The following is a 57,671-nucleotide window of genomic DNA, read 5'->3' as shown; positions in this document are numbered from 1 at the left end:
CATTCCGCACAGGTGACATTCAGCACTACTTTCAATAGCGATGGCCTGACGAACCATGACCTCTTTTTCATCTTCGCCACAGCCGCTCAGAAACAAGAAAGGCACGCACAATAACAACTTTAGCCAATGCTTCATTACAAACCCCGCTTATTGAAAATAGCCATGGCCAATCCTGCAGGCAACACTAACCAGATCATTAGGCCACCGAACAAAGACCAGGTTGAAAACTGGGTTTGCTGGGCAATCGCCATCAGTCCGGTGAGGTTCTGATCGGCAAAGTAAGTAATATTGACCAATCGAAAGATATCAGTCGGATTCAGTAATAGCAGGTATGGAAACAGAGTGGCATCTACATTGCCCTGGGTAGTTACTAGCATTCCAAGCAGACCCAAATCGAATACCAGAACAAAGATAAACCAAGTTATCAGAGCGATACCGGCTGCTTTTGATTTCTCTGATACAGACGCACTGATGACATAAGCGATAGCGATAAAGATCCAACCCAACATCATCGCCGAGAAGATAAACACAGCATAAGGCCCGATTAACTCGCCCCAGGTAGTAGTACCCGAGAAGACCCCCATCATAATCGCCGAAGAGCCAAAACCAATCAGCGTGGAGAAGGCCATTACAGCCCCTTGCCCTACCATCTTTCCTAACAGCAGTTGCCAGCGCGATAACGGATAGGTCATCAATAGCAATAACGTACCATTTTCGTCCTCACCCACTACACCATCATAGGCCAGCATCAATGCAATCAGCGGAATAATAAATACCGCCAAACTGGCAAGACTAACAATGGTAGTGGACAAAGAGGTAAAGCCAACTTTACCGGCAGCAGCGGCGCCGAAATAAGCCAAACCAATCGCTAGTACCGCAAAAATAACACAGATAGACAGTACCCAGCGGTTGCGCAGGCCGTCATGAAACTCTTTATTAGCAACCGTTAAAATCGCGTTCATTGGGCTGCCTCCTGCACTGCGCTCACACCAACACCGGTATGTGACTCGATAAAGTGGGTATACAGATCTTCCAGCGATGGCAGATGGATATCCAGGTTTTCAAGCCCCGTCAGACCAATACATTGCTTCATTGCGTCCATCTTTTCATTTAAGGGAATGTCGATACGAGTACCATGTTCATCTTCAGAGGCTTTCGCCGCCAGATGCTCAGGCAACACTAACCCTTTACCCTGCAGGTGAAACGTTGCCGGCAGGTCGGCCTGATGACGAAGATCGTTGATGCTACCTTCGGCAAGCAGATTACCCTGCCCCAAAATCAGTGCTCGATCGATATACTTTTCAACACCTGGAAGAATGTGTGAACACAGAATGACGGTACAGCCCTGCTCTTTAAGTTCTTCGATACGGCGATAAAAATCCTGGGTCGCAATAGGATCAAGACCTACTGTCGGTTCGTCCAGCAATAACAGTTTAGGCTCGCCCAATAATGCCTGAGCTAAACCCAAGCGCTGTCGCATACCCTTGGAATAGGTTTTTACCCGGCGCTTACCCGCCTGACTAAGGCCAACCTGTGACAACAAGCTCAGGCAACTCTTTTTTGAGACGCCTTTAAGACGGGCAAAGTACTGCAACACCTCTAAACCGGTTAACTGATCATAAAAACTCACGTTTTCTTGCAAGAAACCCAGCTTACGGCGCAGATTTCTCGCCTCTGACTGAGTCGGATCTTCACCAAAGACTTTAACCTGACCCGAAGTGGCACCGATCAAACCTAAAATCAGCTTAATAGTAGTGGTTTTACCCGCCCCATTATGACCAAACAAGCCCAGCACTTCACCCTCACGGATCTCAAGGTTAAGCTTATTCAGCGCACTCACACCCTGATACTTCTTCTCAACCTGTTGTAATTCAACAATATTTTTCGCACTACTCATATCAATTCTCTACCAACTGTGCGCTACTCTGTTCCGGCTTTACAGCTGAATCATGAAAAATTTCGGGAACGGCCATCAAAGGATAACTATCAACAACACCTTCGGATTTTAAAACTGGAAACTGACGCTGAACCCAACGCAATGTTTCAACTGCTGGGCTATTCAACAGTAATTTAGCGGAAGGGAACTTCCACAATAACCGGTCAACACTATCGTTAGGTTCGTATTGAACATCACCGATACCATCACTATCCATATCCCAGCCAAGATAATCACTCCAGAAATTACCTACACCGTCTTTGGACCAGTCCTGGGGGCGGGTAGCAACATATTTAACCTGCTCTTTATTACTGATAAAAGCATTGCCGCTGAGGACATTATCTTCCGAGCCGGCGGTCAGGTGAATCCCCAAATCGCTTTCGGCAATCAGATTGTCTCGAATCTCATTGAACAACGAGTTATAGATAAACAGCGCCTTGCCTTCCAGCCCCGCCAGATTAGTCTGCTGCATATGGGGGTTACGATTATTCTGCACCCCTTCGACTCGATTACCAATGAGCGTCGAATTAGTGATGTAGTTCATCAAAATGCCATAGTTGGCATCATTCTTAGAGCGGTTGCCGATAACGGTCAGATATTTGGACTGCATCAGAGCGTAACCAGTACGGGTATTGGTGGTAACGTTATCTTTCACCAGATTATGGTAAGAATACATATAGTGCACGCCATAACGCAGGTCGTGCAGATAGTTACCTATTATTTCGTTCTTATTACTGGTATCGATATAGAGGCCGTCGCGGGTATGCCAGACTTCGTTGCCTTTCGCTAAGGTTCCAGTCACGTTATACAGATGAATGCCGTTACCACGATCAGAGGAGCGCATACTCGGATCGCCCTCAATCTTGTTTTCAACGATCTGCGTGCCCGCAGTAGCATCAACCCAGATACCAAAGCCGCCACCTTGCAGATAGTTGTTTTCAATACGGGTATTCGTCGCCCCACGGGAGACAAATACACCGGAATCCAAGGTGGTCAGATTCACACCCCAGTTCTGAATTCGTATGTTGTGAATATAAGAATCGGTCGAATCGACCTGCAGTGTGTGGCCTTTATTACTGCCATCCAGCACTGCGCCTTCTACACCGGTCAACTCGACCGTTTTAGAAAGAATAAAATTGCCGTAATAGATCCCTTGGGAAAGAATAACCTGATCACCGTCCTGAACCTTGTCCAAAACTGTTTGCAGATCATCAGAGGGGGATACATTGATAGTTTCTGCCTGGACAGAACTTAAGAAAACTGTACTAAGCATACAGCCTAACAAACCGCCCAGTGCCCCATTCTTACGAGCAATAAACCGAGCATGCAACAAACCCATAAAGTCATTCCTATTGGGTGAAAACGTCTGGCCCGAAGCATTACAATATCTTCGGGCCAGAGTAGTAAGGTAGCACACTGTATAAGCTGTACTACCTTACATCAAGGTACAGATGTGACTTTAAGTTACGTCACAGATGTAACCTTATGCAGGCTCAACCAGCATCCGGCCACGCATCTCCATGTGAAGCGCATGACAGAACCAGTTACAGTAGTACCAATGTACACCAACCTGGTCTGCTTTAAAGGTTACAGAGGCAGTCTGCTGTGGGCTGATCTCCATCTGAACGCCGTGGTTTACCATACAGAAACCGTGACTCACGTCTTCGATCTCATCCAGGTTAGTAACAATAACTGTCACCTCATCACCCAGCTTAACGGTAAATTCGTTCAGACCGTAGTTAGGCGCAACCGAGGTCATGTAAACACGAACCTTGTTACCGTCGCGGATAACCTTACTATCTGTTTCAAGCGTAATACCATCTTTCTTCGCCATAGCAACTGTAGTGGCGAATGTAGGATCTTTACGATCGTACAGCTTACGGGTCTTAACCTTAGAACGGTGAACCATCATGCAGTCATGCGGTTCAGCGAACGCAGGACCATCGTGGATCAACTTCATTTCATCGCCGGAGATATCGATCAGCTGATCGTTCTCAGGATGCAGCGGACCACACTTCAGGAAGCGGTCTTTAGAGAACTTCTGCAGGGATACCAGGTACTGGCCATCGGCATCACGGGTTTCACCCATAGTCGTATGGTTGTGGCCCGGCTGGTAATGAACGTCCAGCTTCTGCAGGATATAATCTACTTTCTCGCCGTTGTAGAAACGGATCGCTTTCTCAACATCCCACTTACATACCTGGCTGTCGATAAACAGGGTAGTAAAGGCATTACCACGACCGTCAAAGGCTGTGTGCAGAGGCCCAAGACCCAGCTCAACTTCTGCAACAACAGTGTCACGTGGCTGAATCTTATCAGCAAACAACTCATCAAACTTAGCCAGTTCGAAGACAGTTACTGTCGGAGACAACTTACCGTTAGCAACCGCGTACTTACCACCGGGAGCGGTGTTAATACCGTGCGGGTTCTTAGCTACTGGCACATAACGAGTCAGTTCAGAACCTTTACGACCATCAACTACAGGCACGTCAGAGCCTGGCAGAGTGATAAATTTGCCAGCTTTTACTGCAGCTTCGATACGTTCGATATTAAAGATAACCAGGTGGTCACGCTCATTACGCATAGAGCCCGGAAGGTCAATTGCGCCTTCAGAGTTGTAGCAGGTAGAGAACGCATACTTACCCGTGTAGTCAGCATCTGTATTATCCAGGTTGCCATCTACGATTACCTGCCATGCAACATCCATGGACTCAGCGTCCAGAGCGTTAAACATGGTGTAGTAACCTTCCACATCATCCATATTCAGGCCGTTGTTAGGATGCGGCATACGGAATTCAGCGTTAGCGAAGATGTACTTGGTATAAGGTACTTTCTGTACACGCAGACCGTGGATCGCCTGACAGTTTGGAATAGTAGTAATCTTATCAGTCTTCATAATATCACCGCGGATACGGGCAACACGGGTGTTGGCCTTATCGTTGATGAAAATATACTTACCGTCGTAATGACCATCGGTCATAGACATGTGTGGGTGGTGACAGTCACCGTTCAGAGGTGCATTCTCGCCCAACACTTCCTTACTTTCGTTGGTAATACCCCAACCTGTTGCACTGTCTACGTTGAAAACAGGGATTCGCATCAGCTCGCGCATAGAAGGCAAGCCCAAAACACGAACCTCACCCTGATGGCCACCACTCCAGAAGCCGTAGTACTCATCCAGCTCACCTGGTCCTACTATGTGCTTAGAATCTGTAGATGCATGCGCTACAGATGGCATCAGCGCACCACCCATCGTCGCGCCCATTGCAGCTGCACCACCAACCAGAGCAGCAGAGCCACCCAGAAACAGACGACGACTTAGTTTCACATGCTCGCTGGCTTGTGAGTCTTCAGCATCGATCTCAGGAAGGTTTTTGTCCTTAGGATCTATCATGGTTTGATCTCCACAAAAATACGCCCAGTCTTATGACGAGGCGGTGTTTTATTTAGGCGCCTGACCGTACCGTCAGGTCGTCAATTTCTACTGCTGGAATTTTACTTAAAGCAGCTTCTTGCTTAGCTTTTTTACGCTTTTTCTGTACCAGCGGAGGACACTTGTCATCCCGGTAATAAGTTACCTGGCAATCCAGACACTGATGGCACTCATTAGCATTGATAGTGCCGTCCGGATGGATCGCCTGAATCTCACATTCATTTGCACAGATCTTACATGGCTGACCACATTCTTTACGGCGCTTGAGCCAGTCGAACAGACGCAGACGGGCAGGAATAGCCAAGGCTGCACCCAATGGACAAACATAACGGCAATACACTTTACGGGTAAATATGTTGATCACTAACAGGAACACCGCGTAGAACACATAACCCCAATCACGGTGAAACTTAAGCAAGAATGTTGTTTTAAATGGCTCAATTTCAGCAAAACGCTCAGCCTCAGACAGAGACTCCAACGAGATAGCAAACAATCCCAACAGAATCACATACTTCAACGCCCATAATCGTTCATGTACTGCAAATGGCAGATCATATTGTTTAATCTTCAGCTTACGGGCCAGCTCATTAATCAACTCCTGTGCCGCACCAAACGGACACAACCAGCCGCAGAATATGCCTCGTCCCCAGAGCAACATAGTCATCGCAGTAAAGCCCCAGAGAATGAATAGCATCGGATCAAGTAGAAACAGATCCCACTGAAAATCACCCTGGAATGCATTCATGAAGGTGAAAACATTCACCACCGACAACTGACCCAGGGCATACCAGCCAATAAAGACCACCGTAAACACCAGATAAACACGACGAATACCGTGCATAAGCCGCGGATAACGTACCAGTACATCCTGGATAAAGATCACAATGAACAAGATAACAAGGGCTACTGTCAGCACACCAATCTGAAATGCCCGCTCTTTCCAAATAGCTACCCAGAGCGCTTCAGGCTCTGGCTCAACGATTGGTTCAGGGCGATCCAGATACTTCTCAGGCGTGAGATAATCAGCGTGGAAGCTAGTAAAAACACTTTCCAACGCACCTTTCTGACGACGAACTAACAACTCCAGTTGCCAAGGGCTACCCAGATCAAAATCATACTGATTACGGATGATAAAGATGGCCATCTCACGAAAACGAGGGAAACCATCAATGTAGACATCATCAAGGCGGTAGAAATCGGTATCGTGGAAACTGATCGACTTACCATCTTGCTGTAATTGAGTTCGGTCGAAGATACCGCCGCGTACGTAGCCATTTCCCTTGAACGAGTATTGGCCTTTACCCATAACAGCAAGTGCCTGATCACCTTCATCTAGCTCACCCATCAGCCAGTCATACTGATCATCACCCAGTAAATTGCGACCAATAGTCGGGATATTAAGTGGCGCATAGTACATATCGATAAACATGCGCTGCTGCTCTTCAGCAGTAGGGTTCCCCTTAGTCGCTGTTGCAGTCCCCTCAAAGGCTTTATCAATATCACCTTCAACTAACAGCAGACGACGAACCGAGCCATCTCCGGTCAGCGTAGTCCAGTCTGCTTTAACAAACTGACCTGGTTTTATCGTTGCAGGAGGCGTGATCGGCTGCTCCGACAGCCCCGCAATACCCAGAACCTGAGCAAACTTGCGGGCCGAGCGCATAATGGCTTCGTTTACCACTATCACGGTGACAGTCGCACCGGCTATCACATCGACATTCAATACATCTTCGTTATTACCCGCACCGACACGAACTTTATCGGTCACGTGCAACCCTTCATAGGCCGCCACAAAATCAAACAGTTTCTGTTCAGGAATACCCACTAACAGGATCGGTTCATGATGTTCCAAAACCCGGGTAGCAAGAATGCCTCCTTCGGTATCCATCACCACCAAAGTATTTACCGGTTTACCGGAATAAGCAGGAATTTTAACCACATCATCGGTTTCAAAACCGTAGCCAAGCACTTCTTCGCCTTTATAGGCAGTCCAGGCAAGCGGCTTATCGGCAAGCACTGGTAGTTTTTCACCAATAGACGTGGCTTGGGGGAAAGCTCGGGTAATGGTGTCCAGTTTTTGCTCATCAGTCACTGTCACCATCGCTGATACAACGGGTGAAATAAGGCAGGTTGTTATCATAAAAAACAGTGATAACAGGTACTGCTGGAGTGAACGAGAATACGATTTCATTGCTGCTATCCCTGAGGCATATAACTTATATCTTGAAGAAGGCGACTCATGTGTATCCCATAAACTAAAACGGATCTACAACACGGGGCCTGGTAGCTCTAAACAGTGCTGCTAATCCAACAACTCTGTAATAGTAAATTTCATTAGCTTGTCCTGTTTCAGTTTGAAACGGATCTTTTGCCCCGGTTGAAAGTCGAGAACGGAGAGCCCTTCGGACAGGTTAAATTTCATCTGCATCGCCCCCATATTCCACAGAGGGATAGGCTGATGTCGAACAATGATCTGCTTGGAATCTACAAGAATGCGTTGAACAACGCCTTCGGTAACAACCTCATCAGCTATCATATTCATCGCGGAATGGTTATCTGATGATTTTACTGCTGCGTGCTGTACTACTTGCTTACTGTCATCACTACTTGCGTGAGAATGATGCTGCATATCCTGCGCAAAAACAGGAAAGCTGATCAAAGTGAGGTTCGTGATCAGAGCAATTAAACGAGAACCTTTAAATCTAAAACTCACCACAGACTCCCTAATCTGTTTTTAGGTGCGACAAATTGTCACACCTGAACAGTATCAAGGATAGTACATACTTGACTTGATAATTATCAACCTAAAAAAGAAATCAAAAGAGGTATGCCGGCACCGAGGTGGTATTGGCAGCAAGCCTATTGATGAAGCTGATCACCTGTACTCTCAGCTTCAGACAATGACTCAATTAACAGGAAAGTAAAACAGTGATAGTGCTATTGCACTATACAGATCATCAATAGCTACAGATCTTAAACACAATGGAAAATTCAAAGTAGGTTAGGGTCAGGATTCATTCAACGGATCGGGTATAGCAAGGGTCAGCCATTCAGCCGCAAATTCGTTAGCCGGTACAGGTCGACTAAACAGATAACCCTGACCAAAATCGCAGCCAACTAACTTTAGCAACTGCGCTTGCTCTTCGGTTTCAACCCCTTCCGCAATCACTTTGATACCCAGCGTATGGGCCATTACGATAATCGCCTCACAGAGTACAAAGTCGTGGGAATCGGGTTTTAAGTTACTGACAAAACTCTTATCAATCTTAAGATAATCAATATCGAACTGTTTCAGATAGGCCAGTGAAGAGTACCCTGTCCCAAAATCATCAAGCGATACCTGAATGCCCTGATCCCGGAACTGTAACAGCTTATCAGTTACATCTTTACCCATTTCCATCAACAGAGATTCTGTAATTTCAATACAGATATTTTCTGGTTTCAGTCCTGATGACAACAAACCACCAAACCAGTCGGGCTTGCTAGAGTTATCATCTTTGTACTGCACCGGAGAGGTATTGATAGAGACCTGTAGATCGGTATCGTAATGTGTTTTCCAAGCCGAAGTTTGCCGTATAACCTCAGCAAAAACCCAATTGCCGATACTGACTATCAACCCCGTCTCTTCTGCTAAAGGAATAAAGTCCAGCGGCGGAATCTGCCCTTTAGGATGATTCCATCTTATTAACGCTTCAGCTTTAACCACTGACCCACTTTTAAAATCAATGATTGGCTGATAGTAGAGTTCCAATTGCTCCAGGCTGATAGCATCACGTAACTCATTAAGCATATGTCTGCGGCGTTGAGCTATCGCTTCCATCTCAGAGGTAAAGTAGTGATACCGATTACGCCCCTTATCTTTCGCCGTATACATCGCCTGATCTGCATTTTTTAAAAGAGACTCCAACGTCATCGCATCACTCGGGTAGAGAGTAATACCAATACTGGCTGAGACAAATGATCGGTGATCCTTCAGAATGAAAGGCTCGCTCATCTGCTGCAGTATTTTCTGGGCAACTCGCTCAACTACCGCCAGATTACCGACCTCATCCAGGATTACTAAAAACTCATCACCACCCAGTCTTGCCACAGTATCAGTAGAACGAACAGATGACTTCAATCGCAATGCCGCTTCTTGAAGTAAAAGATCTCCGTGGTCGTGTCCCAGAGTGTCATTGACCTCCTTAAAACGGTCCAAATCCAACATCATAACCGCAACCTGACGCCCTTCACGGTCTGCTCGCTTCATCATCTGTCTTAAACGATCAGCAAAGGTTCTTCGGTTTGGCAGATCGGTTAAAGAATCATAATGGGCAATTCGCGAGAGCTCTGCATGGGCTTGTTTCTGCTCTACCAAGCTTACATCGATGCAATACATCTCTTTTGAGTTACTTTCCGACTGCAACATTACATGGCTACTAAATACAGGGACATGGCTACCATCCTTACGCTGCAATTCTAGTTCTGCCGGTGGAATCAACTCCCCCTCTTTTACCCATAACCCATGCGCCTCAATTACCGCCTGACGCATCTCCTTAGGGATAATAAGATCTTCAAGGCGCTGCCCCTGGGCCTCTTCACTACTAAAACCATAAAGCGCTTCGCTGGCATCGTTCCAATAAATTACCCGTCGAGCCTCATCGTAACCCTGCACAGCGATTGCCGGCAGACTTTCAATCAGTTCACGAAATCGAGATTCACTCTCCTGCACCAATAATTCCGTTAACTTCTGGTCGGTTATATCAATCATTAAGCCTCTCAGCCAACGTGGTTTTCCAGCCTCCGCTACCACACTAACTATATCCCTCAACCAAACAGTAGCACCTGCCTGAGTAATAAAACGGTACTCAAACTCATGGTCTTTCAAACAGTTCGTTTCATCCTGACAATAACTAACTGCCTGCTCGCTATCATCCGGATGGATATGCGCTTCCCAAAAACCTTTCTCAAGCCATTTCTTGGCAGGATAACCGAGAAGGCGTTCTGCATTTTCGCTGATATAGGTAAAGGTAAAGGTTTCAACATCCGCTTCCCAGACGATGCCTTCGGTTGTATCTACCAGGTCTTTGAATCGCTGCTCACTCTTCTTATAGGCCTTTTCAGAACGTCGTAGCCGGTAGATCCAATATAGAAAGAAAATAAACAGTAGCGATATAGCCGCCCCAAATTTAAATATTTTTTCCAGCGATATACCCTGAGGGATTTCCAGACCGATCCAGTTATCAAACACGGCATTATGTTCAGCCTCAGTAATACTGGCGAGGGCTTTCTGAATTATGCTTAAAAGTTCAGGGTTTTTATGCGAGACGCCGATACGAAACTCGCTCTTATAATCAGTATGGCCAGAGAAACTCAGATTAAGAATCCCCTCCTGCTTCATCACAAAGTTGGCGGCAGTTGCATCTCCTACAAATGCCGTAGCTTTTCCCTCAGCGACCATTTGTAGCGCTTGTTGAATCGTTGCGGTATTTACGATGGTGATTTCAGGATAATCTCGACGTAGTAGATCATTAGTAAAATGACCTTTATGGATAGCAACTCGCTTGCCATTGAGCTTATCCAGTGAACCTACATAACCACCAACTTGCTCACTAATGATAACGGCAGCACTGGAAATGTAAGGGTTACTGAAATCAAGATACTCATGCCGTTCTGCGGTTTGAACCAAACAGGACATTAGATCAAACTCGCCCGCCTTCGCAGCCTTCAAAACCTCTCCCCATGAGGACTTATCCGTGACAGGGATAAATTCAACTTCCAGACGCTGCTCAAGTATACGAAAGAAATCAGAAGCGATACCGGTGTATAGGCCACTCTCATCAATCCACTCATAAGGGGAAAACTTACGATCAATACCTAGTTTTAAACGAGGGTGTTTCTCTAGCCAGGCAATCTCTTCAGAAGAAAGATTCGCTGCTCGCCAGGAAGGTTCAGTAATCACTGAATCATTAGCCGCAGATGCCGTCAACGTTAAGAGACAGCACCCAAGATAAAATATAAAGGTCCCAATCCAGATGGGTATTCGTAACATCCTTATCTCCAGCCTTTCATAACGTTCCAGACCCAACTTTATAAAGCAGTTAGCTCAGGTAACTATTACTGTAACACCTTCTCTAATCGATATATTAATAATAGATGTAATACGTCACTTTTGGGCCGCACCGCTAAGATTTTTTTAGCAATAACAGGCCTACGCCCGTTATTGCTCATCTCAAATTTACAGACCTGATATGTAATCTGCTACGGCCTGAACGGAGGCATCATCTAGTTTATCCACCTGCACCTTCATTAACGCTTTTAGAGGCCCACCATAAGTACCGGCTTTATAACCATTCAGCGCATCTACAATTTGTGTGGCCGGCCACCCCTTAATCACTTGAGACTTACCCATAGCGACTTTTTCTGCGTTAGCACCATGACACTCAACACAAGTTTGAAAAGCAGCCGCGCCATCAGCCATAACCATTGGCGAAGAGAACGTAAACGCACAGGCTGCAAACAAAATACCACTAAATTTTTTCATTATATAAACCCCCATTATATGTTTTAACCCTATTTTAAACAGGGGTACTCATGTATTACAAAACGATCAGTAATCAGTTTGGGAGGTATAAAAAAAACCAGCCAATTGGCTGGTTTTCTCTTAAGACTTAAAATCAGTCGATTTTCTTCTTTTTCAACGGTGCCATACCATCATCTGATACGATCTCCCGATTCGCCTTCCGGCGATTTTTACGATCCTGAGGCGCTTTAACAACCCGTTTAGGGCGAACTTTTGCAGAATTATGAGAGACTTTATCAGCCGCTTTCACAGGGGCAGGTTTGAGCCCTTTGAACTTCGCTTTCAAACCTTGAAGTTCACTAAAAATAATCGGCTGTTGCAGGAAGCTCTCAACTCGTTTGAAAGCCTCCCAGTCTTTCGGTCCGACCAATGAAACAGCAACACCTTTAGCACCAGCCCGACCAGTACGGCCGATTCGGTGAACATACTCTTCAGCCTGTTTAGGCATATCAAAGTTAACCACCAGTGATACCTGCAGAAGATCCAATCCACGGGAAGCCACATCAGTAGTAATAAGTACCTGCTGCTGGCCACGACTAAAGCTATCCATGATTTTATTTCTGTCAGCCTGGCTCATCTCTCCGCTCAGGGCCGCCGTTTTCATCCCCTGGCCTGATAACAGTTGCGACAACCTATCGGTATCCGCACGGGTCGCGGTAAAGATAATCACCTGTTGATAAGTTTCGGTCTCGAGGATTTTCTCCAGAAGTGCCTGCTTATGATCCAGATGATCGGCCAGATAGAAACGTTTTTCGATATCTGCATGCTCTGCATTCGCGGCACCGATGGCGATACGCTTAGGCGCTTTCAACAGTTTAACAGCCATGCTATTAACCGCTGCGTGCTCCAGTGTGGCGGAAAACATCAGCGTCTGACGAAGTCGGTGGCTGGCGGTCTGGTTTATACGCGTTAATTCTGCGGCAAAACCCAGATCCAGCATTCGATCTGCTTCATCTAAAATCAGTAGCTCAAGCCCCTCAAGAAAGAGTGAGCGTTCATCTAGGTGATTGACCAAGCGACCTGGCGTTGCAACGACGACATGGGGGTCTTTAGCCAGCTCTTTAGCCTGATCATTAAAGTTCTCACCACCCAGAACCAATGCCGCTTTATACTGAGTTCCACTGACTAAGCTACGAAGCTGGGCGTAAACCTGCTTTGCCAACTCGCGGGTGGGTGCCAGAATCAATACACGGGGGTCCCGTTTAGTCAGGGCCTTCTGGCGCATCAGACGCTGCATCGTCGGCAACAGATACGCCAATGTCTTACCGGAACCCGTTTTAGACGACGCAATCAGGTCATGTTTGGCCATCGCGGTCGGTATCGCCAGCGCCTGAATCTCGGTCGGCTCAGTAATTCCCTGATGATCCAGAATAGTGCTGAGCCGGGGGTCCAGCCCCAGGTCGTTAAAGTTTTCCGCGTTGGACAAAATCTGCTCCGGTTTTGACTAGCTGTTTACTAATTTCATCTAAATAAGACTACCAATGATAGCAGAATCAGGTTGCGATAATGACTCTGACCGCATCAAGCTTCATGGTGGCACTCTCAAGATACTGCTCCAGATCACTACGGGTCTGCGCCAGATAGTCGATCTCTTCCTGACGAATATTCGGATTCACCTGAGCCAGTGCTTTAAGTCGATCCTGTTCTGCACCCAGAACGTTCTGCACATTCTGTCGTGCTGCAGTCAGCATCTCAGGTAATTGAGTCTCGGCTATCGCTTCAACCCGATCCACCATCTTACTGATATCGGCACGGGTATGTTTAACAACCTCAACCGCCTGACGTCGCCCGACTCTCTCTGCCAGATTATTAATATGAGTTTCTGTCAGAATAGCACTGAGATCCGATCCGTTAGTATCCACCACTATCCGACTCAGCGTCTGGGGCAGATAGCGTTGTATCTGTATCTGTTTCGGTGCAGCACAATGCAGCGTATAGATTGACTCCAACAGCAATGTGCCAGGCTTCAGCGGCGGCAGTTTAATCGAGCAGACAGCGGTATTACCAAAGTCTCCGTCGGTAACGATATCCATAGTACCCATCACCAAAGGGTGCTCCCAGGTGAGGAACTGCATATCTTCGCGACCCAGCGCCAGTGTCCGGCTATAAGTCGCCGTCATCCCTTCAGCTGGCAGCCCTGGAAGACTGTCATAATGCATATGGTCCCCCGGACTAAGGATGATACTGTTGCTGCCGTGAACCTGTTGCTCCACACCAAACTGATCGAACATTTTCTCCATGTAACGACTCAGTTCAATACTGTTACCTGTCACTTCCATGCTTTCAGCGATCAGTTCAGCCTTAGCGGGATTACAGGAGTTCAGTTCCAGTAACCGGTCACGTCCCTGCTGCAAATCTTCTAATAATCGATCGGCTTCCTTACGGGTAGCACTAATCAGCTGTTCAAGATGAATTTCATCAAACTCTTCAAACAGTGCCGGGATAAGTTCTTCCAGGAACTGGTCAAACAGTACCTGACCCACTGGGCAGGCTCGTTCAAAGCAGTTAAGGCCACGGTGGAACCAGTCCAGCAGAACCGCCTGGGCGCTGAACTCATAATGAGGCACATGGATCTGTACATCATTGCGCTGACCGATACGATCTAAACGCCCGATCCGCTGCTCCAGAAGATCTGGGTTAAGAGGCAGGTCAAACAGCACCAGATCACTGGCAAACTGGAAGTTACGTCCCTCACTACCGATCTCAGAACAGATCAGAACCTGAGCACTCTCATCTTCATCAGCAAAATAAGCGGCGGCACGGTCGCGATTCACCAGGGTCATCCCCTCGTGGAATACCGCTGAGCGTACACCTTCATAAAGTCGCAGATGTTCTTCTAATGATTTTGCAGTTTTTGCATTGGCGCAGATAACCAGTGCTTTTAAGTCACGATTATCTTTAAGCCAGTCCACCAGCCACTCGACCCTGGGGTCTGCTTCCAGCCAGCGGTCAGCCAGAATTAGTTCCGGGTGCAGACGCTCTTCAAGATCTGCTTGTTCCAGCAGCTGCTGTTCACTTTCCAGAAAGAAATCAGGGCCCGGCAGTGGATAACTGTGCAGAATCCGTTTCGGGAAACCGCTTACACCGTCACGAGTGTTACGGAACAACACCCGACCGGTACCATGATGATCCAGCAAACTATCGACCGAATCGGCGATCGCCTGGTCAAGGGAGTCATTTTCAAGCTCTTGCTGAAGTTCACGGGCTACGTCCTCACCGAGATAACTGCCTAATTGAGCAAACACTTCAGGGGCATCTTTCAACTGTTCCCGCGCATCTTCTGCCAGTAGTTGTTCCACTAGCTTACTCACCGGCTGGTAACCAGTTTCCTCTTCACGGAACTGCGCCAAACTGTAATAACGATCAGGGTCTAACAAACGTAGCCGGGCAAAATGGCTGTTCACGCCCAGCTGCTCCGGCGTAGCGGTCAGCAACAACAGACCTTTTACTTCTCGGGCCAAAGCCTCGATACAGATATATTCAGGGCTGGACTCCTCTTCAGACCAGACCAGATGGTGGGCTTCATCCACCACCAGCATATCCCAGCCAGCATCCAATGCCTGAACCAAACGATCTGGGCTGGATTTAAGAAAAGAGAGATTACAGAGCACCAGCTGAGCAGTCTCGAAAGGGTTGATCCCTTCATCCGACAGCTCAAGTGCTTCACAACGCAGCTCATCAAGAATCGTAAAGCGTAGATTGAAGCGGCGTAACATTTCGATCAGCCACTGATGAATCAAACTGTCTGGCACTACAATTAGCGCCCTTGAAACTTTGCCACTAACTAACTGCTGATGCAGTACAAGACCCGCTTCAATGGTCTTACCCAAACCTACTTCATCCGCTAACAGAACCCTGGGCGCATACCGGCGCGCAACCTGGTGAGCGATATAGAGCTGGTGCGGCAGTAGCTGTACACGGGGGCCCAGCAGGCCATAACTCTCAGCTTGCAGATGGGAAAATTGATGTTTGAGTGTTTCAACTCTTAACTGAAAGCGGCTGATCTTATCAACCTGCCCGGCAAACAAACGGTCATGGGGTTTGCTGAAATGCACCGAGCTGTCCAGATCCTTCTCTTCAAGCACCAGTATTTCGCCGGTTTCATCTTCAGCTTGATAGACAATTATACCATTCAATTCCTGAAACGCGGTGATGGTCAATTTCAGTCCATCTGCGTTACGTACATGTTCGCCTACCGGATAGATAACACGGCTTAGCGGGGCATTATCGTCGGCGTATGTGCGTTCCTCTTCTACAGCAGGAAACAAAATTTCAACACGACGGTTGGAAATGCTAGTGACTAACCCTAGCCCCAGATTTGATTCGGTATTACTGATCCAGCGTTGGCCGGGAATAAATTCAGACACAAAGACAGCTCTCAAACAGGCAGAAATAACAACTTCAGTCACTATAGTCGACATTTCGAACTATTATCAGCTCATCGCAGATAGTGACAGATCTTGGCGGCATGATAGGCGTTGTGAAGGCCTACCTCAAGGCGCAATCGTCATCACTAGCCGATATGGCAAAATATTATTGAAATAGTGCGTCGAAACAGGCTAATCGACCACCTTCCTAAATATCCGACAAGGCAAAAATAAGGTATGCTTGCGCCTTTAAATCTGTGAGTACCCTTCGATGTTCTTTATCGACCTAAATCTGGATCTGGAAATACTGGGCCCATTAGCTGATAACAACTTTCTCAGCCCCCGTCCAATCCAGGAACAGGCAATTCCTATCGCACTGGAAGGCGTTGACCTTCTAGCCTCAGCACCTACCGGAACCGGTAAGACTCTGGCGTTTGTTTTGCCTGCCCTGCAGAAAATATTCGATGCGGATAACGATCGCAGCAGTGCACCCCAGATTCTGATACTCGCGCCAACCCGAGAACTGGCGAAACAGATCTATCAGGTCATTGAACTACAGACCCAAAACAACCGTATCAAGAGCTGCCTTATTGTCGGCGGTGTTCCCTTTGGGATGCAGAAAGGGATGCTGGCTGAACCGATCGATATTATGGTTGCCACACCGGGACGACTGCTGGAGTTGAATGCTCAGGAGTGGCTCGATCTATCAACCGTGAATATGTTGATCATCGATGAAGCGGATCGGATGCTGGATCTTGGTTTTATACACGATATAAAGCAGATCGCTGATGTATTACCTCTGGAACGCCAGACGCTTATGTTTTCCGCTACCCTCGAAGGGGAAAAGATCCAGCAGTTCGCTACTGATCTATTAAATGAAGATTCACAGATTGTGGCTGTAGAGCAACCTCGTCACATTCCATCCAATATTGAGCAGTTCGTATACCGGGCTGACAACGAGAAGCATAAAGAGTTTCTGGTTAAAGCACTGATACACCAGCCGGAACTAAAACAGGGCATCATCTTTGTAAATAGTCGCAAACAGGTCGAGCAATGGGTTGAGATTGTTCGTAGCGGCGGCATGCAATGTTATGGCCTGCACGGTGATATGCGTCAGAGTGAACGTAATCAACGGATCAAAGAGATGCGCCGTGGACGAATTAAGCTGATTGTAGCCACCGACGTTGTTGGTCGAGGCTTGGATCTGCCTGATCTTACCCACGTGATAAACCTCTATCTGCCGATGAAAGCTGATAGCTACGTGCACCGGTCAGGGCGTTCAGGCCGTGATGGCGCGAAAGGTATCGTATGGTCGATCGTAGAACCTCTGGACTGGCCAACGCTGGGTAAGATCGAACGTTTTATCGGCGAGAAGATTCCCCAACTTACTTTTCCTGGTCTGGCTCCGAAAAATCCTGAACCGGGTAAGAAAAGTGGCAAGCCTAAGGCGAAGAAGCCAACAGTAAAGAACAAGAAAGCGATAAAGAAAGCCGCTGCTAAGAAAGCCTCTTCAAAGAAAAAATCGCCTAAAAAGCGGGTTGGCCGAGGCCCTAAATCGCCAAAGTAGTATGATTAATGCTGTTCCTCTAACGAACGCATAAACTCCTGCTAAAAAAAGCCGCTTCATCTAAGCGGCTTTTTTATGCGACCCCTCTCTCGATATTCGCAAAGCCGCTAAACATGAGCCATTCGGGAATATTTCTCATAAGTTGAGAACTCCCCTTTATAACCAGTTTTCCTGACTTTTCGGCGCCTGCAAGGGAGACATCGCCAAGCCAAAGCTCGGTCATGGTTCTCAGATCGCTGAAAAAATACACATCGGGATCAAATCCCGGATCATCCACACAAAGGTCGATTTCGCTGTTTTCAGCCAGCATCCACCAGTGCTTATAGGTTCTATCCAGATCTTTAAATTCAAAATGCAAGACTGTGCGGGCTCTCGGTAGAGCCGAGCAGTTAATCGTGCGTCGCATATCCCACATCAACAACTCTACACTCAGATCGTCATCGGACATCTGACTACGTATCCAGCGGGCACCCCACTCACCCAGCCCCATGACAATCGGTTCCAACTCAAGGCCTGCCTGAGTAAGATGATATTCTCTGCTTTTATTATCCTCAGATCGCTTGGGTTCAACCAAGCCTCTGTCTTGTAGTACGTTAAGTCGCTGAGACAACATGGTTGGCGATATTAACGGCAAGCCCCGTTTAAAATCATTATAACGACGACTACCACACAACAACTCACGTATCAGCAGTAGCGTCCAACGCTCCCCCAACGCCTCACAAGCCTTAGCTATAGGGCAAAACTGTCCATAACCTTTCATATAAGAATCCTGTCATCACTCATACGCTACTACAGAAATCGTAGCTTAAGGTACGATTTCTGTACTAAACAAACTATAGACCCTCTGCTGTACTTAAGGCACACACCTCCTTAAAGCACAGAGGATTCATTATGAATATTGAACAACAATACCGGGGAAGTTGCTTCTGCGGAGCAGTTAACTTCAGCGTCACAACTCAACCGGTTCTTATGGCCTATTGTCATTGTGATTCCTGTCGCCATTGGTCTGCAGGCCCTGTCAGTGCGTTCACTTTATGGAACCCCGAAACCCTGAAAGTAACACAGGGCGAAGATCAGATTGGCAGTTATAAAAAAACACCCGGCAGTATTCGTAAATGGTGCCGCACCTGCGGTGGGCATCTGTTTACTGAGCATCCAGAGATGGGCGTCATCGATGTACCTGCCGCGATTATTCCTGAACTGAACTTCACACCCGCCTTACATGTGCATTATCAGGAATCCGTACAGCCAATGGCGGATGGTTTACCAAAAATGAGAGACCTCCCCACTGAAGCAGGAGGCTCCGGCGATCTAATCCCCGAGTAAAAACCCAGAGCAACCAGAACAATCAAATAACAACCCCGATGGCGCAAACACTATTGCGCCTGAAGTGGAGAAAACCTCATGGATATCAACGTAGCAATTTCACAAAAACCACCCGTTCTCTTAGATCTCAAAGCGTCAATTGCGCAAGCCGTTAATACAATTGAAGAGGTCGCAGCACAAGACACTCAACTGCTCGTATTTCCCGAAGCATTTCTACCCGGTTATCCCACCTGGATATGGCGACTTAAGCCCGGCGGAGATATGCCTCTGGGTAACCAGCTTCATACCTTGTTACGCAATAACGCAGTCGACATCTCTAACGGCGACCTGGACCCCATCTGCGAAGCGGCCGCCAAATATAATCAGGTCGTAGTGATGGGCATGAACGAGATCGATTCCACTTTCAGCGGGTCGACGCTATTTAATACAGTGGTCGTCATAGATACGGATGGCACTATACTGAATCGGCATCGAAAAATAATGCCCACCAATCCTGAACGGATGGTCTGGGGGTTTGGCGACGGCAGCGGCCTGCACGTCGTAGATACGCCAGTGGGTCGAATCGGTTGTTTAATATGCTGGGAAAACTACATGCCGCTGGCACGGTACGGTCTGTTCGCCCAGGATATCGATATCTATGTTGCGCCAACCTGGGATAGCGGCGACACCTGGATAGCCTCAATGAACCATATTGCCCGTGAAGGCGGCTGCTGGGTATTAAGTACCGCTACGGCGATGCAAGGTAGTGATATTCCCGATACTTTTCCCGAGCGAGACCGTTTATTTCAACCCGACGAATGGATTAACCCTGGTGACGCGGTTGTAGTGAAACCTTTTGGTGGCGTCGTCGCCGGACCACTTCACAATGAAAAGGGCGTGTTATTTGCCAGCATTGATATCGAAGCTGCGCGGGAATCACGCAAAGCGCTCGATGTGGCAGGTCATTACAATCGTCCTGATATCTTCCACTTAGAGATAGATCGTCGCGAAATGCCGCCTGTTACTTTCACCGATAACGCAGACTAAACCCCCAACACTCTAGACAACAACAAAAGCCCGGCAACTAAGTACCGGGCTTTTTTATCAGAACCTTTATCAAGCAGCCTGAACGGCTTCGATGCCACAGCGACTAAATGCGGTTAACATCGCCTGTAGGGCGGCAGCTGAAGTATCTTCGGCCACCGCAACAGCGCAATATTCATCGCCATTAATCTGCACCGCGATACAGGCCTGAGCATTAGCATCAGTTCCCCCACTTATCGCATGCTGATCAAACTGAATGACTTCAATCTGACACTGATAACCAGTTGTCAAAGCCGCACAAAGCGCTTCCAATGCACCTGCGCCTTCACCGGTGATATGCTGCTCGCCGATCTTAAAACCGGCACTCACATGCTGACCCTCTGCATGCAGATCGTAATCATGCAGTTGCCACTGGGGCACAACAGACACAAAGCACTCATCAAACAAACGTTTTATATTTACCGGTGAAACTTCAATACCACTCTGCTCAGCAGCTCCCTGAACAACACGACTCAACGGAAAATGCATCCACTTAGGCAGGCTTATATCGTAGTCCCGCTCCAATACCAGTGCCACACCCCCTTTACCGCTCTGGGAGTTAATCCGTACCACTGCTTCATATTCTCGGCCGATATCCCGTGGGTCAATTGGCAGATAAGCCACATCCCAATGGGCTTTCTTATGTTCTGTATGATAGTTCACTGACTTACGAATCGCGTCCTGATGGCTTCCGGAGAAAGCGGTATACACCAACTCGCCAGCCCAGGGATGACGGACCCCAACCGGGATTCCGGTGCAGCTTTCCACCACCTCATTAATTTCAATGATGTCAGAGAAATCCAGCTTCGGATCAATTCCCTGGGAATACAGATTCATGCCCATAGTGATCACATCCATATTACCGGTACGCTCACCATTACCCATCAGTGTGCCCTCAACCCGGTCAGCGCCAGCCAGTATACCCAACTCCGCGGCAGCTACCGCACAGCCACGATCGTTATGGGTGTGCAGACTCACTCGCACATACTGTCGATTCTTCAGATTACGACAGAAATACTCTACCTGATCGGCAAACAGGTGCGGAGAAGACATCTCCACCGTTGCGGGCAGATTAATGATGATGTCGCGACCAGCTTCGGGTTGCCATTGATCGATCACCGCATCACAAACTTCAATAGCGTAATCCATCTCGGTACCGCTAAAGCTTTCCGGTGAATACTGAAAGGACCACTGAGTATCAGGGTGATGTACAGCATATTGCTGTACCCATTTAGCCCCCTGAACCGCTATCGCTTTAATGCCCTCGCAGGACTGACCAAATACCTGTTCCCGTTGCACAGTAGAGGTCGAGTTATAAACATGAATCGTTGCCTTCTTTACGCCAGCCATCGCTTCATAGGTACGCTTAATCAGATCTTCACGGGCCTGGGTCAGCACCTGAATAGTGACGTCATCTGGAATTCTTTTTTCATCTACCAGCTTACGTACAAAATCAAAATCGGGTTTAGAGGCTGAAGGAAAACCCACCTCAATCTCTTTAAAACCCAGCTTAACTAACAGATCAAACAGGCGAGTCTTCTGTTCAACGCTCATCGGATTAACCAGTGCCTGATTACCATCCCGCAGGTCTACACTGCACCAGTCGGGCGCTTGCGTCAGGGCTTTGTCTGGCCAGGTACGGTCGGTCAAACGAATCGGTTCAAATGCACTGTATTTACGATGGTCAAACATAGCGTTGTCCTACTGGATATCTGCCTTCGGCAGTAAATTTATTAACCAATATAAAATTGAAATCCCGTGCGGGTGGCACGGGACCAAATCTGTATATCGCATACTTGTGGTACACATCAGTCAGCCCGGTAGACTGGCGCTTAAACCTGGTTAGACACTTTTAGTGTTTTCACCCACATCCGCTGGTAACGGCATGTTTACGTGGTTCTCGGCAAATATTTATCGCTGCAGCAATCAATAGAGCAAAGTTTAAAGCGATTGATGCGCAATAACCGATCTAAATAAATGAATTTTATCTAAATTGCGCAATATTAATAACTAAAATACAATAAACCTATAGATATAATTGCGCAGAGTTAAAAAACAATGAAATCAAATCATCCTATCGACAGTTTTGACTTAAGAATATTGCGCGAATTACAACAAGATGGCGGGCTCTCAAACCAGGACCTTGCTGAGAAAGTAGGACTCACAGCGGCCCCCTGTTCCCGGCGGGTAAAAGCACTTGAAGAAGCAGGGGTTATCAAAGACAGAGTCGTAAGAATTGATGAGCGGGCGGTAGATCTCAATCTGATAGCCATACTCCACATCAGCATGGATAAACATATCCCCGAACGCTTTGAAGAATTTGAAGCCGCTATCAGCAGTTTTCCAGAGGTAATGGAGTGTTATCTGATCACCGGTCATGACGCGGATTATCAACTAAAAGTCGCCGTACCGGATATGGATCGTTACCACGATATCCTACTGGGCAAGATTACCCGAATTCGCGGCGTAACGGGCGTGAAATCGGCTTTTATAATGCGTAAAATTGTTGATAGTACGGCGGTGCCGCTTAATTATATTAATAGTTAATCAAACGCTGCTAGCAACAAATTAAACAGACGTTTAAAAATCATTGTAACGAGCAAAACTGGCTATATAATTAACGCCATATTTTATCCGTTTTTAACTCAAGGAAGAGTAACTGTATGCGCTATACCCTCCTTTTATTTCTGGCTTTATTGACCGGTTGTAACACTGTTAATTCAACCAATACAGCTGCTAGTCACACACATCAATCCGGCAGCTGCTTCAGCTACTTTGTATGCGATATAAAGGTATTAGCTGAAGAAGATACTACGGGGCTAAAAATATCACTCGAAGGACTTTATCACCCCATTGAGAGTGTAACACTTTGGATTGATGGCAATACTCATCTCCTGACTGCTGAAGAGTTCGGTACCGCATATTCAATATCTGACGAAGGGTTACCCACTTCCACTCGACGATTCAGCCTGGAAGAGGGACTTAACAAAAACATAGATAAAGCCTATAGGGCCCGGTTAAGAATAGATCTGCAGTCTTACACTTTAGAGCACACTCTTAAAAAAACAGGCTAATCAGAGCCCTCATCGTAGTTAGTAATACCAGGTTAAAGTTGAGTATTTACAATGACATCGGCCTGCTTAGCAACTGTGCGAAACAGCACATCATAACGCTCCGCCATTGAACTCCAACTTAAGGCCGAAATATCAGGTGCAGCTTGGCAGGTTCCCGCCTGCTTTGCCTGTGCATAACTCATTACCGCATCGACCAAGCTTTCGGTCTCCCCTTTGCCGCTGGCATAACAGCAGTTAGGCGGAAACAGTTCTGGATAGGCCAGTCTGTTTGGGACCAGCGGTACTGCTCCCGCAGCCACCCCTTCCAACACAGCAATTCCCTGAAAATCATGTAAGGCAGTGGAAAGAACAATATCAGCCTGTTGCAGCAATCTACGGTATTCATCAATAGATTCAACAAACCCCCAATACCCCACCCGAATTCCCAACAGTTCTTTCAATGTCTGAAACTGCTCAGGTACTTTACGGAACTGCTGCCCGACCAGATCCATCCTGAAATCCACACCTGCATCACAGAGTCCCTGTACAGCATTTAGTAGCTCTTCAGGCCCTTTATCAAACTCCCAACGATGGTTCCAGATAAGCCGTATTGGCCCGGGTTGCGGGTCATGAGACAGATACGCAGATTGCGGCAAGGGGACTTGAAGCACGGATGAATTATTTTCTAACTGTTCTGTAAGTCCCGCTGGAACCTGATCAGGTAGTTTTTTTAACAATTCATTACAACCGGCCAGAAAGGAATTTCGGTTATACGCAGTATTAAAACAGATATGATCCGCCGCCAGAGCCGTATAGATGTTGAGAATCTTGGGCTCGACATTGCCATACTCCTTTCCGGATTCAGGATAAGCAAACTGATTCTCGTGAAAATAAACAAGCGTAGGAATACCGGCAAGATGAGGCACAAACCCACGCAGGGCAGATAGATCCGTCATTGAGGTCGCGACCACCAGGTCGTAATCCTGTTCAAGCACCTCTCTTTCATTGAAGGCCCAACTCAGGCTGTTACCCCGTATTCGCCAGGAAAAATACCGAGGAGGCAAACTCAAAACGGTCCACTGATGCTGACTTAGATTTTCGGTTAGCCCCTTGTGCCAATAGGCATGACTGGCAGCATCATAAGCAGAAAGCAGGAGGATCTTCATAAGCGGTTAGCCAGATTACAGTGCATTCTTAAAAAGGTTTAGTGCGTATAGAGTGAGCGATAGCTTCTTATCCAGGCATCTTTCGTTAAAGATTTCGGCAGTATTACCTTTAGCGCATTCTGCGCTGTAGCTCTATCGCTGAAGCCTTGTTTAAGCAAAACTACATAATCATGGCTATCAAGTACTACCGCATGGGCGGTATTTAACAGCCCCTGTTCCTGAAGAAAACTCTCAGCACTGTTATGGCTATTCAATCTTGCTAGCTGAACCACATAATGACGGGCCGGTTGAGCCTTTAACCATTCCAGGTTTTTTTCCTCGAAACGAGGTCTATCCGACTCCACAATTGCCAGCGGCTTAGATATAGATTGCGGATCACTCACTATTGTTTGCTGTAACCGAGCTAGAATTTTTTGATATAGCGCGGCACTGAGACCATTACCTAACTCATTACTGGTCTCGGCGTAGGCTAATGCATGCATCATATCCACCGGAACCCCAGTGCCCTCAAAATAGACTAGCGCCAAATTATGAGCCGCATACGGATTACCCTGGGATACCGCCTGATTGTACCAATGGATAGCCCTATAGGGGTCGAAATCAATGAGCAACACTCCCAGCGCTAGCTGGGCTTTGTCATCACCGGACTCTGCCGCCAATTCGATCCAGTATCTTGCGGCTTGTGGATCTTTCTCGACACCCTCACCCTGTAATAACATCAAACCGGTTTTTAACTGACTATCGGTCAGCCCCTGCTCTGCCGAACGCTGATATAAACTAAAAGCTTGATCAAGATCTTTTTCTATCCCCTCTCCCTTTTCATAAAGAAGCGCCAGGTTGCGCATCGCTTTGGAATTCCCCAGCTCTGCCGATTGTTGATAATATTTAAGTGCTTGTTGCTGATCTGCAGTTACACCTTTACCCAGTTGATAAGCGATGGCCAGATTATAAGCGGCCTCATGATGTTTACCGGCCGCTGAAACTGTCAGCCATTTAACGACTTTTCTCCAATCAGGAGTTCCTTCAAGACCAATTGCCTGCAAACGAGCGATATTAAAAGCTGCCTGTACATCACCCACTTGCGCCAGTGGGAGACAAGCCTGATACGCAGGTCCGATCTCGCCCTTAAGGAAAAGAGTCTGGCAACGCTCCAGATCCGTTGCAATTACAGACGTCGAACTAAGAAGCAAAACGGAGGTAAGAATTACTCTTAACCGGTTAAACATTATTAATCCTTTAATAAGCTTGCAGGGGGGTCAGTCTGCTGGTTGATAAGCATTCTGTATCGCCCCGTATGACCGAAACCAAACCTGATCAGAGATCGAGGCTGGTAACTGATTTTTTGCCAGCTTTCTTGCTTCAGCAGGTGTGCTTGCTGAATCAGCATACAGCACTACATACACCCTGCCGGCGTTGGTCAGCACTCTGAAATAGTTTGCCCGGCCTTCAAGTTTATTATCTTTCAGAAACTTTTTGACTGAACTGACTTTTGCCAACTGAATCAATTGAAGAACGTAACGTCCTGAAGACTGTGACTTCAGCCATTTGAAATCACGTAAACCGTTACCTATAGACCCCATTGAATCGTTACCGATAACCGTGTCGCTTTTAGTTTGCTGCGGTTTCAATGTTACGTCCGGTACTTCAGGCACTTCTGATTCAGCAGTTTCCAGAGCAACGACATTTGAAACCTCAGTCTTTTTCATCACAACCAAAGCCAGATCAGTTTGTACGCCTGCCTTGTTATCAGTTTCAGATAAAGCATCAGATCTCTTTGATCTCGATAACTCTGATTGCTGATTCAGGCTCTCTACCAGGGCATTGGCAGGTACGTGTCCCAGACGCATACTTTCACTGGCGTGCATCAGGGCTTTATCAAGATCCTGTGACTGCTCCAATTTTGGTTCACTATAGATCAAGGCCAATTGATAATGCGCGTAAGGGTTGTGTTGAACGGCAGCTTTATGGAATAGCTCAACAGCTTTCTGTGGTTCTGTGGATGACAGCAGAGCAGCCAGTGTCGTCTGCGCACTCTGATCACCTGCGGCGGCGGCATGCCCGAGCCAGCGTCCAGCCTGATTCAGGCTTTGCTCAGTCCCTACCCCTTTGAGATAAGCGATACCAGTCTTCAGCTGGCTTGGCACATCGCCCTGTTCACTGCCCCGCAGATACCACTTAAAGGCTGTAGAGTCGTCACGCTCAACCACTTCGCCTCTTTCATAAAGTACTGCCAGATTATAACAACCAGGACCATAGCCCTGTTCAGCAGAACGGGTTAACCATGTAAGCGCTTTTCCCAGGTTTGCCGGACGATTAATACCACCCTGAGTGTAGAGGCTGGATATAATAAAACTTGCTTCCCCATCCCCTTGCTCAGCCAGCGGCATACACTGTTTAAAAGCAGCGCTAAACTGCTTAGTCTGATAAAGCGTAAGGCATTGTTGATCCTGGGCCTGAGAAACTGCTGACCAAAGTAAAGACAGGGTCAAAAGCGCATAAAATATTCGAGGCATATCTATTCCAAATAGTGACAACAGCCAGGCCTACTGTCCGGCTACTCCATAAGAATCAGGTGCAAGATACAGCTCCTGAAGGCGGCGATACTTACGGATCCAGTGAGACTTTTGGGCCAATTCCGGAATATCGTCCAGAGCTTCGCGGGCTGCATCGATGGTGCCATAGTCTCCATATACCAGCACATAGAAAAGTCCGGCTTCCCTTTGAGTACGGAAATATCGAACCGAATCCGGCAATTTATGCTGTTTGATATAGTTAAGTACGCCGAGCTCTTCTTTTCCATACAGCAGCTGAATAGTAAAACGAGGTGGTGACTGACGCATCACCCAACCATCCTTAAGACGATACGGATTACCCGATTGAGATACGGGTTCAGACTTACGCTCAATTTGAGGTACTGCTTCGGGCTCTTTTTTCGACAAGGCCTCAGGCTCAGGTTCAGAATAACCTGCTGATGGTTCAGCCAGAACAGTGTCATTAGAAAGCGGAGCTAACGGTAGTGGCCGTTCATCAGCTGTTTTTTCAGGTATAGATGCAATAATCTGCTGTGATAGTTTCTGTTGCTCAGCTTGCAGTTCAATAACTTTTTGCTGCTCCGTCTCAAGACGCATCAGACTCAACAGAGAAACCGCTTCTTTATTACCTGTATCAACAGCTCGTTGAGCGAGTTCGACAGCCCGTGGATGATCAACTTCAACACCCTGACCTACGTAATAGACCAAGGCCAGATTCTGTAGTGCGACCCCATTACCCTGCTCTGCCGAACGTTCATACCAACTAAGGCTTTCTGCCGGATCAATTTCTGTCAGCATAACCCCCAGAGCGGCCTGAGCGTTTGCGTTACCAGCGGTGGCTGCTTTTCGTATCCAATGCTGCGCAGAGGCCCGGTTTGCCTCAACACCTCTACCATCTAGTAACATTGAGCCAACTTTAAGCTGCGCATCAGCTAACCCCTGTTGGGCAGCTCTCATATACCATTGATATGCACGTGAAGGATTTTTCTCTCCCGCAGCGCCCGATTCAAACATGTTTGCCAGCAGTTTTTGCGCCTTTGAATGTTGGGCTAACGCCGCTTGCTGATACCAGTTACGCGCTTTACTGTTACTTTGACTAACCCCCTGACCTAGCTGGTAGGCCAGTCCCAGACGATAAGCTGATTCCGGATGCCCTTTCTCAGCCGCAATGTGATCCCAGAACAGGCCACGCTGATCTTCCTGATTGGTATCCAGCCCCTGATAGTAGATATTTGCCAGAAGAAAAGCCGCTTTCGCATCGCCTAGTTCAGCCAGTTCCTGACATTGCTGTTTGGCTAACGAGTAATTTTCAGCAGAAAAAAGCTGATAACAATCACCGCTATTTTCATCACTGGCGATCGCTATAGAAGAGAATATCAGCGCTGAACCCAGACCGATAAATGTTGGAATACGAAACATATTTTTTTCTTGTTTGTACATAATCCCTGCCGTAAGCCTGAAGAGGTTATTTCTAAACTCTTCTTTGCATTTTGTACTGCCTCATTCCCCTGGAACTCAGCAGAAAACTGGCGACCAAAACAATCCTCTGTCGGGAGCCACATATCAGATCAGCCTGTATTTACTGACTATCACTTCAAAACAAGCTGGCAAAGCGTCACATCCAAAACTGAATGCTGAGTGTATAAAGACAATCTAACAAATTGTCAGCGATTCAATAAGAGATATTAGATAATAATTTTCCTAAAAAGCAAAAAACCGGCCATTAAGGCCGGTTTTTAATAGTCCAACAGTGCTTACCCAGTCGTAACCGCCGACCCCTCAGGTTCCTCGAGGCGAAAACGGCTATAGATAAATAGCGCTAAGAAACCTAGTAAAGCGAGGGTACTGATCCACCATTCGCCATGTGGCCATAACATTGCGACTCCGGTTATTCCCGAGATAACTCGCAACACAAGATTAAGCGGACTTTCCAAATAGCCTTCCATAAAGCCGACCAACGCATAGATACCGAAAACGGAGAAGAAGAATACACTGAGCACCTCCATCGTCGTTCCACCAATAAAGTTGGTATAGGCAAACAGCAACGGCACGATATACAGTCCTTTAGCTATTTTCCAAGCGGTAAAACCTGTTGCCATCGGTGGTGTTTTGGCGATAGCCGCTGCTGCAAATGCGGTTAGGCACACTGGCGGAGTGACATTCGAATCCTGTGACAGCCAGAAAATTATCATATGTGCTGACAACAGAATCATGGCTAACCGGGCCGGATCAATCGCCTGCTCCAGTAACTGACCTTTAAAATCCCCGGGAACCAATGCCAGCAATTGCTGAGCATCAAGCTTACTCATCGGATCAGCCAGCAAAGCAGCCTTATCGACATCCACCAGCAGGAAGATAGTGCGAGCAATTTCAGGCAAAGTACCACTGACCATCATATCGATCAGCTGCATCTCAGCAATCAGGTTATACAACGCCGGCGCTGACAGTGTCGCCAACACAATATAAGAAGCGGTAACCGGTAATCCCATACCTAAAATCAAGGATGCCAGCGCTACCAGCATAATGGTGATCAGCAGACTGCCTCCCGCCCACTCAGCAACCATCAGTGAGAAAGTATTACCAATGCCGGTCATTGCCACGACGTTGACTACCAGGCCAACGGCGACTAATAGCATCGCGGTGGTGGCCATATTTTTTGAGCCCTGCGCCAATGCATCAAAGACATCCTTAATACCCATTGGATGCTTAGATAACCAGGAAGACACAACCACCGAAATAATTGCGATGCCCGCAGCATAGGTGGGCGTAAAGCCATAGATCAGCAAGCTCACCAAGACCACAAGAGGTAATAGGTAGTGCCAGCCGTCGCGAAATACTTCACCTATAGGACGTGTTTCCAGCTCGACCGCATGCGCCTGACTACGCATCGCTTCCACCCGGACGAAAAAACCAACCGACAGGAAGTAAAGCAACGCCGGTAGTGCTGCAACCGCGATCACATCAACATAAGGAATCTGAGTATAAGACGCCATGATAAAGGCTCCGGCACCCATCACCGGCGGCATAAGCTGTCCACCGGTAGAGGCAGCCGCTTCTACTCCCGCAGCAAAGCGAGCAGGAAAGCCTGCTTTCTGCATCAATGGAATGGTAATCACACCGGTTGATACGGTATTAGCCACAGAAGACCCCGATACAGAGCCCATCAATCCGGACCCCAGTACTGCTACAAACCCAGGCCCACCGACCATACGACCCGCCGCACAACGTGACAGCTCAATAATAAAATCGCCCGCGCCAGACTTCACCAGAAAGGCACCGAACAAGATAAACATAAACACATAGGTCCAGGAGATTCGGGCGATCTGCCCAAACATCCCTTCAGAGGAGAAGTAGCTACGAAACAGCAAGGTTTCGAGGCTCAATCCAGGGAAACCAAAGATGCCATCAACATACTGCCCCCACCAAAAAACGTAGGTCAGGGCCACCAGAATCATGCAGGGGATAAACCAGCCGGTGGTTCTACGCGCCATCTCCAAAGAGATAAAGATCGCACAGATCGAGAACACCCAATCTAGCTGGGCAAACTTTACACCCCTTTCATAAAGCGCATCTTCGAAGCCGATCAGATAGATAGCACAGAAAACCGCCGCACTGCCTAACAGAATATCCAGTAGAAGCGTCAGATGACGCCCAGCATCAGTCTTGCAACGAACCATCGGTACCATCAGGGCACATAGCAGAGCAAAACCACCAAAGTGTATGGCAGAAACCCACAGTTCTGAAACAGTACTCAGGGTATTAAAATAGATATGCACCAGCGCAAAAACAACGCCAGCCCAATAGATAAAACGACCCGTCGGGGAAGAATCAAGACGCTGTACAAGCTCCAGACTCTTGAGTTTTTCAGCCGTTTCCTGGTCGGTTTGGGTATCGATAGTACTCATAACGGTCTTCCATATAAAACAGGAAAAAAGGCAGGCTCAGCAGAGCCTGCCAAGGTCGCAAAGTTACTTAGCGATGAGGTGTGCAGGGATAGTCAGACCGGCTTCTTTGTAGTAACGAGCCGCACCTGGGTGTAGTGGAAGTGGCAGGCCAGCAATCGCTTTTTCAAGTGCCATCGCTTTGGTTGCCTTATGGATGCCGTTCAGGAACGGTAGGTTTTCATAAACAGTTTTAGTCAGCAGGTAAACATCTTCTTCCGACACATCATCTCTCACTGCCAGGAAGTTTGGCTGCGCCATTGTGTTGATGTCTTTGGTCTGACCCGGATATGTATTGGCCGGAATCACATAACGAGTCCACAGCTTATAGCCACCGTTAGCTTCTTTAATCTGCTCGTCAGTAAAGTCCAGCACCGTCATATCGCTACCCAGTGCCGCATAAGCACGGGTGATTGCGGAGGTTGGTACACCTGAAGGGATGTTCATACCATTGATAGTGCCATTTTGTAGCGCATCAGCACTCGGTCCATAGCCCATATAAGCCAGATCTAAGCTATCAGCTTCCATTCCCAGGCCACCAAGAATCTGACGGCCGGAACCTTCTGTGCCTGAGTTTTTCTTACCGATAGAGAATTTCTTGCCTTTCAGTTCAGCCAGATCAGCAATCGTACCGCTTTTGACCAGATCAGACTTCACCGCAAACTGCTCAACGTTTTGCCACAACATTGAGACAGAACGGAGATGTGTTTGAGGACCGGAAGACTTCAGAGAGCCTTCACCACTCCATGCCCAAGCCCCATATAAGCCCTGCAGAATAGCAAACTGGGCTTCATTCTCGCCTAAGAGCTTTATGTTTTCGCCGGAACCTGCCGAATTGATCGCCGACAGTGACACTTTATATTTAGGCTCTAGCTTTACCTTGGTCAGCGTCGCCAAAGCAACACCTACTGGATAGTATGTTCCACCGGTAGAAGCAGTGGCCAGAATATAGGAACGCTTCTCCTCTGCCTGAACCAACGCTGCACTGCCTAAAGTAGCACTCAGTGCAACGGCAACACCCAGACCTTTTATCAGAGTTCGTTTACTGCTTTGCATTTTAGATTCCTTCTCTCGGGTTTTTATTGTTCGTACCCTATATAAAGCAATGTGGATGCCAAGCTGATAATTAAATCATAACCAATTGATAAATATAAATAATTTACTACTTATAAAAATTCAAAGAAAGATTAGTAAGCAAAAAACAGCCTATTAGCCACCAAACCGATGAGCAACTTCTTGCTTACTAAAGACTAAATAGCGACAAAGCCGCTATGCGGATGATGTAAATCGGACCGGAATATCCTGTTGATACCCAGGTTTTGCTCTTAAAACAGGCAATGAGCCATTTTTTGCCTACTCATCAACTTAGCCTGCTTATCTACTCATCAACAAAATCAGTGCGTTCGATCTGGTACTTCACCATTTTCTGGTTCAGGGTCCGGCGTGGCAGATCAAGCATCTCCATCACCGCTTTGATATTACCCCGATGCTGACGTAGCGCTTCACAGATCACTTTGTACTCAAAGTTGGCGACCTGGGCACCCAAAGACAGGGAGCTATCAACCTGAGTGACATCAACAGGCTCTATCATTTCAGGATAAAGCAGATCTACCACCGGCAGCGAACCATCCAGAGCATAACGCACCGCAATATTCTTCAGCTCCCGCACATTTCCTGGCCAGGCGTGCTGTTGTAGATTGATCAGATCCTGCCGGGTGACCCTGCGCAATTCCCGTTCATGCTGAGTTGCCGACTGACGGGCGTAATACTCAAACAACAGAGGAATATCTTCAGTACGTTCCCGCAGTGGTGATAGGTAAAGGCAGGACACATTCAGTCGGTAATAGAGATCCTGGCGAAAGTTTTCCTCCACCGAAAGGTCTGCTTTTGAGGCCGCCACGATACGCAGATCAACAGAAATCTGTTTATTAGAACCCAAGGGTTCTATCACCCCCTCTTGCAGGCTACGCAGGATTTTCACCTGCAAACTGGCTGGCATACTCTCAATCTCATCCAGCAGCAGGGTTCCACCATCGGCGTGCTGAAACTTACCGGTACGCTTTTTAGACGCACCGGTAAACGCCCCGGCTTCATGGCCAAAGAGTTCAGTTTCAATCAGCGTTTCCGGAATCGCACCGCAGTTAATCGGTACAAAGTTACATTCACTGCGGGGGCTAAACTCATGCAGGCACTGGGCGACCAGCTCTTTACCGCTACCGGTTTCACCATAGATGATGACATTGGTATTCAATGCCGCGTATTTGAGTATATCCCGGCGCAGTTTCTGAATTGCCGGAGAGATGCCAATGATCTTGCTATCAATACCACTGTGGGAGGCCAAATCCTGTTGCAACCGCAGATTTTCCAATACCAATCGACGTTTTTCGCAAGCCCTGTTGATAGTTTCAACTAAGCGTTCGGGAATAAAAGGTTTTTCGATGAAGTCATAGGCACCATCGCGCATCGCGCCAATCGCCATGTCCACATCACCGTGACCGGTAATCAGAATCACCGGTAACTCTGGGATGCGACGACGGGCTTCCATCATCAGCTCCAGGCCATCCATTTCCGGCATTCTAACGTCGCTGACTAACACGCCAGGGAACGCCTCGTTCAGATGAGTCAGGGCTTCAGCCGCCCGTTCACAGACGATCACTTCAAAACCCGCCATCTGTAACCATTGGGATGTTGACTGCCGGATGATCGGATCATCATCCACCAGTATTACCTGACCTCTGTTCATTATGATTCTCCGGCCTGTCTTATAAGCGGTAAAGTAACGGTAAAGCAGGTGTAGCCATTTCGGCTATCAGCCCGGCTATCGACCCTGATATCCCCCTGCAGATCTCGAACGATAGAGCGGATAATCGATAACCCCAGGCCCAAGCCTTCACCAATATCCTTAGTGGTAAAAAAGGGCTCAAATATATGACTCAGACTCTGCTCGTCGATTCCGCTGCCATTATCGATCACACGGATTTCCACCCGCTCTTTGTTATGATCTACTTGAACTTCCATCCGCGCGACCTCTGTCTCAGACAAAGCATCACAGGCATTGGTTACCAGGTTAAGAAAAATCTGTTCCAGGCGGGCACTGTCGCCACTGACTTGCAGGTTCAGTTCAGGGCGGAGGTAAACCAGCTCAATCTGTTGCTGTTCCAGCCGCCCCTTCAGTAAACTCAACACCTGATCCAACACCAGCAGTGGGTCTACCGGTGCCATGTGCTGGGGCTTCTGATAGGCAAAAGTTTTTAATTGTCGGGTCAGAATTGCCATTCGACTTATCAGGTCGTTGATCAACTCAAGATTATTTTCTAACTGCGCTGTTTGGTTTTGTTCAATCAGTTTACGACAGATAGCAATATAGGTTCTCAATGCGGTTAGTGGTTGATTCAGTTCATGAACCACCGCAGAAGACATCCGTCCCAACGCGGCCATTTTCTCCGCTTGTACCAATTCATCCTGAGCTTCTTTCAATGCCTGAGTACGTTCATGTACTTTATGCTCAAGCTGGTCGTTTGCTTCCTGAAGAGCCCGCTCCAGGCGTTTACGTGGGGTAATATCAATTACGGTAACCAGATAGTTAGCGGAGGCTTCCCGCTTCATCTGCTTAATTGAAAACAACATCGGGAAGTGGCTGCTATCAGAACGTTTACCTACAGTTTCCATCGCGATTAAGGGTGCAAAACCTTTGCTACCCAGGCGTGACAGCGTTTTCTTCAGTACTCCCTGCAGCATTTCGGGAGCGATCAGTTGATCGATATGAGCGCCCTGAATACGTTGCATCGATTCACTGAACTGCTGCATCGCCATCGGGTTAATAAACAGAACCTGTCCCTGGTTATCCAAGGTGATCATCCCGACTTGCGCGGTATTAATAATATCCCTTTGCCGCGCTTCACTTCGCTCTAGCGCCTGCTGTGTCTCTCTTCGGGAGATATGCTTAAGCTGACGCTCCCTTAAGAGGAAAACCAGCAACGAGATTACGATGCACAACGCGATGGCAAACAGGGTAGCGTTACGCTGGGCCCGCACAACTTCACCGAGATCATTCAAGACTGAAACTTGCCAGCCCAGATCATCCAGAATCACGGCCTGCAGGAGTGCCCGACCACCCTGCGCTAACTCGACCTGCTGAATTTCAGAGCCATCATAAAGCTGTGTGGTTCGCTCCGCCTTAACAATGTCCTGTAACTCAGTCGCCGTCTGAAAACGTTTACTGGCCATCAGTATCTGGCCTTTTTTACTAAACAGATATTGCCCAGTTTGATCCAACCCCGCCTGTAGCAGACCCAGATCAAGCCTTACAGTTGCTACGCCTCGCAAACGACTCAGTACATAAACTGGTGCTGAAAGGTATATAGCACCTTCACGTTGAGGGGTGGGCAGCGTCACTTGTATGCCTTGCTGCCCCTCCAACGCCTGAAGAAAGTAGCCCTGGTTGCGATGACTCACCTTGTAAAAGTTCTGTTGTGCCCGCCAATGACTGAACGCCCGGGTATTTCCCTGCGTATCCAATACAAACAGCGCAGTGGTTCCGGCGACCAGATTAGTTTGTTCGAGATAACGACTTACTCGGGCGATGTTGTCGGGAGAAGGAACACGCAGCAGTTCAGCAACATCATTGCTCTGGGAAACTAAAAACGGCAGATACTGGTATTCAGCAAGTTCTGAACGGGTCTGACTGATAATACTCAACAGCTGATTTTCGCCACGCTCTTTGAGCTCAGTAAGCGCCCAATCGCGGACAAACTGAGTTACCAGCGTTGTGCCAATAATCGACAACACCAGCATCAGTAGTGCTAATGGGATAAAGCGCGGAAACTGCACTCAGTCACTCCTGCTGTGGGACGTATCGTCTACCGGTATCAAGCTTCAGTTTCGACAGTTAGCTCGCTATTAGCAAGTACCCATTGTCGCTGGGGAGCAGATCCTTCACGCACTGCCTGATACCAGGCTGGTGCATCGACCAGCGCCAGCAGGTCATCCAGCGGAGGATACTCCAGGCCCTTTTTATGACAGAAATCGGCCAGGTCTGGAAAGCTCCATTCAAACAGAGTATCTGTATATTCCAAGGGGTCAAGCCTGGACTGCTCATACATGCCCGCCTTCAACCGTTGATTCTGCGCCTCTACCAGAATAATTCCCGCCGCTGTCGAGACATTCAAAGAGCCCACCATCCCCATCATCGGAATCAGAATATGCTCATCTGCTAAATCCGCGCCTTTATCACTGACGCCAAACTTTTCGGCTCCCATTAACAGTGCACAAGGGACCGTATAATCAACATCCCGGTAATCGATAGCCCGATCAGAAAAGTGTGCCGCATAGACCTTCATCCCCCGGGCTTTAACGGTGGCAATCGCTGCCTCGCAAGTGTCATGGTTGCGACTACTCACCCAGCGATCACTACCCCGGCTCGTGCCACTCAATGCATAGCCCTCCCTAGGGGTAACCGTATTCAACTGGGTAATACCGACCGCATCACAGGTGCGTATCATCGCAGCGATATTTCCGGCTTTATGGACCTGATCGGTAATCAGCGTCAAATCTGGCTGCCGCCGGTTAAGGGTCTGGATCAGTCTAGCTGTACGTTCCGGGGTCATCTTTCTACTCTGCATCTGAAATATGCGGCAATATTAGCGAAAAAAAAGGCCTTCAACACTCCATAATTAAGAAACTATGACATAATCTAGGCTAAATTTTTTACAACCGGAACCATCATGTCTGCTGCACCGAACATCATCGCTTTTCAAGGCGTCGAAGGCGCTTATTCACATCTTTCCTGTCGTCGGGTTTTCCCGGAGATGGAGGCGTTTGCCTGTGAAACCTTTGTAGAAGCGATGTTTATGGTGGATCAAGGCAAAGCCAAACTGGCGATGATTCCGTTAGAAAACTCCACCGCCGGACGGGTAGAAGAGATCTACCGCCTGATGCCTAAAAGCCAGCTACACATTATCGGCGAGCATTTTGAACCGGTAAGCCACTGTTTGCTGGGTATAAAAGGCAGCTCAATTGAGCAACTGAAGACTGTCTCTTCACACCCTCAAGCGCTGGCCCAGTGTGATGGAAAGATTAAACTATTAGGCATAGAACCGATTGCCGCCTTTGATACAGCAGGGTCGGCCTCTGAATTAGCGCAGAACCCAAGCCTGACCCACGGAGCTATCGCCTCAAGTCTGGCAGCTGAGCTTTATGATCTTGAAGTGCTCCAGGAAAATTTCCAGGACGTCACCGGCAACACCACCCGCTTTCTCATTCTTTCCAGTGAACAGGGTATTCCTGAGTACGAAGCAGATACCCCCTATATCACCTCACTAATGTTTACCGTGCGTAACATTCCGGCTGCGCTCTATAAAGCGATGGGCGGTTTTTCAACGAACGGTATCAATATGGTCAAACTGGAAAGTTATATGGGTAACGGTCTCACTAAAGGAGCTAGTTTTCACCTGGACGTCGAAGGCCACCCCAATGACCGGATGATGCAGTACGCACTAAAAGAACTGGAATTTTTTACCAAAGAGATGCGTAACCTGGGCACCTATAAAGCCCATGAATTCCGCGCTCAGAACAGGCCACTGCCTGAATAATCGATTTGAGTAATAGCTTAAAGGCGTAATGAAAAACAATTTATTACGCCTGCCTCCCATTACTAACCCTCACCCAGGCCCGTCCTTGAAGCTCAGTAAACGATTACAGCAGATTGAACAGATGGTGGCATCAGACTATACCCATATCTGGGATTGCTGTTGTGACCATGGATTTCTGGGTACCGCCCTGCTGTCCCGACAATCCGCCAGTCAGATCCATTTCGTTGATATTGTGCCTGAACTGATCGCTGAGCTAGACAGCAGACTGCAACGACTTTACTCAGACTCAGCATCGAGCTGGAAGACCCACTGTCTCGATGTCGCTAAGTTGCCGTTAGAACAATATGCAGGAAAACAGCTGATCATCATTGCCGGGGTGGGGGGTGATTTAATCATCCAGTTTATTGAAGCCCTTCACCAGAAACACCCCAAGCTGAATATTGATTTCCTGCTCTGCCCGGTGCATCACCAGTTTACCTTGCGCCAGAAACTGATCGACCTTAATTTCAGTTTGAAAGATGAAACCCTTATTGAAGAGAAGCAACATTTCTACGAAGTTATTCTGGTTTCATCAGAAACAAACGAAAGCGCCCTAATCAGCCCTGTTGGACACAGAATATGGCAATCGGCTTCAGTCGAACAAAGCCTTGTCGTTGAGACCTATCTGAATAGGAAACTCAATCACTACAACCGGATTCAGCAAGGCAACAACGCTAACGTGGAACATATTATTGAGGCTTATCGTGCGATAACGCTTTAATTTTTGGGAACGACCTCTCAACCATTCATCATGAAAAATGTATTGCTGTTATGCGTACCGGTTCGTCACCTAGCACTTTGGCTTGGTGACCATTCCCCGTTAAATCATCCAGCATGATAATGTCACCCGCTTTACGAATGGCCTTCTCCCCATCACCTACTTCGAATTCACAGGTGCCTGTCATTAATATCAGCCACTGCCGTACGGGTGTGGGATGCCAGTCACCAAACCATCCAATAGGAAGTTCGAGAAAAACAGAGTTGTCTGCTGATTCCATAACTGACGCGTTGAGAGATGGCGCCGGCGGTGCATAATTTATCGCCGCTAAATCGACTGTTTTGGTTTCGAAGTGAGAGCAGCCTTCCTCATCTGCAAAGATTTTCAGGTATTCAATATTACTCAACGTCCAATCTCCTTAAGATCCCCATAACAGCTTACTAAACGACCCGCTGTCTGGCAGTTCAGTGGAGGCATGAACTTTGCCCTCGGCCACTTAACTTGGGTAACCTGTTATGTTTTTTTAGATTGAGAAATACTCTTCTCTCACTATTTTGTTGTTCTTCCATGTTTGAACATGCTTTCCGGTAAACTCCATTACCTGGGCATCAGCCCCTGTCATTTTGTAATGAAAAACCAGTTCAGATGTATCACCGCTAATTACCTTTGAAACCAACTTCACATCAAATTCTACAATTTTGCTAACAAAACCTTTTTGCTTGTCATACGCCTCGCGCATTGACTCAGCGAACACAGTGCCATTATTGAGCATAACGACATTCTCATCGTAATGCTTTTCACACAGCTCTAAGACGAGACCCGCTTGGTTCATTTCAATAAAATCATCTATCAATTCTTGCACTACGCTCTAACCTCTTAGAAATTTTTGCCTCTCATCAGTGTCGTTTGTTAGTAGCCTTAGCTTAATAAAAAAGTCCGTGCACTCCGGCCACCCCACCGAAAACGGCGACTAAACTAATCGATAGCAAAACGATGTGCATTACCTGCAGGACTAGAAAAGTTCTTTCATTGTTTTTTTCAGCTTGCTGATGAAACCATCGATGTAAAAACAGTGGCTCCAATACAAACAACACCATCGTAAATATAGCCCATATAAAAATCATGATATGAACCCACCATTGCATGGATGACCAGGCATCCATGGCATATAACATATAGAAGCCGGTCAGCCCCGTCAGCAGGGTTGTTAACTTGGCTTGAAAGCTAAACTTGCCTTCCAGTGCCTCAAAGATTTTTATTCTATTCTCAGGCGACTGAGAACTTCTTATAGCTGGGATTAAAACGGTAGTAACAAAGGCAACCCCACCTATCCAGAAGACAACCGCAATCACATGCAGCGCCCTGGCGATTGTCAAAAAGTCATGTTCCATACTTTACTACTTCCATTTTCATAACGGGCCAGCTTACTGGCGCTTGTTGATTGTTTTGTTAGAGATGCAAGCTACTTTGCAATCGCTGTATTTCGATACATCTCTTCCACTTTTTTGCCGATAGATCGTTAATACTATTGATCGTTAACCGAAAGCCCTTCAACTTCTGCCGGGGTTAAGCTGCGCCAATGGCCCACCTCTACATCCAGTTCGAGGTCGCAGATTTGCTGGCGATGCAGTGATTTAACTCTATTGCCGATGGTAGCAAACATACGCTTTACCTGATGAAAGCGACCTTCTGTCAGGGTTAACAAAACATTATAAGGGTCGATAATATCTAATGTCGCAGGCAGCGTGAGCTTTGTTTCACCTTGAAGCAGAACGCCTTCCAGAAAACGCTGCGTCGCGTCTGACGATATTGGTCGAGATAGCAGCACTTTATATACTTTCTGACATCTATTCTTAGGCGACGTCAGATTAAAAGACCAGTGCCCATCATCTGTAACCAGCACAAGACCCGTCGTATCCGCATCCAGGCGCCCTGCTATGTGCAGTTCAGACAGTCTATCGACATCAAGAAGGTTAAGTACCGACGGGTATTTCTCATCAATGTTAGAGCAGATCATGTCCGTCGGTTTGTGCAGCAAAAAATACCGCGAATTTCTGGGTATTAATGTTTCACCATCAAGGGTGACAACACTGTTTTTGTGTACCTGGCAGAACGCCTCAATGGCGACAATACCGTTGACAACAAGGCGCCGATTTTCGATTAACGCTACCGCATCAGTCAGAGAGAGCTCTGTGCTTTTACATATAAATTTATCTAAACGCATAACATCATTCGGTACATGCCTGTTCTGTTGTACTTTCCATTTATCACGACTCAGGCGCTTGATTACCTTTTTAGGGTGATGCCTGATTTTTCACAGACTACAAACTGTATCTCTCAATCATACAAACAACGCCAATAAAATTTGACCCCATATCGCCAGCCAAAAGGCTTAAAGCTGTTTGCTTCAATGTCGGTGGGACCACCCAAGTTCAGGCATTTTTTAACCGCTTTTTTCTCGGCTTTATCACGGGCTGTTTGAAATGACTTATCGCTCAACTCGGTCACGCCATGTTTTTTAGTTGGGTCAGGCGAGTCAAGGGATTCCTGTTTATCGACGTCTTCCTGAATGGCAGATTGAGTATTCACAGGGGAGTTTTTTCGTGGGCACTCGTAGTCAATACTTACGCTCGCATGATTAAAGTAGACATTTGAAGCACTAGACTTAACTCGCGCATGCTGCTCGACAGTAATCTCTATGTTAAGGAGCTGTTTGTAATATTCTATTCTCCTCTTAGTCGAACCACGATACTTAAGCACCTCAGAACCGCATCGCTGCTGAGCTTCCTCAGACATCTCATCTAAAAACACACCTCCCTGAGCGCTCGAATCCGAAGTTATGAAAACCCCCTCTGGGCCGCCAATGATTTTCCTATGTGTATAGGTATAACGCTTTGGCTTAGATGCCTCCTGCTTGGCTTTTTCTTCCGCGCAATACAAATCAGTCCTGCAACAATAGTACACATTGGCGCTTTTTCGCCCCTTAAGCACAGACGCATAAGCTTCATATTGTTCATCGCGTATAACAAACTCACCACCTTTATCGGCACAGAAGCTTTTAATTTCTCGCTTTGCCGAATTGAGAGCATCTTCATAAGACACGGGGCTTATGGCGATTTTTGAACGGTACAGTGAACCTTGCCCATAACCTCCAAATGACTCTGCATAGGAGGCCGATAAGCCTAAAGCCATCAGAAAAGCAGAACTCAAAGCAACACATAAACAGGGGGCTAGTGTTCTTAATCTAAGCATCATCCACCTCAGCGTTAAGCATTGTGCATGACAGCACCTCTGCCGACCTTAAATCCATCCGGCCTTCCATATCAAAGCGCATGTATTGCATTAACAAGGTTCCATCCATGAGATTCAAATCGACCTCTCTAAAGCCATACGAATCATCCATTTTTGAATCATTTTCTGACTTGAAGTGTTTAATTTTGTAGCGAACACGCTCAGCAGATATATCGGAAAAACACGTAGATATAGGGTTCGTACCAGTGCACATATTTGAAATCACACCACCATGTTGCGAATAAGCGAATAGAGGTAGCTGATCAATGCTCTTTTCTACTTCAACTAAATACTGAGCGGAAGCTTTCATCTCATAACGCAGTAATTCGCCATTGGGCTTAAACCATTCAACCAGTCGTGGACCGCCATCGCATTCCATCTTTAGAATGGTTGAACTCTCTGACGAAGCTTGTCCCCCAAACCAATCTGAATAGTGCATATAGCCATAGTAGAGCGCATAACCGAAAGCCGTTAGTGATAACCCATAAGCGATCTTTTTAAACAGGGAGGAAAAGATACCTAATGTGTCTTCTGACGTATCTTTGATTACTTTACCACCATAACCCTCTTCAACTTGAGCGACGGCATGCTGGTATCGTTCTAGTTCTTCTTCTACTTGTTTTTTAGAAAGGCCAGACCCTGCCAATGCCCCTATAAGCTGAGCGGAAAGGCTATTGTATATTTCAATTCTATCGCGGTGATTAACGGCGCCTGATTGCGTGATGGTGTCACTAATAATTTTTATGTGATTGGTCATCGTGGGTAAACCCAATATATGAATATGGCCTTCAACAACGTACTGCAATTAGCTTATCAAAAATCATGACGACTCTGTCTCACAAGCCCACCAAAAGAGATTTCTGCTGACAATACGGTATTATCTGTAGGTGCACTAAACTGTTTTTTAAATGCAATGAGCTTCAACAAAGTACGAGTTTTTATTAAAGTCCCATGAAATCTTATGACTCATATAGTGCTCAATGAAGATGACATTAATCTCTTGAATCGGATAGCAATCAAACATTGGATCTTCACTATTGGGCTCGTTTAGTTCCGCTTGAAACCTGACCAGATCAAATGAAGCCAAATCATACTCAGCGGTTAGCTCTTCGGTCTCTTCACTGTATTCAGCAATATAGCGTCTAACGTTGAAAATAGTATCTATCATAGGGTTACCATATAAATTTATCTCGACACATACACCTCAAACAACAGCCCAAACGCATGTCTCAATCGGCTTTGTTATGAGCTATTTACCACCGGCCAAATCTATAAATGAGCCTGCAACATAGAATGCATTGGATTTTGTCTAATCTTTGAGAGTACAACGTTAAAGCAGCGGACCCAAAAAAACGACCTTTTTTGTGTCCGTTGCCTGCCTTGTTATGTGTTTGAACTGAGTTCAGTTAGAAACTGTTTTGCCAACCCTTGCGCACTTTTACGATACTGTTTTCCAGTATTGCTCCATTCATGGCAGTACCAACAAATACGCTCTGCGATTGAGCCATCAGAGGATTCACCGAGTTTTTCTTTTAGCGATAATATTTGAGCGCCTATATCGACTAACGCTTCCATCGTTTTGTCAGACTGTAATTTCACCTGCTTAAACGAATGATAACCCGTCACACAGAAGGCTAAATCATTGTTTCCAGCCGCAGCCTGCTGCAGATGCGGAACCAAACGTTCCTTTAACTCTATTTCGAGGTCATCTAGCTTTGAATATAATTTTGTTTTAGAAACCATTTGTTGCACTCACTAGATGTATAACTCCATCACAGGAGACGAAAACCAGAGCGAAGCGGAATTTTTGACTATCTGGCTGGCCTTTCTATCTTTTTATACCCCGTCCTATGGTTGCAGTTTCATGCAGCACCGGTAGAACAAAGATAATAATTGGGCAGTGTATAATTAATTTAAATCTACACTGACCCCAATTATTCATTTTTAATAAGGCTTTCGTCATTATTATTCCGCGGAGTAAAAGAGCACTTTGGCTGCCAATAATATACGTAAATCGGAGTTTGGTAGACATCTTTAAGTCTGATCACTTTTGTAGGCTGGCATGAAGGTAAAGCGAATGTATTACTCACAATGAGAGTCTCATTTAATAGTTCGCGGTTCAGTTTTTTATGTAGAGCAACCATACCTTCAGGGAAAAGATAACAGAATAGAATAGAAGCATTGCTGAGTTCAGCATTCTTAAAATCTTTGCGATAGAGCGTAAGGTTATCCAGACCTAAACTATATTTCCTAATTATTGAGACAAACCATGGAAACCAAGACAGTTCGTAGCCGATCACTTGTTGATGTGGGTATTTACGGGCGACAGCAATAACGAGCGTTCCCCAACCAGAGCCGAGGTCAATTAAAGGTCCATTTGCAGGCCTATCTATTGAAGCAAGCATGGCTTGGCACGCTTTGCCTGAGCTCATCATGGGGGAAATACCAGTTTGCAGCGTGCTCCAAACAATGGATAAGGCAATCAGAAGGACGAAAACAAGAAGCATTAGTTCAAGAAGAGCCATGTTAACGAGGATCTAGGAGCTGTTGAATGTTCATTATTTTATTTACACCTAACGTCTCAATAATAGGCCGGAACACGCTGTGCGGAGGTCCAGCCCCGAAGGGGCAATATTGATGGACTTGTTATGTTTTTTTGACACTTTCTCTGACCCTACAGCATGCCTCGTGTGAGGTATGCATGGTATAACGAATTGATTGGAGTTCTGTGCCAAGCTCATTGTGTTCATATACATAGCGCCACTGCTCAAAGGACTTATTTAGTGACTCTAAGCATGAATGAATATCGGCGCCATCATAAAGTTGATAATGGGGGCGAACATCATTGGCTGCGCTAAGAAAATACTCCTTTCCCTTTTTTGGCATACCTTTGTAAATACTTACTAGGTGATGCCCCTTTATTCTGTTGCCATAAGAGTTGTGAATGGCTTTCAGGTAAAGCTCTATGCTGAAGACGGCGTTGACCACAAAAGGTGAAACGCTAATGCCCTTAAAGGGAGGTTTCTTTAAATCTCGTTTGTACAGATCATTCGCAACTGCGGCAAAAGCGTTTGCCTGATTAAACATAGCGTCATTAGCTGTTACCTCTTGGTACAACCCTTTTTCCTTGAGTATGGCCTGAACCGCTTTGGTATCCTCAAGGTTGTCACCGCTGGCATCGTGCTCACCAACAACAATTCCATTTAATAGAATATCCTTCTTAACCATGACAGTTGCTACTTATTCTCTGGAAACATAACATTTTAATTGTGTGCGTGTTTTGACACCTTATAAATAAGGCAGAGGGAGCTATATCCATTTGAACTAAAAGAGTTATTCTGAAGCACATCGTTTTTCATCCCCTGAAAACACGCAAGCACGGTTTGCTATGTTGTGATGGCACGCTTTGTCACCAGCCATATTTCCTATCTGACTGAGTGTGCTCCACTTTGAAGGGTTATTCCAGTCCCTACGCATGCCAATTTCCAGTATTCAAGTATCACGACTAAAGGTTATGCTATGTTGAATTAGCACTCCGCTAGGCACATTGGATTTTCACTCAACAGAACTGTAGCCAATCATGACGCAACGGGTATTCACTACATTCCTTCAGCAACGACTGCCTATTACGGGCATCTGCCTCTTCATGTTGCTGGTCAGCCTGATGCCCAGAACTGGTGTCGCTGAACTGAATGACGTCATACGGGTGGGCGGCGATCGTAACTATCCGCCCTACGAATTCATCAACGAAGATGGTGAACCCGATGGCTACAACACTGAGCTAACCCTGGCCATCGCCGAAGTAATGGGCATGAATATCGAAATTCAGCTAGGCGGCTGGGATGCGATGCGCAAACAGTTTGAAAAAGGCGAACTGGACGCGTTGCAGGGTATCGTTTTCTCCGCAGAACGATCGAAAAAATATGACTACTCACCTCCCCACGCCATTATTCACCAGTCCATTTTCGCCCGTAAAGGGGATGCGAAAATAACTGAGCTCGCGGAGCTTAAAAACAGAGAAGTTATCGTCCAGCGGGGCGGTATTATGCACGACTACCTGTTGCAGAATGACGTCGGCGCCCGGTTAATTTTGGTTGATACCCATGCAGCCGCGCTTAGATTACTCGCATCCGGGCAGCATGATTACGCACTGGTCGCTAATCTGCCGGGGCTTTATCTAGGTCAGGAATTGGCGCTATCGAATATACTCCCGGTGGGCAAACCTTTTGGCGCGCAGCATTATGGCTATGCGGTTGTAAAAAATAACGAGGAGCTACTGTCTCAGTTCAGTGAGGGCCTCGCCATATTGAAAAATACAGGACGACAACAGGCGATATACGACCGCTGGCTCGGCCCGTTAGAAAACGCGGGGCTGCCCTGGAAAAAAATCGGTCAGGCCGCCGCCATCGTCTCAGCGCTGTTACTGCTAATACTGGGGGGTATTGTGATCTGGAATCGCATGCTAACCCGGCAGGTAAGCCGTCGTACCGAAGAGCTTAAACTTCAGCAACAGCAGCTACTTCAGGCAGACAAAATGACCTCTCTGGGCATATTGGTTTCCGGTGTGGCCCATGAAATCAATAACCCGAGTAGCCTACTGCTGTTAAACCTGCCGGTGCTGAAAGAGGCCTACCAGGATATTGAAGAGATTATCGAAGCCCATTACCGAACCCATGGAGACTTCGATATGGGTGGGCTAACCTACAGCCGCATGCGTACTGAGATTGCGCCGATGCTGGACGATATGCTGGCAGGCACCCATCGCATTCGTCGAATTGTTGATGACCTGCGTGATTTCGCCCGTCAAAGCCCCGCAGATCTGACTGAAACCGTGGATATTAACAAGGTACTCGCGACCGCCATCCGCCTGGTAGATAACACTATTCGTAGTTCCAGCGACCACTTCAAAGTATCTTATGGTGATCAGTTGCCGCTGTTCCGAGGCAACGCACAACGCATCGAGCAGGTCATCATCAACCTGATCGTTAACGCCTGCCAATCCCTCGAGTCATCTGAGCAAAGTATCTCGATCAAGACCCGTTACCGACCTAAAGAGAATATGTTGCACCTCAAAATCAGAGATCAGGGCTGTGGCATCGAGCCTGATAATCTAAACCGCCTGAGCGATCCATTTTTCACCACTAAGCGCGAACAAGGCGGTACGGGGCTGGGTCTATCTGTTTCAGCCAGTATCGTGCAGGAACATGGCGGCAGTATGATTTATGAATCAGCGCCCGGTAAAGGCACCTGTGTCACCCTATCCCTACCCGTTACTCCAGGAGCAGTTTGATTATGAATAACCGTCGCTACCCCAGCTTTGGCGTATTACTGGTAGATGATGAGCCCTCCTTCTTACGTAGCCTCAGTATCGCTCTCGAGAGGCGCGGCGGCATCAATCATATCTACCGCTGTGAAGACAGCCGCGAAGTAATGGCAACGATCGCCCGGGAACCCATAGGGCTGGTGCTGCTAGATCTGACCATGCCCCACCTCTCTGGAGAGACGCTGTTACAGCAGATCGTTGAAGAGCATCCCGAGGTTAGTGTCATCATTATCAGTGGTTTGAATCAATTGGAAACCGCGGTGAAATGTATCCGTCTCGGAGCCTTCGATTATTTCGTTAAAACCACCGAAGAGGAACGCCTGATCGAAGGGGTTCGCCGGGCAATTCAATTACAAGAGATGCGTAAGGAAAGTCAGGCCATGCGTCTGCGCTTTCTGACTGACACCCTGGAACGGCCAGAAGTATTCGCAGAGATCATCACCCAGGACAAGGGCATGCGCTCTGTCTTCCAATATCTTGAGTCGATTTCAACCAGCAGCCAGCCCGTACTTATCATGGGTGAAAGCGGTGTCGGTAAAGAACAGATCACCCACGCAATTCATACCCTCAGCAACTGTACCGGGCCTCTTATCAGCGTCAATGTCGCCGGACTCGATGATAACGTCTTCGCTGACACCCTGTTTGGCCATCAGCGTGGCGCCTTCACCGGGGCGGATAAAGCCCGTGCAGGTATGATTGAACAGGCTGCTGGTGGCACTCTGTTTCTGGATGAGATCGGCGATCTGAGTCTGGCATCCCAGGTTAAACTGCTGCGCCTGCTACAAGAGGGAGAGTACTACCCTCTGGGAAGTGACCGCCCGAAAAGAATACGGGCCAGGGTGATCGTTGCCACGCATCAGAACCTGGAAGCAAAACAACAGTCAGGTGAGTTCCGCAAAGACCTTTACTACAGACTTAGAATTCACCAGGTAGAGATTCCACCACTGCGACAGCGCAAAGGGGATATCACCCTGCTATTGGAATACTTTCTTGCGGAAGCCGCCGAAGAACTTAATAAAACCAAGCCCACTATTCCCAAGGAACTACCGGTACTGTTGGCGAACTACGCCTTCCCGGGCAATGTTCGTGAATTAAGAGCGCTGGCCTATGATGCGATGAGTCAGCACCGCTCAAAAATGCTGTCTATGGAGGTATTCCGGCGCGTCATGAACCAGGATATCCCCGCCACAGAGCCAGACCCAGACGCCTCAACAATACTCTTCAACCCCGACCAGCCCCTGCCTACCCTGCAAGAAGCTGGCGAACTGCTGATTGCGGCAGCGATGGAACGTGCTCAGGGCAATCAGTCCCTGGCATCGCGTTTACTCGGTATTTCGCAACCCGCGCTGAGCAAGCGGTTAAATAAAAAACAGCCTTAGCCTCCTTGTATTAGCGATAGACGCCTTCAGCTTCTTTCAAACCCCGCTGATCAGTTAGTGACTGATTAGCGGCTTTGAACCCCTATAACCATTGCGCCCCCTATAACCAAACGAAATAGGTTTAACCTGTTGATTTAAAAGACTCTACGAGAAACAACCGTTCAACGCTATTCCCCTGGTTATACCCCTTCAGTTAGCAATTCGTTCAATAAAAAAATCAATTAATCCCACCGAAACAACGGGTTAAAAGCTTTTTGAAACTCTTGGCATCCTCCCTGCTTACTTAAACTGTATCAAATGTTTATTACCCAGCCTTTCACACGGGGCGGTAAAACATAAGCCATCGTCATTGGCTAACACAATAAGAAACCAACGCAGGTAACAACATGAATGAAGCCATAGTGCTGCAACAACCAGAGAGTGGACGTAAAGAGAAAGATCTATTGGGTGAAGCCTTCGTTCCATCTGAAGCATATTTTGGTATTCAGACCCTGCGCGCACAGAAGAATTTCGATCTCAGCGGCATTCCCCTGCACCACTTCCCTCAACTGGTAGAGGCATTAGCATTCGTTAAACTGGCCTGTGCCAAAGCGAATAACACGCTGGGCTTTTTGAACGACACTAAGACATCAGCCATTGAAGCGGCCGTCAATAAGATCCTTTCTGGTCAACATCATGACCAGTTCGTCGTGGATATGATTCAGGGCGGTGCCGGCACCTCAACCAACATGAATGCCAATGAAGTTATCGCTAATGTGGCCCTCGAGCAGATGGGCCACGCCAAAGGTGAATACAGTTACCTGCACCCCAATAATGACGTCAATATGTCCCAGTCGACTAACGACGCCTACCCTACCGCTGTCCGCCTTTCGATACTGTTAAAACATGGTTCTCTGGTCAAAGCACTGGCATCACTGCGCGATGCTTTTTCAGCTAAGGGTGATGAGTTTGCTGATGTGATCAAGATGGGGCGTACCCAGCTGCAAGATGCTGTGCCGATGACGCTGGGGCAGGAGTTCAAATCCTTTGCCAGCACCCTGACTGAAGATATTGACCGTATTGCAGGCCTGTCTGAACTCCTCAAAGAGATTAACCTGGGCGGTACCGCTATAGGCACCGGTATCAATACTGATCCGGAATACGCCAAGCTTGCAGTCAACAATCTCTCTGAACTGAGCGGCTTTGAATTCAAGCGCGCATCTGATCTGGTAGAAGCCAGCTCAGATATGGGTGCCTTTGTGCTGTTCTCCGGCATGCTCAAACGCTTGGCGGTGAAGCTATCAAAAATATCTAACGACCTGCGCTTACTCAGCATGGGGCCACGCTGCGGCCTTGCCGAAATAAACCTGCCCGCACAGCAACCGGGCAGCTCAATCATGCCGGGGAAAATTAACCCGGTCATCCCGGAAGCGATGAACCAGGTTGCCTACCAGGTGATTGGTAACGATCTAGCCCTCACCATGGGTGCTGAAGCGGGCCAGCTCCAGCTTAATGCCATGGAGCCTTTGATTGCCTACAACGTATTGGAATCGATGCGCATGCTTACCCAGGCGATGAATATGCTGAAAAACCGCTGCATACGGGGCATCACCGCTAACCGGAATCGTTGCCAGGAACTGGTTGACCAAAGCATTGGCATCATCACCGCCGTTGTTCCTTACATAGGTTACGAAAACTCTACTCGCATCGCTAAAGCCGCCCTCGAAAGTGGCCGTGGCGTACTGGAACTGATCAGAGAGGAGGAGTTAATGAGCGAAGCCGATTTAAGCGATCTCCTCAAGCCCAACAATATGATCAGCCCTCAACCACGCCGACGTTAATGACTCACGTTTTACCCCAACCCTGAAGCCCGATACGGGTATAAAAACAACTATAGAAGGATGAGTGTTATGCAACCTACAATGACAAACAAAAGCCGCCCCGGATTCTGGAGCGGACTGGCACTGTGGAAAAAGATATTGGTCGGTATGGTTCTCGGTGTCGCCGCTGGCGCCATCATGGGACCAGAGGCTGAGATGTTAAAACCTATCGGCACGCTGTTCATAAACGCTATCAAAATGCTGATTGTACCGCTGGTTTTCTGTTCACTGGTTGTCGGTGTAACCTCCATGCAAGACACCCGAAAGATGGGACGAATCGGTGTAAAAGCGGTTCTGCTTTATATGGGCACTACCGCCATCGCCATTAGTATTGGACTTGGCCTGGCCACTGTCCTGACTCCGGGAGAAGGGCTAAACATGGTGGTAACCGACGCGGTTGCTGTCGGAAAAGAAGCGCCTACGCTGGTACAAACGCTGCTGAATATGATTCCGAAAAATCCAGTGGGCGCCCTGGCTGCCGGAAACATCCTGCAGATCATCGTATTTGCTTTAGGTCTGGGTATCGCACTTACCCTTAGCGGAGAGAAAGCAGAACCGGCTATTAAGCTGTTCGAAAGCCTTGCTGAAGCGATGTATAAATTGACCGAAATGGTAATGAAGCTCGCCCCTTACGGTGTGTTTGGTCTGATGGCATGGGTTGCTGGCAAATACGGAATGGATATTCTGCTACCACTGATTAAAGTTATTGCCGTGGTCTATCTCGGTTGTCTGATTCACGTATTGGTTTTCTACACGGGTTTAATCAGCACGCTGGGACGGCTCAACCCTGTCCGATACATGAAAGGGCTACTGAACCCTGCCGCTGTTGCCTTTACCACCACCAGCAGTTCTGGCTCGCTACCGGCCACCATAAAAGCATCTCGTGAAGAGATGGGGGTGTCTAAAGGCATATCCAGCTTTGTTCTGCCTCTTGGCGCAACAATCAATATGGACGGTACCGCTCTGTACCAGGGTGTTTGCGCACTATTCATCGCACAGGCCTTTGGTATTGATCTGGCTTTCTCTGATTACTTACTCATCATCATGACGTCCACTCTCGCATCAATCGGCACCGCCGGTGTTCCGGGCGCGGGTCTGATCATGCTGTCTCTGGTACTTACTACTGTCGGCTTGCCACTCGAAGGTCTGGCCATCGTTGCCGGTATCGATCGTATTCTGGATATGGCAAGAACCAGTGTGAATGTCTGTGGCGACCTTATGGTCTCAATTCTTGTCGCCAAGAGCGAAAACGAATTAGACGAATCAGTTTATAATAGGTCATCATCAGAGACACAGTCTCAGCCTGAATCTGCAACTGAGATTCATACTGCTAGAATCTGATTCTACGAACAAATAACTAGCACAAATAATTAGCACAGATAGCTAACGCAGTAAAAAAGCCCCTCAGGGGGCTTTTTTTGGTTCAGGCTGGGAAAAAAAACTGGGGAACAGAAGATTCGCTAACGAATCCGATAAGATGAATGACAGGTAACACAGGCGGTTGTCACCGCCGTTAGCGCACGGTAAGCGGGCAGCGGTTCGCCCTCCTGTGCTGTTAGCGCAAAACGACTCGCAGCCCGATGCATCGCAGTGCCTTTGCTGCGCATATCTTCCGGCATGAATTTAGCCAGATGGCTCGCCCCATGGGACTCAAGCGAGCTCATCCCAAGTCGGTTCTCGGCTATATCAGCAGCCCGGTCCAGATCATCGCTGGCGATGCTCAGCATTATTTCATTAATCGCCACAAGATGATCACGCATATTAGACATCATATGCTGTTGCATCATCTCCGGTAGCTGAACCAGCTCACGACTCTCTTCCGCGGCCTGAGTCAAAGAGGTAACAGCCAGTAGTAAAGTTCCCGCGAGAACTCTCTTTCCTGTTCCTGTCATACCTTACCTCCGAGACAATTATTCTGACTGACAGATAGACTATCAGTTATAAAGCATCCCGCCCATGGGGAGAATCAAAATCTAGTTCAGGCCCCAGCGGTACAATCTGAGTGGGGTTGATCATATGGTGGCTGCCATAGTAATGCTGCTTGATATGCACCATATCAACCGTCTGAGCGACCCCTTCGATTTGATACAGTTCACGGATATAGCCGGATATATTGGGATACTCGCGCAGCTGTTTCAGGTTGCACTTAAAGTGGCCATGATAGACCGCATCGAAACGGATCAGTGTGGTGAACAGTCTCCAATCGGCTTCGGTCAAAACAGCCCCGGCCAGATAGCGCTGCTGTGACAAAATAGCTTCTATCCGCTCAAGGCTGGTAAACAGGTCTTTGACATTATGTTCATAGGCCTCCTGGGTTGTTGCAAAGCCTGCCCGATAAACACCGTTATTAACGCCGTCATAGATCCAGCTATTCAGCTCTTCGATCTCATCACGAAGAGGCTTGGGCCAATAATCAGATCGATTTCCGGTTAGGTCATCAAAGGCGGAATTAAACATGCGGATAATTTCTGAGGACTCATTACTGACAATCGTCTGTTGCTGTTTGTCCCACAGCACTGGCACGGTGACCCGACCGGTATAATCGTCTTTTGCCCGACTATAGATCTGGTGCATAAAGTCAGCCGCGTAAAGCGCATCGCCCGTAGAGCCCGTTTCAGTATCAAAACTCCAGCCCTGCTCTAACATATCCGGACTCACCACTGAAACAGTAATCAGCTCTTCTAGCCCCTTAAGCTTTCTGAAAATAAGGGTTCTGTGCGCCCAGGGGCAAGCCAGAGAAACATACAGATGATAGCGACCGGGCTCAGCTTTAAAACCACCTTCACCGGAAGGACCTGGGCTGCCGTCAACGGTCACCCAGTGACGAAACCCCGACTGATCACGAACAAACTCACCTTGAGAGCTTTTAGTTTCGTACCATTGGTCATGCCACTTGCCTTCGATTAACAGTCCCATCATTGAATCCTCTGTGCTTACTAACAGCGCTTACTAGTAGCACTTATCTAATTAGTGTTTGCTACTTTATGGCTCCATATTAATTTCTATTTTTTAGATTAAAAATCACTTAATTACGGATATAGTATTCGAATATTTAGAACGATCTTCATCACAACATCCGTGTAGCAACTCTGTCAGACGCTTTATACCCGGGCCTATACTGTCCTGACGGGCATAATAAAGCTGCAACATCATGCTGCGGCTGCCACCCGCTTGCAGTGGAATCGGCTGCAGTTCACCCTGTTCCAGCGCTCTTCTTATGCGCGTTACCGGCACCCAGGCAAAGCCCATCCCCCGACTGATCATTTCTACTGCGGTACTGATGTTACTGACGGTCCAGCGCTGATCGGCTTTTAACCAGCCGGAATCAATATTCTGTTCAAGCGCTGAATCCCGGGTAACCAGCTGACGAAAATTGGTCAGATCATCGATAACTAATGGCTCAGCCTCACTGCAACTGTTAAACAGTGGGTGCTTCGGCGAAGCAACCGCAATAAAGCCCACCGCAAACAAAGGTTCCGCCAGAAAGTGGGAGACTCCGGCGCCGGCGATTGCCAGGTCTACCCGCCCCTGTATCAGCGCTTCAGATGCACCGGAGAGCACCGTTTCATAGAGTTGAATTCGGGTATTAGGATATTCATGAGCAAACTGCTCGAGTACCTGGCTGATATACTCTGGGGGAAAGGTCTGATCTACAGCGATAGAGATCTCTGGCTCAACCCCCGCATGCAAACTGGCCGCTAACGAGTCAATGTTGGCGGCAGACTCCAACAGCTGCTCGGCGCGTTGTAGCAATAAGCGCCCGGCATCGGTCAGATGAGCCTTGCGCCCTTTTACTTCAAGCAACTTCACATCCAACATCGATTCCATTTTCTGAATCGCATGGTGAATACTCGACTGACTCTTATGCACCGCTTCTGCTGCATGAGCAAATCCACCATGTTCCACCACTGCTTTCAACATCCGCCACTGTTCAAGGGTGACCTTCATCGCAAGTCCTTTCTAAAAAATAGAATGTATAACCCGATTTATACCGATTTTTATTTCGAATTAAAAGAATAATATAGATCCTATAGAGAAACAGAACCTAAGAAACATAGCCCCTGTAGAACAATAGAGGCCATTGAAAATCAGACGCGGCACTTGTTAACTCAACCGCAGGAGAAACAGATATGAGTATTCAGATCATTCCAAGCCGCCCATCTTCTGATGGTGCCGGCGTCAAAATTCAGCGTGTACATGGTTTCCAAAATAACGGACTCGACCCTTTCCTGATGCTGGATGAGATACGCTCGGATAACCCTGATGATTATGGTGCAGGCTTTCCCGCTCACCCACACCGGGGCATCGAAACCCTGACCTATATACGTCATGGTGGGTTCGAACATCAGGACCACCTGGGTAATAAAGGCGGAGTACAGAGCGGTGAAGCTCAATGGATGTCAGCAGGCCGGGGGATTATTCACTCGGAAATGCCATTGCAGAAAGATGGTTTGATGCACGGCTTTCAATTGTGGTTAAACCTACCCGCCAGCCTAAAAATGAAAGACCCGGATTGGCAGGATGTAGGCCGTGATCAGTTGCCATGGCACCCGTTAAGAAACACTGAGCTGAAAGTGATCGGCGGTCAGTTCACCTTTGCCAAAGAAACATTTACAGGGCCATTACAACAACTGCCAGGACAAGGCGCTGTTGCGGACATCTGCCTAAAGCCGGGTGCCGAGACTCACCTGAAACAGGCAGAAGAACGTACACTGCTACTCTATGTTTACGAAGGGAAGCTGATAGTAAACGGGCAAACAGTGGGCGCACAGCAGATGGCAAAGGTCACCGCAGAATCCGCTTTGCAGATCAGTTCTGACAGTGGTGCGGGCGCACTATTGCTTAGTGGTATTCCCCTGCAAGAGCCGGTTGCCCACTACGGCCCGTTTGTGATGAATACCCAGGCCGAGATAGATCAGGCAATCCAGGATTATCAGCAGGGTACGCTAACTGATTAATCCCCCCTCTCATCAGAGAGGGGTTGTTCCGGCATAAGCCACACCTGAAAGGTATGCCATATCCCGGTTCCAGGTTGCCAGATCTCCCATATCAAACTGATTCAAGTGATTATGGCCGCAAGCCCGGGCCATCACTTGCATCAAATGAACCGACCCCGTCATGAAGTTAGCTAGCTGGGCGGCCGACTTATCCACATTCAGCCGCTGACGCAGGTCCGCTTTTTGGGTTGCTATGCCAGCAGGACAGTTATTGGTATTACAGATGCGAGCAGCGACACAACCGATTGACTGCATTGCACTATTTGCCACCGCAATACCATCCGCTCCCAGCGCCATCGCTTTTATAAAATCACTAGGAACCCTCAGCCCGCCGGTAATGATCAGAGTGACTCGTCCACTGGCCCCATTGGTATTCAGACAACGCCTGGCTCGTGCTAACGCAGGTATCGTCGGCACACTAATATGATCGCGAAATAGGAGTGGCGCAGCCCCCGTACCGCCGCCACGACCATCAAGAATGATATAGTCAGCCCCCGCTTTTATGGCGAACTCAACATCTCTCTCGATATGATTTGCACTGAGTTTGAAGCCAATCGGAATACCACCGCTGATCTCCCTTACCCTATCTGCGAAGCGCGCAAAATCTTCGACATTATTCAGGTCATCAAATGTTGGTGGAGAGACGGCATCATGACCTTCCGGAATCCCTCGCACCTGAGAAATTTTACCCACGTTTTTACTGGCAGGAAGGTGGCCACCGGTACCTGTTTTAGCCCCCTGCCCACCTTTAAAATGAAAGGCTTGTACCTGGGTTAATAGCTCTTCCCGATAGCCAAATTTAGCACTGGCCAGTTCGTAGAAATACCGGGAGTTTGCCAGTTGCTCCTCTGGCAACATACCGCCTTCGCCTGAACAGATGCCTGTACCTGCCAGTTCAGCGCCTTTCGCCAGAGCCGTTTTAGCCTCTTCTGAAAGCGCTCCGAAGCTCATATCCGACACAAACAGGGGTATATCCAGCTCTAAGGGTTTCTTTGCTTCCGGGCCAATTATCAGAGAAGTACCTACTGACACAGATTCTTGTAAAGGTTTACGGGCCATCTGAGCAACCATAACCTGAATATCATCCCAGGCTGGCAGCAGATTACGGGGAACCCCCATCGCGCCCATAGGGCCATGAGAACCTATTCCTTTTATTCCGTCTTGTGCCAGTTGATGAATAAATTCGACCGTGGATTCCTCTGCCGTATTTACCGCAGCTGGGGCCTGATTGTCGCTAGCAATGATACCCGGACCTTCCTGGCCAACAGCGGTTGCATCAAATTTTTTATGTGTACCATCACAGAATGGGGCATTCGCCGTATGTTTGCAGGCACAGAGCCAGGCATCACCGGTTTCCTCTGCTGTAAAAGCTTTAGGGGTAAATCCTGTCCCCGCATGTGAACCATCACAGAAAGGTTGCTTCGATGAACGACCACAGGTACAGAAGTAAGACTCTTCGCCCTTATTCAAACTTACTTTGACTGGTTTATTATCAGCGACCACAGGCTTTGCAGACATAACTCACTCCTTCGAAATAACTAGTGAGTTAATCCTAGCAGCCCTTTCTAATAAAGGGCTAAAAAAAAACTAAAAAATGAATTTAAAACAAGAACTAAAGAAGGATTTAAAAACTGCCTTCAGATACCGTCAGCAATCAGTTTGATCCCGACAATCAGAAGCATAATCAGAATAATTCGGTAGAAAAGCTGATCATCCAGCATCTTGTGGATAATCAGGCCTAACTTGATACCTATCCAGGCCACCGGAGCCAGCACTAGCCCAACCAGCAGGTTATCGGTATTGATCTGCCCCAGCGCGCCATAGGCCACCAACTTAACCAGATTAACAATGGCAAGAAACACAACCGCCGTACCGAGAAATTGCTCTCGAGGCAGTTTCATCGGTATCAGATAGAAATTCATGGGAGGGCCACCCGCATGCGCAATAAAGCTGGTGAAGCCCGCAAGGGTACTGGAGATAACTCCCACAACAGGCGAGCCACCCTGCCCTAACTTCGAACCATTGAGCAATCCCCAAAGACCAAAGCAGATCGATAGAATCCCCAGCAACAGTCGGAGAATATCGTCATTAAGATAATCAAACAGTAGATACCCGGTGAAAATGCCCAGTACCGCTCCGGGCAACATTATCTTTAACAGATCAACCCGTTTACTGTGCCACCAGGCACGGACGCTAAAAAAATCCATCAGAATCAGCAACGGTAACATTATAGCGGCAGCCTGAACCGGCCCGATATAGAGAGACATCAGTGGCACACTGATCACCCCGACTCCCCCGGCAAAACCCGACTTAGAAATACCGGTTATTAACACGCCAAGCCCGGCCAATAACCAGAATGACAAACTAAAAGAGTTAATCAGATCCACACAAATCCCCCTTGAAAAACAGCATATTACTCTGATAGCAGCATGGTTAAAACTAACTGCTATGTTTACAGTCCGGTGCTGACAAGGTAAAAAAGAGGGCAACAGTCTCCATTTGCGAACCTTCATGATCAGAATAAAACGCTG

General features: G+C 47.5%; 49 protein-coding genes (1 of these 49 running past the window's edge). 12 read left to right on the top strand and 37 right to left on the bottom strand.

Going from position 1 to position 57,671, the window contains the following annotated elements:
* The 11 genes from QZZ54_RS10430 to rapA form a co-directional block, all read right to left on the bottom strand.
* Positions 1-135 carry the start of a nitrous oxide reductase accessory protein NosL gene (locus QZZ54_RS10430; protein ID WP_290702479.1) on the bottom strand. It extends 402 nt beyond the left edge of the window, so the window shows 135 of its 537 coding nt (coding positions 1-135); it begins with the start codon at positions 133-135; the stop codon falls past the left edge of the window.
* Positions 135-962 (bottom strand): ABC transporter permease subunit, encoded by an 828-nt coding sequence (locus QZZ54_RS10425; RefSeq protein ID WP_290702477.1) that lies wholly within the window; start codon positions 960-962, stop codon positions 135-137. The genes QZZ54_RS10430 and QZZ54_RS10425 overlap by 1 nt, the downstream gene beginning before the upstream one ends.
* Positions 959-1,897: an ABC transporter ATP-binding protein gene (locus tag QZZ54_RS10420; protein WP_290702475.1), complete on the bottom strand. Its 939-nt coding sequence runs from the start codon at positions 1,895-1,897 to the stop codon at positions 959-961. Before QZZ54_RS10420 ends, QZZ54_RS10425 begins: the two co-directional genes overlap by 4 nt.
* Position 1,898: 1 nt before the next feature.
* Entirely contained in the window at positions 1,899-3,275 is a 1,377-nt protein-coding gene (locus tag QZZ54_RS10415) for a nitrous oxide reductase family maturation protein NosD (RefSeq protein WP_290702473.1), read from the bottom strand.
* A 144-nt stretch (positions 3,276-3,419) separates the two neighbouring features.
* Entirely contained in the window at positions 3,420-5,330 is a 1,911-nt protein-coding gene (nosZ, locus tag QZZ54_RS10410; protein ID WP_290702471.1) for a TAT-dependent nitrous-oxide reductase, read from the bottom strand.
* A 52-nt stretch (positions 5,331-5,382) separates the two neighbouring features.
* The gene (nosR, locus tag QZZ54_RS10405) at positions 5,383-7,560 is read right to left on the bottom strand and encodes a transcriptional regulator NosR (protein WP_290702469.1); all 2,178 of its coding nucleotides are present in this window, start codon (positions 7,558-7,560) and stop codon (positions 5,383-5,385) included.
* Positions 7,561-7,671: 111 nt separating this feature from the next.
* A complete protein-coding gene (locus QZZ54_RS10400; protein WP_290702467.1) occupies positions 7,672-8,082 on the bottom strand; it encodes a copper-binding protein in 411 nt (136 codons plus the stop codon).
* 294 nt (positions 8,083-8,376) lie between these two features.
* Positions 8,377-11,400 carry an EAL domain-containing protein gene (locus QZZ54_RS10395; RefSeq protein ID WP_290702465.1) on the bottom strand — a complete coding sequence of 1,008 codons (3,024 nt, stop codon included), beginning with the start codon at positions 11,398-11,400 and terminating at the stop codon, positions 8,377-8,379.
* A gap of 186 nt (positions 11,401-11,586) precedes the next feature.
* Entirely contained in the window at positions 11,587-11,892 is a 306-nt protein-coding gene (locus tag QZZ54_RS10390; RefSeq protein ID WP_290702463.1) for a c-type cytochrome, read from the bottom strand.
* Positions 11,893-12,025: 133 nt separating this feature from the next.
* Complete coding sequence (locus tag QZZ54_RS10385) at positions 12,026-13,357, bottom strand: DEAD/DEAH box helicase (RefSeq protein WP_290702461.1); 1,332 nt, start codon at positions 13,355-13,357, stop codon at positions 12,026-12,028.
* A gap of 67 nt (positions 13,358-13,424) precedes the next feature.
* A complete protein-coding gene (gene rapA, locus QZZ54_RS10380) occupies positions 13,425-16,298 on the bottom strand; it encodes an RNA polymerase-associated protein RapA (RefSeq protein WP_290702459.1) in 2,874 nt (957 codons plus the stop codon).
* Between the two features lie 271 nt (positions 16,299-16,569).
* Between rapA and QZZ54_RS10375 the strand changes: the two genes are divergently transcribed.
* Positions 16,570-17,865, top strand: a complete 1,296-nt coding sequence (locus tag QZZ54_RS10375; RefSeq protein ID WP_290702457.1) for a DEAD/DEAH box helicase — start codon at positions 16,570-16,572, stop codon at positions 17,863-17,865.
* 73 nt (positions 17,866-17,938) lie between these two features.
* On the opposite strand, the gene QZZ54_RS10370 is transcribed toward QZZ54_RS10375, so the two are convergent.
* Positions 17,939-18,625: a winged helix-turn-helix transcriptional regulator gene (locus tag QZZ54_RS10370; RefSeq protein WP_290702454.1), complete on the bottom strand. Its 687-nt coding sequence runs from the start codon at positions 18,623-18,625 to the stop codon at positions 17,939-17,941.
* A 131-nt stretch (positions 18,626-18,756) separates the two neighbouring features.
* Between QZZ54_RS10370 and QZZ54_RS10365 the strand changes: the two genes are divergently transcribed.
* Both QZZ54_RS10365 and QZZ54_RS10360 read left to right on the top strand, forming a co-directional pair.
* Positions 18,757-19,191, top strand: coding sequence for a GFA family protein (locus QZZ54_RS10365; protein WP_290702452.1), 435 nt, complete (start codon positions 18,757-18,759; stop codon positions 19,189-19,191).
* Between the two features lie 78 nt (positions 19,192-19,269).
* Positions 19,270-20,217 carry a carbon-nitrogen hydrolase family protein gene (locus tag QZZ54_RS10360; protein WP_290702450.1) on the top strand — a complete coding sequence of 316 codons (948 nt, stop codon included), beginning with the start codon at positions 19,270-19,272 and terminating at the stop codon, positions 20,215-20,217.
* Between the two features lie 69 nt (positions 20,218-20,286).
* On the opposite strand, the gene leuA is transcribed toward QZZ54_RS10360, so the two are convergent.
* Positions 20,287-21,945 carry a 2-isopropylmalate synthase gene (gene leuA, locus QZZ54_RS10355; RefSeq protein WP_290702448.1) on the bottom strand — a complete coding sequence of 553 codons (1,659 nt, stop codon included), beginning with the start codon at positions 21,943-21,945 and terminating at the stop codon, positions 20,287-20,289.
* Between the two features lie 366 nt (positions 21,946-22,311).
* Here leuA and QZZ54_RS10350 point away from each other — a divergent pair, with 366 nt between their 5' ends.
* Entirely contained in the window at positions 22,312-22,800 is a 489-nt protein-coding gene (locus QZZ54_RS10350; RefSeq protein WP_290702446.1) for an Lrp/AsnC family transcriptional regulator, read from the top strand.
* 116 nt (positions 22,801-22,916) lie between these two features.
* Positions 22,917-23,327, top strand: coding sequence for a hypothetical protein (locus QZZ54_RS10345; protein ID WP_290702444.1), 411 nt, complete (start codon positions 22,917-22,919; stop codon positions 23,325-23,327).
* A gap of 32 nt (positions 23,328-23,359) precedes the next feature.
* On the opposite strand, the gene QZZ54_RS10340 is transcribed toward QZZ54_RS10345, so the two are convergent.
* The 9 genes from QZZ54_RS10340 to trmH form a co-directional block, all read right to left on the bottom strand.
* A complete protein-coding gene (locus QZZ54_RS10340) occupies positions 23,360-24,472 on the bottom strand; it encodes a DUF3524 domain-containing protein (protein ID WP_290702442.1) in 1,113 nt (370 codons plus the stop codon).
* A gap of 38 nt (positions 24,473-24,510) precedes the next feature.
* A complete protein-coding gene (locus tag QZZ54_RS10335; protein WP_290702440.1) occupies positions 24,511-25,698 on the bottom strand; it encodes a hypothetical protein in 1,188 nt (395 codons plus the stop codon).
* A 30-nt stretch (positions 25,699-25,728) separates the two neighbouring features.
* Positions 25,729-26,985 carry a hypothetical protein gene (locus QZZ54_RS10330; RefSeq protein WP_290702438.1) on the bottom strand — a complete coding sequence of 419 codons (1,257 nt, stop codon included), beginning with the start codon at positions 26,983-26,985 and terminating at the stop codon, positions 25,729-25,731.
* Between the two features lie 30 nt (positions 26,986-27,015).
* Positions 27,016-28,443 (bottom strand): SPOR domain-containing protein, encoded by a 1,428-nt coding sequence (locus QZZ54_RS10325; protein WP_290702436.1) that lies wholly within the window; start codon positions 28,441-28,443, stop codon positions 27,016-27,018.
* Between the two features lie 314 nt (positions 28,444-28,757).
* The gene (locus tag QZZ54_RS10320; RefSeq protein WP_290702434.1) at positions 28,758-30,908 is read right to left on the bottom strand and encodes a TRAP transporter fused permease subunit; all 2,151 of its coding nucleotides are present in this window, start codon (positions 30,906-30,908) and stop codon (positions 28,758-28,760) included.
* 63 nt (positions 30,909-30,971) lie between these two features.
* Entirely contained in the window at positions 30,972-32,000 is a 1,029-nt protein-coding gene (locus tag QZZ54_RS10315) for a TAXI family TRAP transporter solute-binding subunit (protein WP_290702432.1), read from the bottom strand.
* A 322-nt stretch (positions 32,001-32,322) separates the two neighbouring features.
* Positions 32,323-33,687, bottom strand: a complete 1,365-nt coding sequence (locus QZZ54_RS10310) for a sigma-54 dependent transcriptional regulator (protein WP_290702430.1) — start codon at positions 33,685-33,687, stop codon at positions 32,323-32,325.
* Positions 33,687-35,774, bottom strand: a complete 2,088-nt coding sequence (locus QZZ54_RS10305; protein ID WP_290702428.1) for an ATP-binding protein — start codon at positions 35,772-35,774, stop codon at positions 33,687-33,689. The genes QZZ54_RS10310 and QZZ54_RS10305 overlap by 1 nt, the downstream gene beginning before the upstream one ends.
* Before the next feature lie 38 nt (positions 35,775-35,812).
* Positions 35,813-36,550, bottom strand: coding sequence for a tRNA (guanosine(18)-2'-O)-methyltransferase TrmH (gene trmH, locus QZZ54_RS10300; RefSeq protein WP_290702426.1), 738 nt, complete (start codon positions 36,548-36,550; stop codon positions 35,813-35,815).
* 117 nt (positions 36,551-36,667) lie between these two features.
* Between trmH and QZZ54_RS10295 the strand changes: the two genes are divergently transcribed.
* A complete protein-coding gene (locus QZZ54_RS10295; RefSeq protein WP_290702424.1) occupies positions 36,668-37,534 on the top strand; it encodes a prephenate dehydratase in 867 nt (288 codons plus the stop codon).
* A gap of 28 nt (positions 37,535-37,562) precedes the next feature.
* Complete coding sequence (locus QZZ54_RS10290) at positions 37,563-38,294, top strand: tRNA (adenine(22)-N(1))-methyltransferase TrmK (RefSeq protein WP_290702422.1); 732 nt, start codon at positions 37,563-37,565, stop codon at positions 38,292-38,294.
* Between the two features lie 28 nt (positions 38,295-38,322).
* Here QZZ54_RS10290 and QZZ54_RS10285 read toward each other — a convergent pair whose 3' ends face one another.
* From QZZ54_RS10285 to QZZ54_RS10240, 10 genes are all read right to left on the bottom strand, one after another.
* On the bottom strand, positions 38,323-38,697 hold the full coding sequence (locus QZZ54_RS10285; RefSeq protein WP_290702420.1) for a hypothetical protein: 375 nt from the start codon (positions 38,695-38,697) through the stop codon (positions 38,323-38,325).
* A 117-nt stretch (positions 38,698-38,814) separates the two neighbouring features.
* On the bottom strand, positions 38,815-39,153 hold the full coding sequence (locus QZZ54_RS10280) for a hypothetical protein (RefSeq protein WP_290702418.1): 339 nt from the start codon (positions 39,151-39,153) through the stop codon (positions 38,815-38,817).
* Positions 39,154-39,214: 61 nt separating this feature from the next.
* Positions 39,215-39,682, bottom strand: a complete 468-nt coding sequence (locus tag QZZ54_RS10275; protein WP_290702416.1) for a hypothetical protein — start codon at positions 39,680-39,682, stop codon at positions 39,215-39,217.
* Positions 39,683-39,816: 134 nt separating this feature from the next.
* Positions 39,817-40,515 carry a pseudouridine synthase gene (locus tag QZZ54_RS10270; RefSeq protein ID WP_290702414.1) on the bottom strand — a complete coding sequence of 233 codons (699 nt, stop codon included), beginning with the start codon at positions 40,513-40,515 and terminating at the stop codon, positions 39,817-39,819.
* A gap of 113 nt (positions 40,516-40,628) precedes the next feature.
* A complete protein-coding gene (locus QZZ54_RS10265; protein WP_290702412.1) occupies positions 40,629-41,546 on the bottom strand; it encodes a hypothetical protein in 918 nt (305 codons plus the stop codon).
* On the bottom strand, positions 41,536-42,339 hold the full coding sequence (locus QZZ54_RS10260) for a hypothetical protein (RefSeq protein ID WP_290702411.1): 804 nt from the start codon (positions 42,337-42,339) through the stop codon (positions 41,536-41,538). Before QZZ54_RS10260 ends, QZZ54_RS10265 begins: the two co-directional genes overlap by 11 nt.
* Positions 42,340-42,486: 147 nt before the next feature.
* Positions 42,487-42,750 (bottom strand): hypothetical protein, encoded by a 264-nt coding sequence (locus QZZ54_RS10255; RefSeq protein ID WP_290702410.1) that lies wholly within the window; start codon positions 42,748-42,750, stop codon positions 42,487-42,489.
* A 215-nt stretch (positions 42,751-42,965) separates the two neighbouring features.
* A complete protein-coding gene (locus tag QZZ54_RS10250; RefSeq protein WP_290702409.1) occupies positions 42,966-43,325 on the bottom strand; it encodes a hypothetical protein in 360 nt (119 codons plus the stop codon).
* A gap of 191 nt (positions 43,326-43,516) precedes the next feature.
* Positions 43,517-44,107, bottom strand: a complete 591-nt coding sequence (locus QZZ54_RS10245) for a methyltransferase (protein WP_290702408.1) — start codon at positions 44,105-44,107, stop codon at positions 43,517-43,519.
* Positions 44,108-44,228: 121 nt separating this feature from the next.
* Complete coding sequence (locus QZZ54_RS10240) at positions 44,229-44,810, bottom strand: hypothetical protein (protein ID WP_290702407.1); 582 nt, start codon at positions 44,808-44,810, stop codon at positions 44,229-44,231.
* Positions 44,811-45,162: 352 nt separating this feature from the next.
* Here QZZ54_RS10240 and QZZ54_RS10235 point away from each other — a divergent pair, with 352 nt between their 5' ends.
* The 4 genes from QZZ54_RS10235 to QZZ54_RS10220 all read left to right on the top strand — a co-directional run bounded on the left by QZZ54_RS10235 (position 45,163) and on the right by QZZ54_RS10220 (position 51,484).
* The gene (locus QZZ54_RS10235; RefSeq protein ID WP_290702406.1) at positions 45,163-46,872 is read left to right on the top strand and encodes a transporter substrate-binding domain-containing protein; all 1,710 of its coding nucleotides are present in this window, start codon (positions 45,163-45,165) and stop codon (positions 46,870-46,872) included.
* A gap of 2 nt (positions 46,873-46,874) precedes the next feature.
* Positions 46,875-48,284, top strand: a complete 1,410-nt coding sequence (locus QZZ54_RS10230; RefSeq protein WP_290702404.1) for a sigma-54 dependent transcriptional regulator — start codon at positions 46,875-46,877, stop codon at positions 48,282-48,284.
* Between the two features lie 386 nt (positions 48,285-48,670).
* The gene (locus QZZ54_RS10225) at positions 48,671-50,104 is read left to right on the top strand and encodes an aspartate ammonia-lyase (RefSeq protein WP_290702402.1); all 1,434 of its coding nucleotides are present in this window, start codon (positions 48,671-48,673) and stop codon (positions 50,102-50,104) included.
* Between the two features lie 69 nt (positions 50,105-50,173).
* Entirely contained in the window at positions 50,174-51,484 is a 1,311-nt protein-coding gene (locus tag QZZ54_RS10220; RefSeq protein ID WP_290702401.1) for a dicarboxylate/amino acid:cation symporter, read from the top strand.
* Between the two features lie 119 nt (positions 51,485-51,603).
* Here the strand turns inward: QZZ54_RS10220 and QZZ54_RS10215 are convergent, their stop codons facing one another.
* The 3 genes from QZZ54_RS10215 to QZZ54_RS10205 form a co-directional block, all read right to left on the bottom strand.
* The gene (locus QZZ54_RS10215; protein ID WP_290702399.1) at positions 51,604-52,035 is read right to left on the bottom strand and encodes a hypothetical protein; all 432 of its coding nucleotides are present in this window, start codon (positions 52,033-52,035) and stop codon (positions 51,604-51,606) included.
* Between the two features lie 46 nt (positions 52,036-52,081).
* The gene (locus QZZ54_RS10210; RefSeq protein WP_290702558.1) at positions 52,082-53,059 is read right to left on the bottom strand and encodes a glutathione S-transferase family protein; all 978 of its coding nucleotides are present in this window, start codon (positions 53,057-53,059) and stop codon (positions 52,082-52,084) included.
* Between the two features lie 105 nt (positions 53,060-53,164).
* Positions 53,165-54,091 (bottom strand): LysR family transcriptional regulator, encoded by a 927-nt coding sequence (locus QZZ54_RS10205; protein WP_290702397.1) that lies wholly within the window; start codon positions 54,089-54,091, stop codon positions 53,165-53,167.
* A gap of 182 nt (positions 54,092-54,273) precedes the next feature.
* Between QZZ54_RS10205 and QZZ54_RS10200 the strand changes: the two genes are divergently transcribed.
* The gene (locus QZZ54_RS10200; protein WP_290702395.1) at positions 54,274-55,101 is read left to right on the top strand and encodes a pirin family protein; all 828 of its coding nucleotides are present in this window, start codon (positions 54,274-54,276) and stop codon (positions 55,099-55,101) included.
* 12 nt (positions 55,102-55,113) lie between these two features.
* Here QZZ54_RS10200 and QZZ54_RS10195 read toward each other — a convergent pair whose 3' ends face one another.
* Both QZZ54_RS10195 and QZZ54_RS10190 read right to left on the bottom strand, forming a co-directional pair.
* On the bottom strand, positions 55,114-56,658 hold the full coding sequence (locus QZZ54_RS10195) for a glutamate synthase-related protein (protein ID WP_290702393.1): 1,545 nt from the start codon (positions 56,656-56,658) through the stop codon (positions 55,114-55,116).
* Between the two features lie 119 nt (positions 56,659-56,777).
* Positions 56,778-57,527: a sulfite exporter TauE/SafE family protein gene (locus QZZ54_RS10190; RefSeq protein ID WP_290702391.1), complete on the bottom strand. Its 750-nt coding sequence runs from the start codon at positions 57,525-57,527 to the stop codon at positions 56,778-56,780.
* Positions 57,528-57,671 lie beyond the last annotated feature (144 nt).

Origin of the sequence: Amphritea sp., assembly GCF_016744155.1 — a bacterium.
In the GTDB taxonomy this organism is placed as follows: Bacteria; Pseudomonadota; Gammaproteobacteria; order Pseudomonadales; family Balneatricaceae; genus Amphritea.
The sequence above is the reverse complement of the archived record's forward strand: the minus strand, read 5'-3'. Positions and strand labels throughout refer to the sequence as shown.

Coding starts and splice junctions, on each gene's coding strand:
- nosZ (WP_290702471.1), bottom strand. CDS start 5,330: ATGATAGATCCTAAGGACAAAAACCTTCCTGAGATCGATGCTGAAGAC.
- QZZ54_RS10205 (WP_290702397.1), bottom strand. CDS start 54,091: ATGAAGGTCACCCTTGAACAGTGGCGGATGTTGAAAGCAGTGGTGGAA.
- QZZ54_RS10320 (WP_290702434.1), bottom strand. CDS start 30,908: ATGAGTACTATCGATACCCAAACCGACCAGGAAACGGCTGAAAAACTC.
- QZZ54_RS10260 (WP_290702411.1), bottom strand. CDS start 42,339: ATGACCAATCACATAAAAATTATTAGTGACACCATCACGCAATCAGGC.
- QZZ54_RS10255 (WP_290702410.1), bottom strand. CDS start 42,750: ATGATAGATACTATTTTCAACGTTAGACGCTATATTGCTGAATACAGT.
- QZZ54_RS10370 (WP_290702454.1), bottom strand. CDS start 18,625: ATGAAAGGTTATGGACAGTTTTGCCCTATAGCTAAGGCTTGTGAGGCG.
- QZZ54_RS10350 (WP_290702446.1), top strand. CDS start 22,312: ATGAAATCAAATCATCCTATCGACAGTTTTGACTTAAGAATATTGCGC.
- QZZ54_RS10420 (WP_290702475.1), bottom strand. CDS start 1,897: ATGAGTAGTGCGAAAAATATTGTTGAATTACAACAGGTTGAGAAGAAG.
- QZZ54_RS10210 (WP_290702558.1), bottom strand. CDS start 53,059: ATGGGACTGTTAATCGAAGGCAAGTGGCATGACCAATGGTACGAAACT.
- QZZ54_RS10395 (WP_290702465.1), bottom strand. CDS start 11,400: ATGTTACGAATACCCATCTGGATTGGGACCTTTATATTTTATCTTGGG.
- QZZ54_RS10295 (WP_290702424.1), top strand. CDS start 36,668: ATGTCTGCTGCACCGAACATCATCGCTTTTCAAGGCGTCGAAGGCGCT.
- QZZ54_RS10230 (WP_290702404.1), top strand. CDS start 46,875: ATGAATAACCGTCGCTACCCCAGCTTTGGCGTATTACTGGTAGATGAT.
- QZZ54_RS10270 (WP_290702414.1), bottom strand. CDS start 40,515: ATGCGTTTAGATAAATTTATATGTAAAAGCACAGAGCTCTCTCTGACT.
- QZZ54_RS10220 (WP_290702401.1), top strand. CDS start 50,174: ATGCAACCTACAATGACAAACAAAAGCCGCCCCGGATTCTGGAGCGGA.
- QZZ54_RS10245 (WP_290702408.1), bottom strand. CDS start 44,107: ATGGCTCTTCTTGAACTAATGCTTCTTGTTTTCGTCCTTCTGATTGCC.
- QZZ54_RS10290 (WP_290702422.1), top strand. CDS start 37,563: ATGAAAAACAATTTATTACGCCTGCCTCCCATTACTAACCCTCACCCA.
- trmH (WP_290702426.1), bottom strand. CDS start 36,550: ATGACCCCGGAACGTACAGCTAGACTGATCCAGACCCTTAACCGGCGG.
- QZZ54_RS10365 (WP_290702452.1), top strand. CDS start 18,757: ATGAATATTGAACAACAATACCGGGGAAGTTGCTTCTGCGGAGCAGTT.
- QZZ54_RS10360 (WP_290702450.1), top strand. CDS start 19,270: ATGGATATCAACGTAGCAATTTCACAAAAACCACCCGTTCTCTTAGAT.
- QZZ54_RS10225 (WP_290702402.1), top strand. CDS start 48,671: ATGAATGAAGCCATAGTGCTGCAACAACCAGAGAGTGGACGTAAAGAG.
- QZZ54_RS10425 (WP_290702477.1), bottom strand. CDS start 962: ATGAACGCGATTTTAACGGTTGCTAATAAAGAGTTTCATGACGGCCTG.
- QZZ54_RS10345 (WP_290702444.1), top strand. CDS start 22,917: ATGCGCTATACCCTCCTTTTATTTCTGGCTTTATTGACCGGTTGTAAC.
- QZZ54_RS10265 (WP_290702412.1), bottom strand. CDS start 41,546: ATGATGCTTAGATTAAGAACACTAGCCCCCTGTTTATGTGTTGCTTTG.
- QZZ54_RS10250 (WP_290702409.1), bottom strand. CDS start 43,325: ATGGTTTCTAAAACAAAATTATATTCAAAGCTAGATGACCTCGAAATA.
- QZZ54_RS10310 (WP_290702430.1), bottom strand. CDS start 33,687: ATGAACAGAGGTCAGGTAATACTGGTGGATGATGATCCGATCATCCGG.
- QZZ54_RS10415 (WP_290702473.1), bottom strand. CDS start 3,275: ATGGGTTTGTTGCATGCTCGGTTTATTGCTCGTAAGAATGGGGCACTG.
- QZZ54_RS10325 (WP_290702436.1), bottom strand. CDS start 28,443: ATGTACAAACAAGAAAAAAATATGTTTCGTATTCCAACATTTATCGGT.
- QZZ54_RS10390 (WP_290702463.1), bottom strand. CDS start 11,892: ATGAAAAAATTTAGTGGTATTTTGTTTGCAGCCTGTGCGTTTACGTTC.
- QZZ54_RS10315 (WP_290702432.1), bottom strand. CDS start 32,000: ATGCAAAGCAGTAAACGAACTCTGATAAAAGGTCTGGGTGTTGCCGTT.
- QZZ54_RS10275 (WP_290702416.1), bottom strand. CDS start 39,682: ATGGAACATGACTTTTTGACAATCGCCAGGGCGCTGCATGTGATTGCG.
- QZZ54_RS10235 (WP_290702406.1), top strand. CDS start 45,163: ATGACGCAACGGGTATTCACTACATTCCTTCAGCAACGACTGCCTATT.
- QZZ54_RS10340 (WP_290702442.1), bottom strand. CDS start 24,472: ATGAAGATCCTCCTGCTTTCTGCTTATGATGCTGCCAGTCATGCCTAT.
- QZZ54_RS10195 (WP_290702393.1), bottom strand. CDS start 56,658: ATGTCTGCAAAGCCTGTGGTCGCTGATAATAAACCAGTCAAAGTAAGT.
- QZZ54_RS10215 (WP_290702399.1), bottom strand. CDS start 52,035: ATGACAGGAACAGGAAAGAGAGTTCTCGCGGGAACTTTACTACTGGCT.
- QZZ54_RS10330 (WP_290702438.1), bottom strand. CDS start 26,985: ATGCCTCGAATATTTTATGCGCTTTTGACCCTGTCTTTACTTTGGTCA.
- QZZ54_RS10375 (WP_290702457.1), top strand. CDS start 16,570: ATGTTCTTTATCGACCTAAATCTGGATCTGGAAATACTGGGCCCATTA.
- nosR (WP_290702469.1), bottom strand. CDS start 7,560: ATGAAATCGTATTCTCGTTCACTCCAGCAGTACCTGTTATCACTGTTT.
- QZZ54_RS10335 (WP_290702440.1), bottom strand. CDS start 25,698: ATGTTTAACCGGTTAAGAGTAATTCTTACCTCCGTTTTGCTTCTTAGT.
- leuA (WP_290702448.1), bottom strand. CDS start 21,945: ATGTTTGACCATCGTAAATACAGTGCATTTGAACCGATTCGTTTGACC.
- QZZ54_RS10200 (WP_290702395.1), top strand. CDS start 54,274: ATGAGTATTCAGATCATTCCAAGCCGCCCATCTTCTGATGGTGCCGGC.
- QZZ54_RS10240 (WP_290702407.1), bottom strand. CDS start 44,810: ATGGTTAAGAAGGATATTCTATTAAATGGAATTGTTGTTGGTGAGCAC.